This window comes from Roseobacter sp. SK209-2-6 (genome assembly GCF_000169455.1).
Taxonomy (GTDB): Bacteria; Pseudomonadota; Alphaproteobacteria; order Rhodobacterales; family Rhodobacteraceae; genus Pseudophaeobacter.
Window position 1 is genome coordinate 280,625 of sequence record NZ_AAYC01000004.1, and the last position, 41,062, is coordinate 321,686.

The 41,062-nt window shown below is 59.4% G+C and carries 40 protein-coding genes (1 of these 40 only partly in view); 20 read left to right on the forward strand and 20 right to left on the reverse strand.

All coding sequences use genetic code 11. The features are described from left to right. The 3 genes from RSK20926_RS08765 to RSK20926_RS22050 form a co-directional block, all read left to right on the forward strand. On the forward strand, positions 1-406 hold the final stretch of the coding sequence (locus RSK20926_RS08765; protein ID WP_008205948.1) for a site-specific DNA-methyltransferase. It extends 701 nt beyond the left edge of the window; the window shows 406 of its 1,107 coding nt (coding positions 702-1,107); its start codon lies off the left edge, out of view; its stop codon occupies positions 404-406. 185 nt (positions 407-591) lie between these two features. Next, positions 592-2,004 carry an adenylate/guanylate cyclase domain-containing protein gene (locus tag RSK20926_RS08770; RefSeq protein WP_008205950.1) on the forward strand — a complete coding sequence of 471 codons (1,413 nt, stop codon included), beginning with the start codon at positions 592-594 and terminating at the stop codon, positions 2,002-2,004. Positions 2,005-2,067: 63 nt separating this feature from the next. Next, complete coding sequence (locus tag RSK20926_RS22050; protein ID WP_008205951.1) at positions 2,068-3,522, forward strand: C13 family peptidase; 1,455 nt, start codon at positions 2,068-2,070, stop codon at positions 3,520-3,522. Positions 3,523-3,547: 25 nt separating this feature from the next. Here RSK20926_RS22050 and RSK20926_RS08780 read toward each other — a convergent pair whose 3' ends face one another. Together RSK20926_RS08780 and mutY are read right to left on the reverse strand one after the other, a co-directional pair. Then, positions 3,548-4,699 (reverse strand): alkane 1-monooxygenase, encoded by a 1,152-nt coding sequence (locus RSK20926_RS08780; RefSeq protein WP_008205953.1) that lies wholly within the window; start codon positions 4,697-4,699, stop codon positions 3,548-3,550. A gap of 107 nt (positions 4,700-4,806) precedes the next feature. Next, positions 4,807-5,871: an A/G-specific adenine glycosylase gene (gene mutY, locus RSK20926_RS08785; RefSeq protein ID WP_008205955.1), complete on the reverse strand. Its 1,065-nt coding sequence runs from the start codon at positions 5,869-5,871 to the stop codon at positions 4,807-4,809. Positions 5,872-5,955: 84 nt separating this feature from the next. On the opposite strand from mutY, the gene RSK20926_RS08790 reads away from it, so the two are divergent. Both RSK20926_RS08790 and RSK20926_RS08795 read left to right on the forward strand, forming a co-directional pair. Next, complete coding sequence (locus RSK20926_RS08790) at positions 5,956-6,483, forward strand: DUF721 domain-containing protein (RefSeq protein ID WP_008205957.1); 528 nt, start codon at positions 5,956-5,958, stop codon at positions 6,481-6,483. Then, on the forward strand, positions 6,480-7,151 hold the full coding sequence (locus RSK20926_RS08795; protein ID WP_008205959.1) for a DsbA family protein: 672 nt from the start codon (positions 6,480-6,482) through the stop codon (positions 7,149-7,151). Before RSK20926_RS08790 ends, RSK20926_RS08795 begins: the two co-directional genes overlap by 4 nt. A gap of 173 nt (positions 7,152-7,324) precedes the next feature. Here RSK20926_RS08795 and lpxK read toward each other — a convergent pair whose 3' ends face one another. The 5 genes from lpxK to RSK20926_RS08820 form a co-directional block, all read right to left on the reverse strand. Continuing rightward, a complete protein-coding gene (gene lpxK / locus RSK20926_RS08800; protein WP_008205960.1) occupies positions 7,325-8,329 on the reverse strand; it encodes a tetraacyldisaccharide 4'-kinase in 1,005 nt (334 codons plus the stop codon). Beyond that, positions 8,316-9,488: a 3-deoxy-D-manno-octulosonic acid transferase gene (locus tag RSK20926_RS08805; protein WP_008205962.1), complete on the reverse strand. Its 1,173-nt coding sequence runs from the start codon at positions 9,486-9,488 to the stop codon at positions 8,316-8,318. The genes lpxK and RSK20926_RS08805 overlap by 14 nt, the downstream gene beginning before the upstream one ends. 23 nt (positions 9,489-9,511) lie before the next feature. Next, positions 9,512-10,318 (reverse strand): inositol monophosphatase family protein, encoded by an 807-nt coding sequence (locus RSK20926_RS08810; RefSeq protein ID WP_008205963.1) that lies wholly within the window; start codon positions 10,316-10,318, stop codon positions 9,512-9,514. Then, complete coding sequence (locus tag RSK20926_RS08815) at positions 10,305-11,651, reverse strand: TldD/PmbA family protein (protein ID WP_008205966.1); 1,347 nt, start codon at positions 11,649-11,651, stop codon at positions 10,305-10,307. The genes RSK20926_RS08810 and RSK20926_RS08815 overlap by 14 nt, the downstream gene beginning before the upstream one ends. A 136-nt stretch (positions 11,652-11,787) precedes the next feature. Beyond that, complete coding sequence (locus RSK20926_RS08820) at positions 11,788-13,332, reverse strand: DUF2125 domain-containing protein (RefSeq protein ID WP_008205968.1); 1,545 nt, start codon at positions 13,330-13,332, stop codon at positions 11,788-11,790. Between the two features lie 123 nt (positions 13,333-13,455). On the opposite strand from RSK20926_RS08820, the gene RSK20926_RS08825 reads away from it, so the two are divergent. From RSK20926_RS08825 to RSK20926_RS08835, 3 genes are read left to right on the forward strand one after another with little or no spacing between them, the layout of a single operon-like run. After that, positions 13,456-14,205 (forward strand): SDR family oxidoreductase, encoded by a 750-nt coding sequence (locus tag RSK20926_RS08825; protein ID WP_037254475.1) that lies wholly within the window; start codon positions 13,456-13,458, stop codon positions 14,203-14,205. Next, on the forward strand, positions 14,202-14,825 hold the full coding sequence (locus RSK20926_RS08830; RefSeq protein ID WP_008205971.1) for an enoyl-CoA hydratase/isomerase family protein: 624 nt from the start codon (positions 14,202-14,204) through the stop codon (positions 14,823-14,825). Before RSK20926_RS08825 ends, RSK20926_RS08830 begins: the two co-directional genes overlap by 4 nt. Next, on the forward strand, positions 14,825-15,514 hold the full coding sequence (locus RSK20926_RS08835; RefSeq protein WP_008205973.1) for a VOC family protein: 690 nt from the start codon (positions 14,825-14,827) through the stop codon (positions 15,512-15,514). Before RSK20926_RS08830 ends, RSK20926_RS08835 begins: the two co-directional genes overlap by 1 nt. A 9-nt stretch (positions 15,515-15,523) precedes the next feature. Here RSK20926_RS08835 and RSK20926_RS08840 read toward each other — a convergent pair whose 3' ends face one another. Further along, complete coding sequence (locus RSK20926_RS08840) at positions 15,524-15,832, reverse strand: hypothetical protein (RefSeq protein ID WP_008205975.1); 309 nt, start codon at positions 15,830-15,832, stop codon at positions 15,524-15,526. A gap of 69 nt (positions 15,833-15,901) precedes the next feature. Here RSK20926_RS08840 and RSK20926_RS08845 point away from each other — a divergent pair, with 69 nt between their 5' ends. Beyond that, positions 15,902-17,098: a TIGR03862 family flavoprotein gene (locus RSK20926_RS08845; RefSeq protein ID WP_008205976.1), complete on the forward strand. Its 1,197-nt coding sequence runs from the start codon at positions 15,902-15,904 to the stop codon at positions 17,096-17,098. A 16-nt stretch (positions 17,099-17,114) separates the two neighbouring features. On the opposite strand, the gene RSK20926_RS08850 is transcribed toward RSK20926_RS08845, so the two are convergent. The 5 genes from RSK20926_RS08850 to RSK20926_RS08870 all read right to left on the reverse strand — a co-directional run bounded on the left by RSK20926_RS08850 (position 17,115) and on the right by RSK20926_RS08870 (position 22,509). Next, the gene (locus RSK20926_RS08850) at positions 17,115-17,705 is read right to left on the reverse strand and encodes a glutathione S-transferase family protein (protein WP_008205977.1); all 591 of its coding nucleotides are present in this window, start codon (positions 17,703-17,705) and stop codon (positions 17,115-17,117) included. An 88-nt stretch (positions 17,706-17,793) separates the two neighbouring features. Further along, positions 17,794-18,822 carry a DNA polymerase III subunit delta gene (holA, locus tag RSK20926_RS08855; RefSeq protein WP_008205978.1) on the reverse strand — a complete coding sequence of 343 codons (1,029 nt, stop codon included), beginning with the start codon at positions 18,820-18,822 and terminating at the stop codon, positions 17,794-17,796. Beyond that, entirely contained in the window at positions 18,819-19,355 is a 537-nt protein-coding gene (lptE, locus tag RSK20926_RS08860; RefSeq protein WP_008205979.1) for an LPS assembly lipoprotein LptE, read from the reverse strand. Before lptE ends, holA begins: the two co-directional genes overlap by 4 nt. After that, positions 19,342-21,909, reverse strand: a complete 2,568-nt coding sequence (gene leuS / locus RSK20926_RS08865; RefSeq protein ID WP_008205980.1) for a leucine--tRNA ligase — start codon at positions 21,907-21,909, stop codon at positions 19,342-19,344. The genes lptE and leuS overlap by 14 nt, the downstream gene beginning before the upstream one ends. 108 nt (positions 21,910-22,017) lie before the next feature. Then, positions 22,018-22,509 carry a DUF3576 domain-containing protein gene (locus RSK20926_RS08870; protein ID WP_008205981.1) on the reverse strand — a complete coding sequence of 164 codons (492 nt, stop codon included), beginning with the start codon at positions 22,507-22,509 and terminating at the stop codon, positions 22,018-22,020. 401 nt (positions 22,510-22,910) lie between these two features. Between RSK20926_RS08870 and RSK20926_RS08875 the strand changes: the two genes are divergently transcribed. Continuing rightward, a complete protein-coding gene (locus RSK20926_RS08875; RefSeq protein WP_037254478.1) occupies positions 22,911-23,903 on the forward strand; it encodes a porin in 993 nt (330 codons plus the stop codon). Between the two features lie 123 nt (positions 23,904-24,026). Beyond that, positions 24,027-24,686: a YggS family pyridoxal phosphate-dependent enzyme gene (locus tag RSK20926_RS08880; protein ID WP_008205983.1), complete on the forward strand. Its 660-nt coding sequence runs from the start codon at positions 24,027-24,029 to the stop codon at positions 24,684-24,686. A 29-nt stretch (positions 24,687-24,715) separates the two neighbouring features. Here RSK20926_RS08880 and RSK20926_RS08885 read toward each other — a convergent pair whose 3' ends face one another. Together RSK20926_RS08885 and ribA are read right to left on the reverse strand one after the other, a co-directional pair. Then, positions 24,716-25,231 (reverse strand): L,D-transpeptidase family protein, encoded by a 516-nt coding sequence (locus RSK20926_RS08885; protein ID WP_008205984.1) that lies wholly within the window; start codon positions 25,229-25,231, stop codon positions 24,716-24,718. After that, the gene (gene ribA, locus RSK20926_RS08890) at positions 25,228-26,316 is read right to left on the reverse strand and encodes a GTP cyclohydrolase II (RefSeq protein WP_037254481.1); all 1,089 of its coding nucleotides are present in this window, start codon (positions 26,314-26,316) and stop codon (positions 25,228-25,230) included. Before ribA ends, RSK20926_RS08885 begins: the two co-directional genes overlap by 4 nt. 173 nt (positions 26,317-26,489) lie before the next feature. Between ribA and RSK20926_RS08895 the strand changes: the two genes are divergently transcribed. Continuing rightward, positions 26,490-27,176, forward strand: a complete 687-nt coding sequence (locus RSK20926_RS08895; protein WP_008205987.1) for a response regulator transcription factor — start codon at positions 26,490-26,492, stop codon at positions 27,174-27,176. Positions 27,177-27,407: 231 nt separating this feature from the next. Here the strand turns inward: RSK20926_RS08895 and RSK20926_RS08900 are convergent, their stop codons facing one another. After that, positions 27,408-27,812, reverse strand: a complete 405-nt coding sequence (locus tag RSK20926_RS08900; protein ID WP_008205989.1) for a hypothetical protein — start codon at positions 27,810-27,812, stop codon at positions 27,408-27,410. A gap of 276 nt (positions 27,813-28,088) precedes the next feature. Here RSK20926_RS08900 and RSK20926_RS08905 point away from each other — a divergent pair, with 276 nt between their 5' ends. Next, entirely contained in the window at positions 28,089-28,877 is a 789-nt protein-coding gene (locus tag RSK20926_RS08905) for an exodeoxyribonuclease III (protein ID WP_037254483.1), read from the forward strand. 114 nt (positions 28,878-28,991) lie between these two features. Here RSK20926_RS08905 and RSK20926_RS08910 read toward each other — a convergent pair whose 3' ends face one another. Beyond that, positions 28,992-29,522 carry a DUF6653 family protein gene (locus tag RSK20926_RS08910; RefSeq protein WP_008205993.1) on the reverse strand — a complete coding sequence of 177 codons (531 nt, stop codon included), beginning with the start codon at positions 29,520-29,522 and terminating at the stop codon, positions 28,992-28,994. A 74-nt stretch (positions 29,523-29,596) separates the two neighbouring features. Here RSK20926_RS08910 and RSK20926_RS08915 point away from each other — a divergent pair, with 74 nt between their 5' ends. Genes RSK20926_RS08915 through RSK20926_RS08925 form a run of 3 tightly spaced genes read left to right on the forward strand, consistent with a single transcriptional unit; the run spans position 29,597 to position 31,390 of the window. Further along, a complete protein-coding gene (locus RSK20926_RS08915; protein WP_008205994.1) occupies positions 29,597-30,532 on the forward strand; it encodes a thioredoxin family protein in 936 nt (311 codons plus the stop codon). A 28-nt stretch (positions 30,533-30,560) separates the two neighbouring features. Then, entirely contained in the window at positions 30,561-31,205 is a 645-nt protein-coding gene (locus RSK20926_RS08920; protein ID WP_008205995.1) for an LON peptidase substrate-binding domain-containing protein, read from the forward strand. Next, the gene (locus tag RSK20926_RS08925) at positions 31,202-31,390 is read left to right on the forward strand and encodes a Trm112 family protein (protein ID WP_008205996.1); all 189 of its coding nucleotides are present in this window, start codon (positions 31,202-31,204) and stop codon (positions 31,388-31,390) included. The genes RSK20926_RS08920 and RSK20926_RS08925 overlap by 4 nt, the downstream gene beginning before the upstream one ends. Before the next feature lie 254 nt (positions 31,391-31,644). Here RSK20926_RS08925 and RSK20926_RS08930 read toward each other — a convergent pair whose 3' ends face one another. Continuing rightward, on the reverse strand, positions 31,645-32,871 hold the full coding sequence (locus RSK20926_RS08930; protein WP_037254488.1) for an FAD-dependent oxidoreductase: 1,227 nt from the start codon (positions 32,869-32,871) through the stop codon (positions 31,645-31,647). A gap of 167 nt (positions 32,872-33,038) precedes the next feature. Between RSK20926_RS08930 and RSK20926_RS08935 the strand changes: the two genes are divergently transcribed. From RSK20926_RS08935 to RSK20926_RS08950, 4 genes are all read left to right on the forward strand, one after another. Further along, the gene (locus RSK20926_RS08935) at positions 33,039-34,370 is read left to right on the forward strand and encodes an amidase (RefSeq protein WP_037254401.1); all 1,332 of its coding nucleotides are present in this window, start codon (positions 33,039-33,041) and stop codon (positions 34,368-34,370) included. Between the two features lie 139 nt (positions 34,371-34,509). After that, positions 34,510-35,691: an aminotransferase class I/II-fold pyridoxal phosphate-dependent enzyme gene (locus tag RSK20926_RS08940; protein WP_008205999.1), complete on the forward strand. Its 1,182-nt coding sequence runs from the start codon at positions 34,510-34,512 to the stop codon at positions 35,689-35,691. Positions 35,692-35,802: 111 nt separating this feature from the next. Continuing rightward, positions 35,803-38,811, forward strand: coding sequence for a DNA translocase FtsK (locus RSK20926_RS08945; protein WP_037254491.1), 3,009 nt, complete (start codon positions 35,803-35,805; stop codon positions 38,809-38,811). Positions 38,812-38,927: 116 nt separating this feature from the next. Then, positions 38,928-39,521, forward strand: coding sequence for a LolA family protein (locus tag RSK20926_RS08950; protein WP_008206002.1), 594 nt, complete (start codon positions 38,928-38,930; stop codon positions 39,519-39,521). Positions 39,522-39,665: 144 nt separating this feature from the next. On the opposite strand, the gene RSK20926_RS08955 is transcribed toward RSK20926_RS08950, so the two are convergent. After that, positions 39,666-40,481, reverse strand: coding sequence for a hypothetical protein (locus RSK20926_RS08955; RefSeq protein ID WP_008206004.1), 816 nt, complete (start codon positions 40,479-40,481; stop codon positions 39,666-39,668). Positions 40,482-40,780: 299 nt separating this feature from the next. After that, positions 40,781-41,062: transglycosylase SLT domain-containing protein (locus tag RSK20926_RS08960; RefSeq protein WP_008206007.1), on the reverse strand; the 282-nt coding region annotated here is incomplete at its 5' end.

Here is a 41,062-nt window from a genome sequence, read left to right on the forward strand (position 1 = left end):
CGCCAAGATGTTGGGGCGTGAGTTCATCGGTATCGAGCAGGAAGAGAGCTACCGCAAGGTTGCGGCCGCACGCATCAAAGCGGTGCGCAAATTCGACCGCGAGGCGCTTCAGGTCTCCACCAGCAAACGTGCTGCCCCTCGCGTGCCCTTTGGCCAGCTGGTCGAGCGCGGCATGCTGCGTCCCGGCGAAGAGCTTTATTCGATGAACCGCCGCCACAAGGCCAAGGTTCGCGCCGATGGCACCCTGATCGGGGATAACTGCAAGGGCTCGATCCATCAGGTCGGCGCCCACCTAGAGAATGCACCCTCCTGCAATGGCTGGACCTACTGGTGCTTCAAAAAGGACGGCAAAACCGTTCCGATCGATGTTCTGCGTCAGCAGATCCGGGCAGAGATGCAAAACTGATCCTGCCCCCCAAGGCCTCACTCACGAGACATAACAGTCAAACCGCCGGTGCCCCTGCTTTTTAGCGGGGCGCCAACCTTGCCCCGCCGTCTTCGGCGGGGTTTTTTGGGTCAAATTGATGCAGGGCGGATGTATATTGCAGCAGTCTGCCCTATCTTAGGGCCAACCAAGAGGGATGGCTTCAAATGGCAGAGACGGCAATCGATCCGCCAAAGAGTTCCGCAAGCAAAGCACGCGCTTTGGGAGCAGGGCTGAAACACAGCCTGACAGATCCAGAGGCCCCACCGGAATCCCGCTATGTTTTGGAAGCTCTGGAGGAGCATAAGCAGCAAGGCCTAGAGCTGGCGGTCAAAGCCCGTTGGATCGCCATGAGCATTTTCGCGGTCTTTATCGTGGTGGTTCATCCCAGGGTCGAGGTTGTCTATTACCTCATGATCATGGCGCTTATCTGCCTCAACGGTTGGTTCATCCGCCGCGCGGGCCGGGTCGGACGCTCACGGTTGGAGCTGTTTCTGATCTTTGCGGATCTCCTGTTGATGACAGTTGGAATGGTGGGGCCAAACCCCTTTGATGCGGATGGCATGCCGCTGGCAATGCAATACCGGCTCGACAATTTCATCTACTTCTTTGTGATCCTCTCGGCGGGTACGCTGGCCTATTCCTGGCGGACGGTGATCGCCATTGGGGTCTGGACCTTCTTCATGTGGCTTGCCGCACTTGGGCTGGCGATGTGGTTTTCCACCCCCTTTGAGGGTCTCAGCGAAGCCGCCGCGGCTGCCTTCGCCAGCTATCCCGATGTGGCGCAGTTCATGGATCCAAATGACTTTGGTATTCAGATGCGTGCGCAGGAGGTCATCGTCTTTCTGATTGTTGCCATCACTTTGGGGATTTCTGCGCGCCGTGCGAACCTTTTGGTGCTCGACAATGCCGGTCTGGAACGGGAGCGGGCCAATCTCTCACGCTATTTCTCTCCGAATGTGGTGGAGCAGCTGTCGCAGAACGATGAACCGCTGAAGCAGGTCCGGATCGAGAATGTGGCGGTGCTGTTTATCGATATTGTCGGCTTTACCCGCATGGCTGCCGGACGCGACCCGCATGAGGTGATCACCCTGCTGCGCGAGTTCCATGGCCGGATGGAGCGCGAGGTATTTCGCCATCGCGGCACGCTGGATAAATACCTGGGCGACGGATTGATGGCGACCTTTGGCACGCCCATGCCGGGAGAGCGTGACGCCAGCGATGCCCTGGCCTGCGCCCGCGCAATGCAGGCCTCACTTGCCGCTTGGAATACCGAGCGCCGCCGCCAGGGCCAGCCAGAGATCAAGGCGGGTATCGGCGTGCACTATGGTGAGACCCTCTTGGGGGACATCGGTGCCAACCGGCTGGAGTATGCGGTGATTGGCACTGCCGTGAATGTAGCGGCCCGGCTGGAGGAAATGACCCGTGGGCTGCAGGCTGGCATCGTGATCAGCGAGGATCTTCGAAACCAAGCGGCAGAGGAAAAATGCCCAGCAGAGCTGCTGGACGACTTGAAGTCTGTCCCAAATCAGGAAATTCGAGGTCTCGATCAAAGCATGACCGTCTGGTTGCTAACTTGACGTCAAGACTTTAGCTCTGGAGATGTCAAAAATTGGACATTATTCAACCTTAAGGCGTTGGACATGTCTGATGTTTCTTGCTCACCCCCGCCGTCACCTTCGCACTGGAAACCCAGCCCATTTGCCAATGCGGTCTCGGCGCTGAAACTTTGTTTCTTTTGCCGCCCGGATCGTGAGATCTCAGGGGGGCTGGCAGATGTAGCTGCAGCTTTCCTGATTTATCTATGTGCGCATATGGCAGCTTTGCTTGTTCCGGCACACAGCTACTTTGAATGGAATATTACCATATACCCGGCCGGGGTTATCTTCCTTTTGGGAGAGGTCCTAGCCGAGGCTCTGCTTTTTGCCGGTCTGCTTGTCCTCATGCGCTATAAGCTTCAGATTGGCAGCTTCTTTGTTGTCCTATTTGCGGCCTCTGCGGTTTCCAGTCTTCTGACGACATTTGTGTATTATATTCTTCCCACAATAATACCAATGGAAGCACTTGGATATTGGGGGCTTATGGCTTTGGGGCTGATTGTTGGCAGCCTGCCATTTCTTATCGCGATGTCCGGGCTTGCGGCAGCGAATGGTGCGTCTTTCCGGGGGATCCCGACCGGAGGCTTGATCACCTGCATCCTGATGACCTTCTTTTATTCATCATACTTTTTTATCGAGCGAACGGACGTCTTTGTCCCCAACTATTCCTATGATGAGGAAGCCCAGGCTTTGGCATGGGAATACCCTGACCCCGAAGAAATCTACCCGCTGCAGCCAGAAATATTGGCGGGGATGGCAAACAACCTGGCTGATCAGGTTCCAGGACAGATCGATCTCTATAGTTTGGTCGGCGCTGGCTATCCCGAACAGCAGGTGTTTCAACGTGAAGTGACGGCCTTGTCCGCCCTATTGGAGCGCCGCTTTGAGGGCAAAAACCGGATCTTGCGTCTGGGCGCCAGTTTTCAGGATGCCAGCGCCTGGCCTCTGCTCAACAGGACAAACCTGAACTCTGCTTTGCAGATGCTTGCGCAGAAAATGGACACCAGCGAGGACGTGCTGCTGCTCTATCTTACCTCCCACGGTAGGCCTGGGTCGATTTCGACTAGGTTCTCCGGGCTGAGCCATTCGGATCTGACTGCGAGTGAGGTCGCGGCGGCCTTGGATGCTTCGGGCATCCAGAAGGCAGTTGTTGTGATTTCCGCCTGCTATTCGGGCTCCTTTGTCGAAGATCTGGCAGGACCGAAGCGGCTGATCCTGACTGCTTCAGCGTCTGATCGCAATTCCTTTGGCTGCAGTGATGAGAATGAGTTTACAGATTGGGGTCGTGCCTTTGTTGCTGAAGCTCTCGCGCAAACGCATAACTTCCTGGCCGCAGCGGAAATCGCCCGCGATCTGGTGGCATCACGAGAAGCGGAGGCAGAGCAAACGCCTTCCTTGCCACAGATTTCTGCGGGAGAAGGCGTCTCGCAGTTTCTGCAGGGTTTGAGCCAGCGATTTGAGCTTGCTGGGACTTCTACACGAGCCGCTGTCTCTCAATGAGGCAGCGTCGAGACTGCTGAGGCAATCAATCCGTCCCGGCCTGCGCGCCGGGCATTGGATTTTGGGCCTTGTTATAGGCTTTCCAGTCGGTCACTTCTGGGTAATGCATCTGCCGCCAGCGGCGTACGCGCGGGTTCATTACCCGACGCCACAGGGGCGGGATCATCGCCGCAATGGTCATCACCGGATAGCCATAGGGCAGCTGCGGTGCATTCGCGGTGGTATAGTTCTGCAACAGCGGAAACCGTCGGTCCGGGCGGTAGTGGTGGTCTGAGTGGCGCTGCAGGTTGATCAGCAGCCAGTTTGAGGCCTTATGCGCCGCGTTCCAGCTGTGATGCGGGCGCACGTGCTCATATTTACCCTCGCCCAAATGTTTGCGCGTCAGACCGTAGTGTTCGACATAATTCACCAGCTCCAGCTGCCATATGGCGACACCGGCCTGCACCATGAACAGCAGTACTCCGGTGAGGCCACCCAAAAGCGCCGCCAACAGCAGCATCCCCCCCTGCAGGGCCCAATAGCGGAAAAACGGGTTGGAGCCATGGCTCCAGGGCAGGTCTTTCTTTGCCAGCTTTTCCCGTTCAGCGCGGAAGGCGGAGTGCAGGCTCTGGCGCAGAACCCGGGGGTAAAAGCGGTGAAAACCTTCGTTGTAGCGCGCAGTCACCGGGTCACGCGGTGTGCCAACATAGCGGTGATGCACCAGAAGGTGTTCTGAGCGGAAATGCGAGTAAAGCACCATGGCCAGCAGAATATCCCCCAGCCAGCGCTCCAGTCGGTTGCGCTGATGCATCAGCTCATGGCTGTAGTTGATCCCGACAGTGCCGCTGATCACGCCCATTCCGAAGAAGACGCCGAATTTTTCCAGCCCGCCCAGGTGCTCTGCCTGGACGGTATAGGCGATGAGGCCAAAGAGTGTCACGAATTGCAGCGGCACCCAGGTGCTGGTCAGCAGCCGATACCAAAAGAGATCCTCGTCCGGGGTTTCAGGATCCGCGTTTTCCAAATTGAGACCAAATATGCCGTCCAGGGCGGCAAAGAGATACCAGGTCACCAAGGGCACCAGCAAGAGCATCCAGCCCCCCTGCGTTGCGCCGAACCACAGGAGAGGCAGCAACAGGAAAGACAGCCAGAAGGGCAGCGCGGATTGCCAGCGGCGCAGATGGTCAGAGGCGGTCATTCAGGATCTCCGGTTTCAAATCGGGGGTCTGCATCGAGAACTGCGAAGTACTTGTTGTGCAAGCTAAGCATTATTGCAGTGAAACCCAAGGTCAGCTGGAGGCTGATTTATTGACCGCGCCAGAGATCAAAGGCCTTGCGCATCACCGTGGGCAGATCACCGGGCCGAAAGGCGTGGCGCGGTAGCAGTTCCTGGTTGTCTTCCGGCGCGTGATCTTCTGGCAGTTCCGCATGCAGAACCCGCAGGATCAGATGGAAATGGGTAAAGGTATGGCGGACCTCGCCGCCAATATCCTGCCATTCAGCCTCGAATGGCGGCGCAGGGGTAGGGGTCTCTCCCCAATCGGATCCTGGCCAGCCCAGCATTCCTCCCAGCAACCCTTTGTCCGGGCGCCGCTCCAACAGCCAAGCGCCAGAGGGGGAGCGGGCAAGATAGACCATGCCCTGCCGGGTGGGTTTTGGCTTTTTGGGGGTCTTCTTGGGTAGTTCCGCTGCAGTTCCCGCGATCCGTGCAGCACAGGGCTCTCGCCAGGGACAGATACCACAAGCGGGAGACTTAGGCGTGCAGATGGTGGCACCCAGATCCATCACCGCCTGGGCATAATCACCGGGGCGTGTGCTGGGGGTCAGGGTAGCTGCATGTCCTCGCAGCAGCTCTTTGGAGCCAGGCAGGGGGTCATGAATGTCATGCAGCCGGGCCATGACCCGCTCCACATTGCCATCCAGAACGGTCTCTGCCCGGTCAAAGGCGATCGAAGCGATGGCCGCCGCCGTATAGGGGCCGATGCCGGGGAGCTTGAGTAACTCTGCATAGCTATCGGGAAATGCGCCGCCCAGATCCTGCGCGACCACGCGGGCGCATTTCAGCAGGTTGCGGGCGCGGGCGTAATAGCCAAGGCCTGCCCATTCCGCCATGACATCGGCGTCCTCGGCATTTGCCAGATCCACAACACTGGGCCAGCGAGCAGTGAAGCGCTGAAAATACTCGATTACTGCCGCCACAGTGGTCTGTTGCAACATCACCTCACTCAGCCAGACCCGATAGGGATCTGGCTCATGGCCCGCCAAACGGTCCAGTGGCGGCACCCGCCAAGGCATCTTGCGCGCATGCTTGTCATACCAGCTGAGCAGGTCGTTGCTCATACCCTCTGTTCTATCGCTTAGATCACGCATTCGTTACGCTCCGCTTCATCGGGTAATCTGGCCTCTTCAACTGGACCCTTTACATTAGGGGGATGAGTCACGCAAAACCAAGTTATGGCATTTCGGCGCAGCACCACACGCGGGTTCGCAAGAACCTCCCGGCTCCTCAATGAGCAAATCCGCAAAGCAGGCGAAAGCCGCGGCTTTGCGGTCTCGCGGCTATTGACCCATTGGGAGGAGATCGCGGGGGCGGATCTGGCCGCCATGGCCCGACCGGTAAAGGTCGGCTACGGGCGCAGCGGCTTTGGCGCGACGCTGACGGTTCTGACCACCGGCGCCTACGCGCCGATGCTGGATATGCAAAAGGAAAAGCTGCGGGCCAAGGTGAATGCGGTTTATGGCTATAACGCCATATCAAAGGTCTGGATCACCCAGACAGCCCCGACAGGTTTTGCTGAGGGCCAGGCAGATTTCAAATATGCCCCAAAGGTGCAAAAGCCGGTGGAGGCAGACCCAAAGGCCCGCGCAGAGGCCGCGCGGACTGCCGAAGGGGTTGAAAACGAAGACTTGCGCGCCGCCCTGGAACGGCTGGGGCGCAATGTGCTGACAAAACAGAAAACTCTACGAAAGAGGTATGAATGACCCGTCTCATGTCCGGCCTGTGCGCCGCGGTGGCTCTGGCTGCCGGAACCTATGCGCTGAGCAGCTTTAACAGCCAAAGCCGCCTGCCCGAGAACCCGCTGATCGGGGCGGCCCATGCCCAGGAAGCAGAGGTCGACACTTCGAGCATCACCGAGATGGTGCTGGGGGCCGAAGACGCACCGGTTACCCTGATCGAATATGCCTCTTACACCTGCCCGCATTGCGCCAGCTTTCACAACACGGTCTTCAAGCAGCTAAAGGAAGACTACATCGACAGCGGCAAGGTGCGCTTTATCTACCGTGAGGTCTATTTCGACCGCTACGGCCTCTGGGCTTCGATGATCGCGCGTTGCGGTGGCCCCGAGAAGTTCTTTGGGGTCTCCGATCTGATCTACAAGGGTCAGTCCGAATGGGCCCGAGCCGGTGGCGCCACAGAAATCGTCGATGAGCTGCGCAAGATCGGCCGTCTGTCCGGTCTGGAGAATGAAACGCTGGAAGCCTGTCTTCAGGACGGCGCCAAAGCGCAGACCCTGGTGACCTGGTATCAGGAACATGCAACCAAGGACGGCATCCAGTCGACCCCTTCCTTTATCCTGAATGGAGAGTTGATCGGCAACCAGTCCTATGAAAGCTTCAAAGAGCTGCTGGACGCGGAGCTGAACGGCTAAAAAGCGGATACCTTCGCAAGGTGAAACCTTTGCGAAGTGGGTACTTTACCAACTAAATTCAGAGGAGCCCGGTTGAATGGCCGGGCTTTTTCTATTTTGCCTGTCTAGCAAGCATGTGTGGGCGCGGGAAATCGGAACAAGCCGTTTAGCAGAGAAACCTGTTAGTCGGATAACTAGTCGGGTGGCGGAGCCACGGACTTGATGAGGTCCAATAGCTGCTCTTCTTCTGCGACTTGCAGCCGGACCGGCAGGGTTATCACCTTGCTGCGGAAGCTATCGGGCAGGCGCACGGCATCTTTTTCCGTGGTGACCAGCTGCGCCTGGCGCAGCTTGGCCTCGCTCTCCAACCGGTTCATCAGGGCCGTGGTCAGCGGCTGGTGATCCTCCAGAGCTTCGGCGCGAATGACCTCAGCCCCCAAGCCACGCAGGGTGGCAAAGAACTTCTCGGGGTAACCGATCCCGGCAAAGGCCAGTACCCGCGTGCCTTGCCAGGGCATCCCGGTCTGCAAGGGCTCCAGTGTGGCGGTGATATGTGGCTTGCCTTGCAGCTTCGCGCCCCAAGTCTGGTGAAATGTGCTCTGGGCCTTGTCACTGCCAAGAGAGAGCACCAGACCTCCGCGAGCCATCCCCACTGGCACCGGTTCGCGCAGGGGGCCTGCGGGCAGGCAGCGCCCATTGCCAAATCCGCGCTGGGCATCCACCACGATAATGGAGAGATCCTTTTGCACCGCGGGGTTTTGGAAGCCATCATCCAGCAGGATCACGGTAGCCCCCGCCGCGTCGGCCTCTCGCACACCTGCGGCCCGGTCCTTGGCAACCCAGACCTCCCCAAAAGCAGCCAGCAGCAAAGGCTCATCACCGCAATCCGCAGCTTTGTGGGTGCCAGGCTCGACTTGAACCGGCCCTAGCAGGCTGCCGCCGTAGCCTCGGGTTACCACATGGGGGTCATGGCCTATGTTGCGCAGAGCTTCCATCAGCCAGATCACGGTTGGGGTCTTGCCGGTGCCGCCGGCATTGATATTGCCGATGCAGATGACAGGGACATCTGCCTTTAGCCCAGCGGTGCTGCGCAGGCGCTTGGCTGTTGCCGCAGCATAGAGCCACCCCAAAGGCGCCAATAGGCTGGCCCGTAGGTCAAAGGCGTTTGGCGGTTTGTTCCAGAATTCAGGGGGCCGCATGGCTCTCCTCGCGCATGTCTAGGATATCTTGGACCAGTTCAATCAGCTGGTCGGTCATTTCGGCCCCGGCAGTCACGGCTTTCCATCCTGCCAGTGCCATTTCAGCGGCTTTGTCCGGGGAGGAGAGCTGAATGATCTGTCGCGACAGCTCTTTGGAATTTCGCACCGGGGCGGTTGCGCCGGCCTGATCCAGGTGGTGGTAACTGCTCTTGTACAGGCCGGTGCCGGGGCCATGCAGAGCGACAGAGCCCAATGCCAGCGCATCCAGTGGCGATTGACCTGGTAGATGCGCAAAGAGGCTGCCGCCCATTAGGGTAACCGGCGCCAGACGATACCACAGGCCTAGCTCTTCGGGGCCGGCGACTAGAACCTGGGTATAGTCATCGGGAAGTTCGCCACTGTCCCAATCGGCGCATTGCAGGCCGCTGGCCTGGATCAGGCTTTTGGCACGTTGTTGGCTGTCCTCGCTGTCTAGCGTCAGGATCAGCAGGAGCCGGTGCAAAAGGCGCAGCGCACCGCGATGGCCTTCCAGCATAAAGGGCACTTCCTCCAGCTGCGCCTGAGCGGCCAGCCAGACCGGACGCCCGCCCAGGTCTTTCTGCATCTGACCAAGCTCATCCGCATTGCAGCCGGGTGGCATTGTCGCGGGCCCAAGGGAGGAGACGCGCTTAACCCGATTGGAGTGGATGCCACTTTTGATCAACTGGGCCCGCACTGTCGGTGAGGGCGTGAGGATCTGTTCAAAACCAGAGAACATGCGATAGCGCTGGTCTGGCAGCCAACGCATTTTCCGCTCTGGCATCTCATCATCAAGGATATCCACCAAGAGGGCAGAGATCTGCATTTCGCGCATCTGCCGCAACATGTTGCGCCGCAGGCCCCCTCCCGCCCAAAGACAGAGATCCGGGCGCCAGTGGTTCAAAAACCGCTTTGCCGCAGCGCTTTGATCCGGTGGCAGAACACCATGAGCCAGATCGCAGCCCTCCACCGGGGGCACCGTGCCCATGTCATCTTCCCAGGTGGCGATCACCATCAGGTCGGGTCTCATGGACTTTAGCCGATGCCCCGCATCGCAGAGCGCCAGATAGCGTTCCTGGGTGGTGGCATGAAGCCAGAGCACTTCGCCGTCGGGGCGCAGACTTGTCTGATAGCTTGCCACCGGTCAGGACCTCTGCGCGGGCGTCATTGGCTGCGGATGCCGGGACCCTCAGGGTCCAGAGCATCGCTGAGGGATTGATGCACCAGGGGGGCTGCGGCAATGACCCCTTCCAGCAAAGGCGTCGCATTGTTGAATTGCAGCGTTTTGCCAAAACGATCACTGATGCGCCCACCGGATTCGCGCAGGATCAGATCACCCGCAGCGATGTCCCATTCCCAGCTGGGACGCAGAGTGAGCATGGCCCCGGAGCGGCCATCCGCCACCCGTGCCAGCCGATAGGCCAGCGAGGGACGATAGCTGCGTTGAAAGGCCGGGGGCTCACCTCCGCGCCAGTGTTTTGCCTCCAGGTTGGGCTTTGCAGTCAGCACCTCGGATGTTTCCAAGGACGCTTTTGGGGAAACCTCCAGCCTGTGTCCGTTGCAATAGGCCCCTTGGCCTTTCGCAGCAGAGTAAAGCCGCCCGCGCTGTGGCAGGTAGATCACCGCCGCCACGACCTCCCCCTGCTCAGCAATGGCCAGCGCATGGGCCCAGGTTCTGGAGCCATTGGCAAAACTGCGGGTGCCATCAATCGGGTCGATGATAAAGACGCGCTCCTTGCCCAGGCGATCCGCACTGTCGTCGCTTTCCTCGGATAGCCAGCCATAGTCTGGACGCGCCTTTTGCAGAAACCCCTCGAGATAGGCGTTCACTGCCAGATCCGCTTCGGTCACTGGCCCTTGTCCATCGGGCTTGTCCCAACTCTTGGCGGTGGGGCCCGAATAGCGTGTAGCGATATCTCCAGAGGCCTCTGCGGCCTCAATCAGAAGGGAGAGGTCATCAGCTGCCGGCAAGTGTCATCCCTTCGATCAGGATCGATGGCACCACCCGCGACAGATAGGTTCGGGCATCATTGGCCGGGATAATGCGCAACAGCATATCACGCAGATTGTCGGCGATTGTGCATTCATTGACCGGATAGAGGATCTCGCCGTTTTCCACCCAAAAGCCGGAGGCCCCACGGGAATAATCCCCGGTATTGGGGTTGATGGTGGACCCGATCAGCGAGGTGACCAGAAGGCCAGTGCCCATGTTTGCGATCAGCTCCTCCCGGCTTTGATCACCTGGGGTCAGGGCAATGTTCCAATTCGCTGGGGAAGGCACGGATCCGATGCCACGGGCGGCATTTCCGGTGCTCTCAAGTCCCAGTTTGCGGGCAGAGGCAAGATCCATGGTCCAGTCGGTCAAAACGCCGTCCTTGACGATCTCGCGCTTTTGCGTTGGCAGGCCTTCGCCGTCAAAGGGGCGCGAGCCGGAAATGCGCGCACGATGCGGATCCTCTGTTACCGAGAGTGCCGCTGGCAGGACTTGCTTGCCCAGGTCATCCTTCAGCCAGGAAGATCCCCGCGCAATGGCAGCGCCATTGGAGGCTGAAAGGAGATGCCCGATCAGAGAAGAGGAGATGCGCTCATCAAAGAGAACCGGGTAGGTGCCGGTCTTGGGGCGGCGCGCATTGAGCCGTGCCACCGCGCGTTCTCCGGCAATGCGGCCGATTTCATCCGGACTGCGCAGATCACTCAGGAAGGTGCGGGAATCGCCATCGTGGTCGCGCTCCATGCCGGTTCCCGTGCCTGCGATGCCAACGCAGGACACGGAGTGTCCGGAACGGATATACCCGCCGGAAAACCCGTTGCTGGTCGCAAGGTGGATCTCATGGCGACCAAAGCCCGCACTGGCGGATTGGACCTGGCTGACGCCTTGGACCGCCTGGCAAGCGGCCTCTGCAGCCAGCGCGCTTTGTTGCAGGGCCTCAGGGGCGGGTTCCGGGCTATCGTCGTTCAGCTCCAGCGCGGCAAGATCCCAGTTTTGCGCCAGTTGACCCGCCTCTGCCAGGAAGGCATAGGGATCTTCTGGTGCTTCGCGGGCCATGGCGACGGCACGTTCCGCCATTGCGGTGATGGTTTCGGGGCGATGATCCGAAGAAGAGACCTGCGCCTGACGCTGGCCGACAAAAACCCGCAACCCCAGATCGGTTCCTTCCGAACGCTCTGCATGTTCCAGCTTACCCTCATGCACTTCGATGCTGAGGGAGCTGCCCGCGGCGGCCATCGCATCTACAGCGTCCGCGCCTGCAGTTTTGGCGGCTTTGATCAGGGCATCACATAACGCTTGCGGGGACTGGGACATGGGACCTACTCTTTTTGCTCTCCTCTAAGAGCTATCCAGAGCGGCGCGCTGCCGCAAGGGTGTGGAACAAAAAAGGGCCGCGTGATGCGGCCCTTTGATCTGTTCCCGAATTGGGTTTTGCTTTTGTTTTGCGCCCTTACTTGATGCGCTGACCATTGGCGTGGATCTGACCATCGCCGGATACCTTGATCTCTGAGGTCAGGGTATCTTCGCCTTCACCAGGCACACCAAACATGCCCATCATCATGCGGGCACCCATGGCATCGCTATCGCTGACCAGACCCATCTGGATCAGCTTGTCGATCAGGCCATTGGCGCCGGTCAGTTCGATATTGGCAACCCCATCGGGTGCAGGCATGCCGTCAAAGGTCTGAAGGTCAGTATTGTCAAAGGTGAAATCACCGGTGCCGGTCAGTTTGGCACCTGCTGCAGAAACCAGGAAGTTGTTGATGCTGACCGCGTTCAGCTCACCCGGCTGCGCTTGACCGCGTTCGACGGCTTCGATGGACTTGGGGTCCAGCAGATCAAACAGCAGCTTGGCCTTGCCAGTCAGATCCAGGACAACTGTGGCCGGGTCATGTGGCAGGCTGCCTGCCGGGTCAACCATACCCCAGAGCATCTCTGGCACAGCGAAATCCCGCAGAGTGACGCCAAGGGCAAAACCCTGTTCTTCATTGGATTGCATAATCGGCATTGCCAGTTTGAAACCCAGCTCTGCCATGTTTAGCGCCAATGGGAAGGGGATTTCAGAGCCCGCAACATTCAGTGCCACACCCTGGTGGTTGATGTCGTAGGAAATGCCCTCTTGGCCGATACCAAACCCAAAGGTGCCCCCGGTTGAGCTGCTTTGGAGATCAAAGCTGTCATTGCCATCCTTTACAGCGATCTGACCATTGCCGCCGCCATAGGTAAAGTTGCCCTTGCTTGCGAGCCCTGCTTTAACCAATCCGCTAAAATCGGCCGGGTTCGACGCGTCACCAGGGACTGTGCTGGTGCTGGTCATGGCGAGGTTCTGCATCTGACCTTTGAACAGGGCGCTGTCGTTGCCCCCTGGCTCTTTGAAGTTGAGGTCATAGCTCAGCCCGGCGGCCTGGATGTTCTGATCATAGCTGCGCTGACCGGCGATGGTCATATCGGTCTTGGAGGTAAGACCGGTGAATTCGATGGATGCTTTCAAGGCATCCGCTGGGATGTCCTCACCTGTTGCTTCTATCTGGCTCAGCGAAAGCGTGGCTTTGGCGGTGGTATAGGCATAGTGCATTTTTGCAGCATCGCCAGAAACCACCATGGGTGCGCCGTCGTGGGTATAGAGGATCTCGACAGAAAATTTGTCGCTGCCCTCTTGCCCGGAAATGGTCATCGGGAATTCCGCTGGCAGTTCGATATTGACCGTGCCATCGCCATTTTCGACAAAGCGAAGCTCTGGCATTGCGAAACTCGCGGAGCCTTCGGCCTCCGGCATCGGGAAGGACATTGCGATGTCGCTGACAGTCAGGGTGCCGCCAGATTGGCTCTCGGTTCCGGCGAATGTATAACCCATCCCGGACATATAAGCCTTCCAATCGGACCAGACGTCCTGGGCGCTGACATCAGCCAGGGCACCTTGGGCAGTCAATGCCAGGACAGCGGCTGCGCTGCCACCACGTGCGAGGAATACGGACATCGGATAACCTTTCTGCATATCTGCAAATCAATGAGCAACATGGTCGACTGCCTGCGCCACAGCGTCAAGGGGGCGAGGGGCTGGACCGTTCCCCCTAAGCAGTCTACCACATTCAATAGCGGGGACTTGGAGATAAAAATGATGGATATCAAGGGTAAAACAGTTGTCATCACTGGCGCGAGCCGGGGCATCGGGGCTGAAGCTGCTCGTATTTTTGCTGCCGCGGGCGCCAATCTGGCCTTGCTGGCAAGGGATGCGGAGCGCCTGAGCGATCTGGTGGAAGAGACCGGCGGAAATGCGCTTGCCTTTGCTTGCGATGTCTCTCAGCCTGGCGTCATGGCCGCTGCTTTGCAAAAAACACAGGAGCATTTTGGCAGCCTGGATGTTCTGATCAACAATGCCGGGGTCATCGCGCCAATTGCCCGTATCGAAGAGGCGGACCCGGAGGATTGGGGCAGGCTCATCGATATCAATATCAAAGGTGTTTTCAATGGGATCCATGCAGCCTTGCCGCTGATGAAATCTGGTGGCGGTGGCACCATCATCAATATCGGCTCTGGTGCGGCGCAGAACCCGCTGGAGGCCTGGAGCGCCTATTGTACCTCAAAGGCGGGCCTCTTGATGCTGACCCGTGCCCTGCATCTGGAAGAGGGCGGCAATGGGATCCGGGTGCTCAGCCTCTCGCCCGGCACCGTGGCCACTGATATGCAGCGCGCCATCAAGCAGAGCGGCATCAACCCAGTGGCGGCCCTCGATTGGGAGGATCACATCCCAGCGGATTGGCCAGCGCGCACGCTCCTGTGGATGTGCAGCCAAGATGCGGATGAGTTCCTGGGCACCGAGATTTCACTGCGTCTGGAACACATTCGTCAGCGGGCCGGTCTGATATGATCGAGCTGGAGATCTCTGAAGACGGGTTGTGGACTGTCGTTCTGAACCGCCCGGAAAAGGCCAATTCCCTGACCACCGGCATGCTGGAAGAGCTGGTGGATATTGCCACCAAGGCGCGCGATGCACGCGGGCTGATCCTGACCGGACGGGGCAAGGTCTTCAGCGCCGGGGCTGATCTGGAAGAAGCGCGCGCTGGCCTTGCCACATCGCCGCTTTGGGAGCAGCTGTCATCGGCCATGGCAGAACTGTCCTGCCTGAAGGTCGCTGCCCTGAACGGGACCTTGGCCGGTGGCGCCAATGGCATGGTGTTGGCCTGCGATATCCGCCTGGCTGTGCCGACAGCAAAGTTTTTCTATCCGGTGATGAAGCTTGGCTACCTGCCGCAGCCCTCGGATGCGGGGCGTATGCGGGATCTGATCGGCCCTGCGCGCACCAAGATGATCCTTGCTGGCGGCCAGAAGATCGAAGCGCCGGAGGCCTGCGCCTGGGGGCTGGTGGATCGCCTTGTGGAGCCTGAGGATCTGATGCAGGCGGCCTGTGACCTCTTGGCCGATGCGCTTGCCGCCAAGCCAGAGATTGCCAGCGGGATCCTCGACATGTGCCGGGGCGGTACCCGGTAATGTCCCGTCTCGCCGCAGTCCGGTTGCAGGTTCCGGACCCAGAGGCACTGGTGCCTTTCTACCGTGACGCTCTAGGCATGCGCGCTGCTGAAGATGACGGCGGCTCCTGGCGGCTGGGCTATCCTGGCGAAGATGCGGATCTGCTGCTGCTGCCCGGCGGGTCGCATCAGATCTCCAACCGGTCTGACCGCTACTGGAAGATCGGGATCTGCCTGCCGGATCTTGATCTCGCTTGCCAGCAGCTGCGGCAGAGAGGCATCCAGGTCTCAGCGCCGCATCAGTTTCTCGACATCGGCTATATGGCGCATTTGCAGGACCCCGCGGGATTTGCCATCGAGCTGCTGCAGCATGATTTTGAGGGGCAGGAGCCTAAAGGCGATCCGGACCAGCCGCTTGGGGGCGGTGCCCATATTGGCCAGATCACCCTGCGCACTGGAGATATCGGGGCTGAACTTGTCGAACATGCCGGGATGAAGCTGCTCTCTGTGCAGCCCGTCCCTGACTATGGGTTTGATCTGTATTTCCTGGCTTTCACCACAGAAGAGCCGCCCAATGCGGATTTGCAAGCGGTGGAAAACCGTCCCTGGCTTTGGCGCCGTCCCTATACCACGTTGGAATTTCAGCATCTTCCCGGTGCGAGCATCAGTGAAACCCCGGCCTATCAGGGGCTTAAAATCACCGATTTATAAGGCCTGGCCTTAGCGCTTACGCCGTTTGCCCGGCACCCGGGAATGGAAATCAGGCGGGCGTTTGCGCACCCAGGCAATGAATTTAGCCAAGCGCGGATGGGCCCGCAGGGCGGCAATACTGTGAAACTCCCGCGCCAGCTCCGCTTCTGTGAGGGTGGCGTGGATCTCACGGTGGCAAATATCATGCAGCAGGACCCTGTGCTCTGGCTTGCCGCCTTTCAGCTTGGGCACCAGATGGTGCTGGCTCTGCGGCACACCGGGTGGAATCGAACGCTGGCAAAGCGGGCAGATGGGCGGGTCCTCTTCGGTGTCGGGCATTGCTGGCCTCGTCTTTTTCCCTGCAGTGCATTACAGGGCTGAAGGACATGATCATGCAAGGGGCTTGCGATGGCGGAGCATTGGGATGCGGTGGTGATTGGCGGCGGGCCTGCGGGACTGATGGCTGCTGGTGAAATCGCTGCTGCCGGTCATCGCTGCCTGGTGCTGGAAGCCAAGCCCTCGATGGCGCGCAAATTGCTGATGGCGGGGAAATCCGGCCTCAACCTCACCAAGGATGAGCCGCTGGAGGGTTTTCTCGACCACTACGGGGCGGCTCGGGTCAATCTGGAGCAGATGATCCGTGCTTTTGACCCTGCTGAGGTGCAGCGCTGGGCGCAGGCACTGGGGCGGGAGCTGTTCACCGGCTCAACCGGGCGGGTCTTTCCAAGGGAAATGAAGGCATCACCACTGTTGCGGGCCTGGCTGCGAGAGTTGCAGGCCTCTGGTGTTGAGCAGCGGTTGCGCTGGCGCTGGCAGGGCTGGCGGGAGAGCAATCTGTTATTCGAAACCCCGGACGGGCGGCAGGAAATCGCGGCCAAAGCTGTGATCCTTGCCCTGGGCGGTGCCAGTTGGGCCCGGCTTGGCTCTGATGGGCTTTGGGCGGAACACCTGCAGGGCAGGGGGATTGCCCATGCTCCGTTTAAGTCTGCAAATGCCGGTCTGCTGGTGGAATGGTCGGCACATATGGCGCCGCATTTCGGCGAACCTATCAAGGGTGTGGAGTGGCAGGCCGGGGATTTACGCTCGCGCGGGGAGGCGGTGATTTCAGCCCGCGGGCTGGAAGGCGGCGGCATCTATTCCATCTGTGCCACGGTGCGGGAGGGGGAGGCGCTGTCCGTGGATCTGCTGCCGGATCTGCCACTGGAAGAGGTGCAAAAGCGCCTGTCCCGCCCGCGCGGCAAGGCGAGCCTAGCAAACCACCTGCGCAAAAGTCTGAAACTGGGTGCGGGGCGCATGGCATTGCTGCAGGAGTTCGGCCGTCCCTTGCCGAAGGATCCCGCTGCGCTTGCTGCCGTGATCAAGGCACTGCCGGTCAAACACGCAGGCCTGCGCCCCCTGGATGAGGCGATCTCTACCGCTGGCGGTGTGCCCTGGGCAGAGCTGGACGGCGCTTTGATGCTGAAAAGGCTCCCCGGCATATTCTGCGCCGGGGAGATGATCGATTGGGAGGCCCCTACGGGAGGCTATCTCTTGACCGCTTGCCTGGCGACGGGGCGCTGGGCAGGGCAGGGGGCTACGCGCTTTCTGGCCGAACCAGTGTCCTGAAGCCCGAACAGACAGCCTATTTCGACAGCTCGGCGACCCGGCGATAGGCATCGCGGCTGCGCATGGCCTTGCCATAGGCCAGCAGCGCTTCGCTTTCGATCGGGAATTTGGCGGCAAAGGCCCAGCTGAGACAGTGATAGAAAACGATGTCCGCGATGGTGAAGTCCTCACCCATCACGAAAGGACCCTTGATGCGCTTTTCGATCAGGCCCAGGTTACGGGCGAATTCCCATTTCAGGCTGTCTTTCACCTCTGGCACACGCTTGTCCTCTGGCAGGGCAAAGCTGTGGCGGGCCGCGGCCCAAAGCACGGCATCCAGCTCATCCAGGCAGAGATTGGTCATAGCGTCCTGCTGCGCCCGCGCCAAAGTGCCCGCAGGTGCAGTCAAGGCACCGTGCTTATCCGCCAGATAGGTGATGATTGCGGTGGAATCCGTCACTATGGTGCCATCTTCCACCAGGATCGGCACCTTCCCCGAGGCGTTGAGTTCAATAACCTCGGGCGTCTGGGGGTAGGCCGGGTTCAGCTCATAGGATTGCCCCAGCTCTTCCAGTGCCCAGAGAACCCGGAAGGCGCGGGTCTGAACTTTGCCAATGACGGTATACATGCGTGTCTCCCTGAATTGTTCCTGTCAGGATGGAAGATGCAGCAGCCAGGTCAAGTCAAAGAGGCGTCAGAAGCGAGTCGGCGTTACGTCAGCGGGCGCGTCCCAGCATGGAAAGCCGGATCAAGGCGCGCTCCATCAGCGCCAGGGCTGGTGCCGTTTGCCCGGCAGAGCGCAGCTGCAGGTCGGTATCGGTCAAGAGCGTCAGTGCCTTTTGCAGCCGTTCCGCGCCCCAGTTCTGTGCCTGACGCAGTACCCTGTCGCGGCGTTTGCCATAGAGCGGCGGGCGCAGTGACCCGATCCCCTGGGCGGGGCCTCCTGGGGCGGCGGCCACGGAATAAAGCGTGCGGAAATGCCGGGTGGCGCCAATGCAAAGCGTCACCGCATTGGTGCCCTGGGCCTGCAGCCGTCCCATCAGCGGGCCGATCTCCGGTGTGCGCCCCTCGGCCACCACATTCAAGACATCATCCAGTGCGGCCTCGGTGGATTGCGGTGCCACCGCCTGGATGTCCTCCAGGCTAAGGGGGGCGCTGTCACCGTGTTTGTAGAGCGAGAGCTTTTCCACCATGCGGGAGAAATCACCAGGCCCAATGTCATTGGCGATATCCGTCAGCGCCGACATGCTGTCGCTAGGCACCTCGCGGATACCTGCCTCACCTAGGATGCGCTCGATCTCGGCGCGCGAGGGCGGGTCGTCATAGATGCCCATGGCATAGGCATTGCTGTGACCTTCGAAACCTTTGCGCAGTTTCGATGTCGCCTTGAGCTGGCCTGCGGTGACCACGATCTGCGCATCACCTGGCTGCCAGTCTTCCAGAGCTGCCAGAATCGCGGGTGCTGCGGTGTCATTGGCCTCTTCCACAAAGACCGCGCGGGCGCCGGGGAAAAAGCCAACGGCTTTGACCGCATCCAGCAAGAGCGCCGGATCCTTGCGCAACTCGCCGCCCGCCATGCGGGACAGCCGCATTTCCTCTTCGGCGCCGGGACCCAGAAGGGCCGCGAGCATCTGCTGACGCTTCAGCGCCACCCGCATCGCATCAGCACCATAGATCAACAGGCCAGTCTTGGCCGGATCAGGCTTGGCGCAATAGGCCTCTGCGTCGCGGGGGGAGAGCTTCATTCCGCAGGCGCGGCAGTGCTTGGAGTGGAAAGATCTGCCGTTGCATAGAGTTTTGCGGTGATCTGATCCGCTAGAATACGCATCAGGCGTTCAAAGGCATCGCTTTCGCCGGCCAGGGTCTCCACCGTGGTGCCGGTAGCGGAATATCCAGTAAAGGCGGTTTCCGTACCACTGGCCACAACGGCGCCATCACTGCGGCGCAGCAGGCTGTAGCCTGCATCGCCGATGATGGAGTAGCGGGTGATCTCATTGCCGGCGGTGATGGCTTGACCTTCGATACGGGTCGAAAGGGTCAGATCCAACTGATAGGCGCCATTGCCGCCCCGTCCCAGCCGATCTTCGAGATCGCGCACCAGCACATAGGCATTGCTATCCCCGCGAGAGCTGGTCTGCTCCGGGGTGGCTATATAGACCTGCCCATATAGGGCATGGCCATTGCCGCCCGGCGCGTGAACCGGGGTGAACCCGCAAGCCGTGGCCACCAGAGAGGCAGCCAGGGCAAGAGAGAGGAGAGGCTTTTTAAGCAACAACATTGACGATACGGCCTGGCACAACGATGACTTTCTTGGGGGCGCTACCATTCAGCGCCTTCTGTACAGCTTCGTGTGCCAGCGCCAGTTTTTCAACCTCATCCTTAGCCAGATCCTTGGCCACGGTGATTTCACCACGGCGCTTACCGTTGATCTGGATCGGCAGGGTGACGCTGTCTTCAACCAGCATGGCCTCATCTGCGACAGGCCAGGGCGCTGTGGCGCAAAGGCCTTCGCCGCCCTGATGGGCCCAGATGTCCTCGGCTAGGTGGGGCGTCATCGGCGACATCAGCTGCGCCAGGGTCATGATCGCCTGCTTCTGCGCCGCCGCTCCGGCCTTGGATTTCGCCAGGGTATTGGTAAAGCCATAAAGCTTGGCGATGGCGGCGTTGAAACCAAAGCTTTCAACCCCGAGGGTCACGTCGCGGATCGCTTTATGCATCTCGCGCAGTAGATCCTCGTCGCCCTGACCCTTGGCATCCGGGTCCATCGCGCCGATCTTGTCGCAGAGGTTCCAAACCCGGTTGAGGTGCTTATAGGCCGCTTCAGCGCCGGAAGCAGTCCATTCCACGTCCCGCTCGGGAGGTGAATCGGACAGCACGAACCAGCGGGCGGTATCAGCGCCATAGCTGGAGATGATCGAGAGCGGGTCCACCACGTTGTTCTTGGATTTGGACATCTTGGCAGAAGGAATGATCTTCACCTCCGCACCGCCTTCTTTCAAGAAGGCCTTGCCGTCGCGCAGGTCCACCTCTTCCGGGTAGTGATAGACCGGACGCCCGTTGCCGCCTTCGCTTTTGTAGATCGCGTGGGTGACCATGCCCTGGGTAAAGAGCGCATCAAAGGGCTCCTTGGCGCTCTCGGGCAGGTGACCGCAGATCTGCATCGCGCGCGAGAAGAAGCGGGAATAGAGCAGGTGCAGAATAGCGTGCTCGATGCCGCCGATATACTGGTCGACGTTCATCCAATATGCGGCGTCTTCCATATTGGTCGGCGTTTCGGCGCGGGGTGCGGTGAAGCGGGCGAAATACCAGGACGAATCCACAAAGGTATCCATGGTGTCGGTTTCGCGCAGGGCCGGCTTGCCGCAGGCGGGGCAGGCGCAGTTGCGCCAGCTGGGGTGGCGGTCCAGCGGGTTGCCGGGCACCGAGAAGTCGATCGGTTTGCCGTCTTCGTCATAAGGAAGCGCGATGGGCAGGTTTTCTTTCTTCTCCGGCACCACGCCGCAATCGTCACAATGGACAACAGGGATAGGGCAGCCCCAATAGCGCTGGCGGGAGAGGCCCCAGTCGCGCAGGCGGAATTTGGTGACACCCTGGCCCCAGCCCGCCTTCTCGGCAAAGTCGACGGTGGCGTTGATGGCTTCTTCGCCTGTTGCCTCACTCAGCCCAGCAAAGTGATCCACCCAGCGCACTTTTTCGCTCTTGGCGGGCACCAGGGCCTCATCGCCAACAGGAGCGCCGTCATCCAGCATGTAAAAGGCGTTCAGAACCGGCAAGTCGTACTTGCGGCAGAAGTCGAGGTCGCGCTGGTCGTGCGCCGGGCAGGCAAAGATGGCGCCGGTGCCGTAGTCCATCAGGATGAAGTTGGCGATCCAGACCGGCAGCTCCCAGTCGGGGTTCAGCGGGTGTTTCACCCGGATGCCGGTGTCGTAGCCCAGCTTCTCGGCGGTTTCGATGGCCTCTTCGGTGGTGCCGCCCTTGCGGCATTCGGCAACGAATGCCGCGACCTCTTCCGATTCGGCTTCCAGTTGTTTGGCAATCGGGTGATCCGGCGAGATGCCCACAAAAGATGCGCCATTCAGCGTGTCGGGCCGGGTGGTATAGACCTCAATCGGTTCCGCGCCATCGGTGCGCTCAAAGGAGAACTGCAGCCCGCGCGACTTGCCGATCCAGTTTTCCTGCATCAGGCGCACTTTGGCGGGCCAGTTCTCCAACTCATCGAGGGCAGAGAGCAGCTCATCCGAGTAGTCGGAGATCTTGAAGAACCATTGGGTAAGCTCGCGCCGTTCGACCAGCGCCCCGGAGCGCCAGCCGCGGCCACCTTCGACCTGCTCATTGGCAAGAACGGTCATGTCGACCGGGTCCCAATTGACCACGGCGTTCTTACGGTAGACCAGATCTTTCTCAAGGAAATCAAGGAACAGGGCCTGCTGCTGGCCATAGTATTCCTCGTCGCAGGTGGCGAACATCCGCGACCAGTCCAGCGAGAGGCCCAGGGGCTTCATCTGTTCGACCATGGTGTCGATATTGGCGTAGGTCCAATCCTTGGGGTGCCCGCCAGAGGCCATGGCGGCGTTTTCCGCAGGCATGCCGAAGGCGTCAAATCCCATGGGGTGCAGCACGTTGTGCCCGGTTGAGGCTTTGTAGCGCGCGATCACGTCACCCATGGTGTAGTTGCGCACATGACCCATGTGCAGCTTACCCGAGGGGTAGGGGAACATCTCCAGCACGTAATACTTGGGCTTGCCGCCGGTCCGTTTGGCCTGGAAGATCCCGGCCTTGTCCCAGGCTTCTTGCCATTTTGCTTCGATCTGGTTGGCTTCGTAGCGCGACATGCGGATATGTCCTTTAGGAATGAAAACGCCGGGTCGTGACCCGGCGCTTGTGATACTGCCATTTGCGCCCTGTTGCCAGAGGCTCCTGATTGAATAAGCGGTGCAGTGCTAGAGATTCTTGTCCGCGATGCGCAGCTGACGCGCCCGCGAAAGAATCGCATCTTCGACAGCACGAGAGGTCGCAGCGCTGACCTGACGCCCGCCACGATCTTGCAGCGAAACATTCAAAGAGCGCGCATCCAGCGCCGGGTCTTTGATGTGAACGGTGGCGCGATAGGCACGACCGCTGCCCGGAGGGGTGCCATAGCCAGTGACAATAACACCTGTGAAAGGATCAACGGATTGCACCGGCAGGAACTCCAGCACATCCAGGCTGGCATTCCAGAGGTAACGGTTCACCTGCACCTTTTGGTCTGGCTTGCCGCCAAAGAGATCCCATATAGAGGACTTATCGCTCTGAGCTGCGATGATATCGTCGTTAAACTCTCTGGACCCGCCAGCATGCTCAGCCTTTTTAGCACCGCCGAGTCCACCACAGGCTGCTAGTCCTACGCACAAGAAACCAGCCAGCCCGGCCTTAAAGAAACGATGAGGTGTCATTGCTGCTCCTAGAACCAGTGTCTTGCGGCAGTCCTAACTTATGCGCGGGCAAAGGAGCAAGGGCTTTAGCAACTTGCGCCGTTCTCTCGCGAATCGAAAGTTAAGATGGATATGCGTGGCGGATATGAAGGGAGTCGGTAGAATCCCCTGAAATTGCGCTCTCTTTATAGGAGGTAAGAATCTGTTTTTCCCTCGCTTCGTTAATAATCTGAGCGATTTTCTGCTTCTTGCTTGGGGGTAGGAGGGCAGACTGTGGCAAAGCTGCACCAGAGTGTGGGGCATTGGCACACGGCCAGATCGGGGGCCTTGCCAAAATGGGGGTGAAAAAGCGAAACCCCTTGGCATACCCACGCCGGAACTCCCCGGTTTGGGCATCAGAATTGAAAACCGAGGGAAAAACGATGAAAAAGGTTCTCTTCGCGACTACCGCGCTGATCGCCACCGCAGGCATGGCTGCTGCTGAAGTCAGCATGTCCGGTTACGGCCGTTTTGGTCTGGACTACAACTCCGCAAACGAGCGCGTTGCTGGTGTTTCCGAAACCAACATCACCAGCCGTCTGCGTCTGCAGTTCGACATGTCCACCGAGGCTGACTCGGGTGTTGGCTTCAACGCACGCTTCCGCCTGCAGTCCGAAAGCCGCGACGGTGCCGTTAATGGCGGCGCAGCAAACGGTACCACCACTGCAAACGGCGCACGTTTTGGCGTGACCTACGGCGGCCTGTCCGTCAACGTTGGCAACATCATCGGCGCTGTTGAAAACACTCCTGGCCTGTACACCACCGGCACTCGCTCCGCTGGCACCGGCATTGACGGCATGGGCTTCCACTCCATCGCCATCAAATCCCGCACCGGCACCGCATGGAACTGGGATGCATATTCCTCCGGCGGCACTGGCGTAAACGGCCTGGAAGCAATCTACTCCGCAAACGGCTTCACCGGTCACGTTTCCTACAGCCAGCGTAACGGCGGCACCGTTCTCGGCACCGCAGGTGGCGAAGATCGTTCCGCGATCATGCTGACCTACTCCTTCTCGGACTTCTATGTTGCTGCTTCGGCTCAGTCCTCCTCTGTTGCTGCAAACGACATCACCTTCGTTTCGGCTGGCGGTGACTTCGGCAACTTCGGCGCCCGTATCGCTTACGGTTCCACCGACGCGGCTGACTCCGTAACTCTGGAAGGCAACATGGACATCGGCGCAGCATCCAACATCCTGGTTTGGGTCAACAGCACCGACGTTGCAGGCACCGTTACCGCAGCTGACACTGCAGACGGCACCTCCTTCGGCATCAACTACCAGTACGACCTGGGTGGCGGCGCTACCTTCGTTGCTGGCTATGTTGACGAAGCCGACGACGACAACCAGTTCCAGGCTGGTGTGTACTTCAGCTTCTAAGCTGAACCACGCTTAGCGTGAATTGGGGGCGGGCTCTGTAAAGAGCCTGCCCTTTTCTTTTGCCTCTTAACATCTGCCGCCAAACAGTGTTTCTCTGTGCCCGCAACGTGAAGAGGGAAGCCCATGTCGCTGGAAGATATCAAAGCCCGTATCGAAGCTGCTGAGGGTAAGGCAGGTCGTGCGCTGGGGTCGGTTCAGCTGATTGCGGTTTCCAAGGTTCAGCCCAATGAACGCGTCGAGGCCGTCCTGCAGGAGGGGCACCGCTGCTTTGGTGAGAACCGTGTGCAGGAGGCGGCAGGCAAATGGCCGGATTTCGCCAAGCAATTCTCGGGCCTGGATCTGCATCTGATCGGTCCTTTGCAGACCAATAAGGCGCGTCAGGCGATGGAGCTTTTTGACGTGATCCATTCCGTTGATCGCCCCAAGCTGGCTAAGACCCTTGCGCGTCTGGCACAGGAGATCGGCAATTGCCCGGATCTGTTCATCCAGGTCAATACAGGTGCCGAAGAGCAGAAGGCCGGTATCCTGCCCCAAGATACGGATGCCTTTATTGCAGAATGTCGGGCTCTTGATCTGCCGGTGCAGGGTCTGATGTGTATCCCACCAGTCGAAGAACCCGCGGTTGAGCATTTCGCCCTGCTGGCAGAAATGGCAGACCGCAACGGGCTGGATGGGCTCTCCATGGGGATGAGCAGCGATTTTGAAGAAGCGATCGCCATGGGGGCAACCCATGTTCGTGTTGGCTCTGCCATCTTTGGCGCAAGGGCCTATGCCCAGGGCTGAGGTAAGCGTTCAAGCGAACCCAAACGACCCTAGATCGGGGGCACGATGACTCGCGTGCCCAGCTCAATACGGGCGGCTAGCCAATGCAGAACCGGACGTGAAAAAGCGATGCAACCCTCGGTCGAATAGCCGGGGCGGCGCCACTGGTGGATAAAGATCGCGGATCCTTTTCCGGGAGTGGCGGGGGGCATGTTCCAGTCCAACACCAGCACAAGATCATAGAGCGGATCGGCACGCCGCAGGTTTTCGTGACTGTGCCCATAGGGGGCAGATACCAGGCTGTTATAGGCGCCGTCCGCCGCGTCGTCAGACCATAGATCGCCTGGGCCGATGGCGCGTGCCCAGGGTGCAGGCGCGGCCAGGCGATCCGGACGATAGAGCATTCCTGCAATGCGATGCGTGCCGACAGGAGTTGCTCCATCTCCCTCACGCTTCTGAGTGGTGATCCCACCCTTGCCAATGGAGCAGGGCAGCATTCTGCCCTGAAACCGCAGACCCTGACGCGTCAGGATCAGATCATGCGGGCCTTGGGCCGGAACAGTCACAGCATATGCCCGGATTTGGCGGCCTTGGTTGCCAGATAATGCTGGTTAAAGCTGTTCTCACCCACTTTCAGCGGAACGCGCTCGGCAACTTTGACCCCAGTTTTTTCCATCATCGCGATCTTGTTGGGGTTGTTGGTCAACAGGCGGACCTCACTAAAACCCAACCGTTTGAGGATGGCAGCCCCCAGACGAAAGTCGCGCTCATCATCTTCAAAGCCAAGCCGGTGATTGGCTTCTACCGTGTCAAAGCCCTGATCTTGCAGGGAATAGGCCCGCATCTTATTGGCCAAGCCAATGCCGCGCCCCTCTTGATTGAGGTAGAGGAGGATGCCACTGCCCTCTTCGCCCATCTGTGCCAATGCCCCCCGCAGCTGTGGACCGCAATCGCATTTGAGGGAGCCCAGCACATCGCCGGTGAAGCAGGCAGAATGCAGCCGTGCCAAGACAGGTTTGGAGCGATCTGCGCGGCCGATCTCAATCGCATAGTGCTCTTCTGCGCCATCCTCTGGTCGGTAGATATGCAAGCGACCGGCTTCAGCGGCCTGCATCGGCAGGCGTGCGGCCGCCACCGGGTGCAGCGGGGAGCTTTCGTTCATCAAAGGCTCAATGGCGATCTGCGGCAGCAGGGTCAGTCCGTGACTGCTGGCAAACTCCGAGGCTTTGGTAATGGGCACCAGGAGGGCGGCGGGCAGAAGGCGGGCGGATTTTGTCAGGGCAATGGCCAGCCGGTGCAAATCTGCGGACCCTTCACGTTGGCTCTCCAATGGGCCCTTCATCGGGGTGCTCAGATCATCCGCGGGATCAGCCAGGGCCTGTATCCAAGAGAGCGTGGCGTTCTGGGGCACTGCGATGCGCGCGGTACCCCCGTCATAGGCATGGGCCTTTAGGGTTTTGGCACGCCGGGCGGTCAGCGCCAGGGTGACCGGGCCAATGTCGCGCAAATCCTGAAGCCGTGCCTTCGCCAGGCTCTCAGCTGCGATAGCGATGGAGGCCTCTGCGCCATTGGTCAGCACAACGGGCAATCCCATGCGTAGATCCACCCGTGCGCGGGCCAGAAGTTCAAGCGGTGTGGGCATCAGGCTCATCAGGCACATCCCGGAGTTCGTGACATTATAACAGGTCTTTCCTAGGCCCAATTCCTGCAGAAGTGAAACATTTCCTGCACCTGAGACACGTCGGCGTGAGAGTTTTGCAGCATCCCTTGTCGAATGGCTTTTGCAATAGCATCTGTCAGTCAAGCTAACAGGAGGGTATTTCCATGGCGCAATTGAAGAAGATTCTGCTGGTCGATGATGACGAGGACCTGCGCGAGGCCTTGAGCGAACAATTGTTGATGACCGAAGACTTTGATGTCTTTGAAGCGGACAGCGGTCAGACTGCCATGGAACGCGCCAAAGAAGCACTTTATGATCTGGTGATCCTGGATGTGGGCCTGCCCGACACCGATGGCCGTGAGCTGTGCCGCCTGATGCGCAAACAGGGCGTGAAGGCTCCGATCCTGATGCTGACCGGCCATGACAGTGATGCAGATACCATTCTGGGGTTGGACGCCGGCGCCAATGACTATGTCTCCAAGCCCTTCAAATTTCCGGTTCTTCTGGCCCGTATCCGCGCCCAGCTGCGTCAGCACGAGCAATCGGAAGATGCGGTTTTTGTGCTCGGGCCCTATACCTTCAAGCCAGCCATGAAGATGCTGCTGACCGAGGATGACAAGAAGATCCGCCTGACCGAGAAAGAAACCAATATTCTGAAGTTTCTCTATCGCTCAAATGACGGTGTGGTGCCGCGTGATGTGCTCTTGCATGAGGTCTGGGGCTATAACGCCGGTGTGACCACCCATACGCTGGAAACCCATATTTATCGTCTGCGCCAGAAGATTGAGCCAGACCCCTCAAATGCGCGAATTCTGGTGACCGAATCGGGTGGCTACCGTCTGGTTAACTAATTCACTGGACTTGACGCAGATCAAAGAAATGTTTTCTACTCATCTTTAAGAAGTAAAGATCCCGCGCATATCCGGGTCACGATATGCACCTCCCTGTTGGACTCGGCCGGGCCAGTTGCCCGGCCTTTTTTTTGTGAACTGACCCCAAGCTTGCTTTGAGGAAACAACTTTTGGTTGTGATTGGGGTTGAGTTTGTCGAAGCTTGATGTGTCAGCCACCTTGGGCGATACGCTACTCCGCCTTCGGTGGGTTCGCCCCATCAATCCGCGACAGGAGCTGCTTCCAGTGTTTTGAGCGGCCAAAGCTGCGCAGGGTGGTCTCGGTTTCATCCCTCAATTGCCCCAAATCCAGGTTTTCTTTCTTATAGTCATCGATTTCGATCTCTAAAAAGCGGATGGCTTCCTCAAAGTCACCCAGGGCAATCGCCGTGGTTAGTGCCCAGCAGGCCGTTATCTCTGTATCTTGCCGCTGAACCAAGTCCCTGAAAACTATCTTGGAAAAGAAGGCTACATTTGCAGCCGCATTCAAAAAATCGGTCTCCGGGTTGTCAGGGTCAGTCTCGTAGGCGGTGAGGAGGGAGGCTTCCAAATCTCTCACTGCTTTGAGGAGGAGCCGACTGGATATGATGTCTTTCATGTCATGAGAACTCAGTGATCGCTGTGGTTGTGGCAACATCGGGCACAGGTGCGAAGGCTGCAACGCGAAATCACCGATTGCCTGTCATTTTGTCCAAGCGCGGTGCCTTGGCTGGTCATCGCAGAGGTCTCAACAGGAAGGGAGTGCAAAAAACCGGTCGTTCGTGCGGATCGGCAAAAGCAGAAACATCAGATCTATGTGCGCATTTGAGGGCTGGAAGTTCTCCTTCTGTTCATGCATGATCCCGGCGAATTCTATTCTGGAGTACTGCACGCCATGGCCTTTACCCTTGCCACCTGGAACATCAATTCGGTCCGCCTGCGCGAGGATCTAGTCTTGAAGCTGTTGCAAGAGGAAGCCCCGGATGTTCTGTGCCTGCAGGAGTGCAAAAGCCCGGTGGAGAAGATCCCGACCGAGGGCTTTGCATCGCTAGGGTATCATCACATGGTTGCCCGCGGACAGAAGGGCTACAACGGGGTGGCAATCCTGTCGAAGCTGCCGCTGAAAGATGTAGGGGATAAGGATTTTGCGAATCTGGGCCATGCGCGCCATGTGGCGGCAGAGCTGGAAAACGGTGTCACCATTCAGAACTTCTATGTGCCTGCGGGCGGCGATAAGCCGGACCGTGAAGTGAATGAGAAATTTGGCCAGAAGCTCGATTATCTCACCGAGATGCGGGACTGGTTCCGCTCTGAGGCGCCAAAGAAGAGCATTCTGGTGGGGGATCTGAACATTGCCCCGCGCGAAGAAGATGTCTGGGACCACAAGAAGATGCTCAAAGTGGTGAGCCACACACCCATCGAGGTGGAGCATCTGGCAGAGGTGCAGGAGGCCGGTGGCTGGCAGGATGTGACCCGCGCCGACATTCCGGACGGGCTCTTGTACAGCTGGTGGAGCTATCGCGCCAAGGATTGGGATGCGGCAGACAAGGGTCGGCGCCTGGATCATGTCTGGGCTACTGGGGATATTTCTCAGTCGGCCAGTTCCAGCCGGATCCTGCGTGCTGCACGCGGTTGGGAAAAGCCGAGCGATCACGCCCCGGTTTTTGCCAGCTTTGATCTTTGAGCACAGGTTGGTTGTATTGACGGGCAGGGGAATGCTCCCGCCCGTCGGGCAGATTTTTAAAAAATCCCCCTCCCGTTGGGCCGGGCGCCGTGCTGGCGCACGGCGCGGTTGTCGTCACTTGGGGTCATCCTGCCAGGCGGCATAGACCGCTGTGGCGGGTTTCATATCGCGATAGAGCCAGACCATGCGGTCCACGAACCAGAGCTTTCCCCCGACCAGCAGGCAGAGGCCCAAGAGGATGTAGCCACTGTTATAGGTCAAAACACCATAGATCCAGGGCGGCAGTCCAAGGGCGGAAGCAAGAGCAAGCCCCCTGGCCCAGGCCCGATGATGGGCTGGAATGGCGATCTGTTTGCGGTTCAGAAGGACACGCTCACCAAAGGTGCCTTCACTGGCCCAGGTGGTGCGATCTGTTGGTGCGCGAAAGGCGCGTGGGTTCCACCAGGTCCAGAGCACCACCATTGCCACCGGCACCAGGGCACCCCAGCCCAACCAATGGCGTGACAGCAGAGCCAGAGTGAGAAGTGGCAGGATGGTCATTCGGCTATAGACGCTCCAGGGGCTGGCATGGCGCTGCCCGCTCACCTCATCCATCTGCATGAGGCGCTGCATCGCCGCAAAGAGATCCCGCTGAAATAGCTGCATCCCACAAGTCCTCCCTTGGTTTCTGGGTCACTCCGTTCCATATAGGGGCCAAGCTTCAAACGGAGAAGATTGAGATGATGGATATTCTTGGCGGAGCGGGCGCCGACGCCCCCGCAGGAGACCTGATCAAGGACGTCAGCGAGGCGACCTTTATGCAGGATGTGGTCGAGGCTTCGATGCAGTGCCCGGTCATTGTGGATTTCTGGGCCCCCTGGTGTGGCCCCTGCAAGACTCTGGGCCCGATGCTAGAGGCGGCAGTCAACAAGGCCAAGGGCGCGGTGACCATGGCCAAGATCAATGTGGACGAAAATCAACGCCTGGCCCAGGCGCTGGCGCAGCAGGGCCTACCGCTGCAGTCGATCCCGACCGTTGTGGCTTTTGTCGAAGGGCGACCGGTCGATATGTTCCAAGGCGCGCTGCCGCAGAGCGAGATCGAGGCCTTTGTGAAGAAAGCCGTAGAAGCTGGCGGTGGCTCTGCCGATGGTGGCCTGAGCGAAGCGCTGGAGATGGCGGAGCAGATGCTTGATGACGGAGCGGTCGCGGATGCAGCCCAGACCTTTGCTGCTATCCTGGGTGAGGATGGCAATAATGCCGCCGCCTTTGCCGGTCTGGCCCGCACCCATATTGCGCTAGAAGAGCTGGATCAGGCCGAAGCGGTCCTGAACGGTGCCCCTGCTGAGATTTCTGATGCGCCAGAGATTGAAGCGGTGCGGGCACAGATCGAGCTGGCCCGCCAGGCAGAGAATGCAGGTCCGGTGGCTGAGCTGACCGCTCAGGTAGAAGCCGAGCCTGACAATCATGAGGTGCGTTTTGAGCTGGCACAGGCGCTGCACGCGGCAGGAGATGCGGAAGCAGCGGTGACCCAACTGCTGGAGCTATTCCGGCGCGACCGGGAGTGGAACGAAGGTGCTGCCAAAACCCAGCTCTTCACCATCTTTGATGCTTTGCAGGCCAATGACCCGATTGTGCTGAATGGTCGTAGAAAGCTTAGCTCGCTTATATTTGCCTAATTGGCAAGCTGCGCTACAGTAGTATCCCATGTTCCAGCCTGCTGATCTGCCGGATACGCTTTCTGTTTTCCCTCTGCCCGGGGCGCTGCTGTTGCCCCGGACCCGATTGCCGTTGCATATCTTTGAACCGCGCTATCTGCAGATGCTGGAAGATGCGCTGAAGACTTCGACGCGGTTGATCGGCATGGTGCAACCCTGCCCGGGGCAGGCAGGCGGCGAAGAAGAACTGCATGCCATTGGCTGCGCCGGACGGGTCACCCAGTTTTCCGAAACCGAAGATGGGCGCTATCTTGTCACCCTCTCCGGGGTGTCGCGATACCGCATTCTTGGGGAGGTCTCAGGCTTTAGCCCTTACCGACGCTGCGAAGTGGACTGGCGGGGGTTTGAGCGCGATTTGGGGCGGAGTGAAAAGGATGAGGGGTTCGACCGCAGCAGTTTTCTGGAGCTTCTGGGGCGGTTTTTCTCGTCGCGAGGCCTATCGACTGATTGGGATGCCTTGCAGGATGCCGAAGATGAACTGCTGATCAATTCGCTCTCGATGCTTCTGGAGTTTGAGCCAGAGGATAAACAGGCCTTGCTAGAGGCGCCGAGCCTTGTCACAAGGCGGGAGACCCTTGTGACATTGATTGAATTCGCGCTTCTGGGCGGATCACCTGAGGAAACACTGCAATGAGTGAAGCCAAACAGGCGCAATTTGACCGCCGGATGCTGGAGACATTGATCTGTCCGCAGACCCAAACGGTGCTGGAATATGATGCGGCATCACAGGAGTTGATTTCCAAAGCAGCCAATCTGGCTTTTCCCATCCGCAATGGTATCCCTGTGATGCTGGTGGATGAGGCCCGCACGCTGGACTAAAACGCCGTATTTCTTTGTCTAGCCTTTGGTTTCGAGAGACTGCCAACGAAGGGGAGGGCTCCCGCGTCCGCAGATGCCCTGGCGGGCCTCTTGGCGGCCTTGGGCCGCGCGCCGCGCTTGCGCGGCGCTGGGCCCAACGGGAGGCGACTTTGGAAAAAGTCAGCCGACGGGCGGGAGAGCTTGCCCCATGCCTCATATAATCCGCACCTGGTGAAATCGCAGGAGCTAGGCACGGAAAACCCGGGCAAGTGCTGTCAGATCGATTTACCCTGCAGCAAACGCGGCAGATCACCGGTGAGACCTGCCGCCTCCCGCATGAAACCGCGGCGCAGGCCGGGCAGGCTGCTTACCAGCCCCATGCCCAGGTCGCGCCCTAAACGAAGCAGCGGATTGTTGTTGGAAAAGAGCCGATTGACCATATCGGTGGTCGCAGCCAGTGCCGCGGTATCAAAGCGTCGCCATTGCTGATAACGCTCCAGCACCAGTAAAGAGCCGATATCTTCCCCGCGCCGTGTGGCCTCGGTGATCACCTCGGCCAGCGCACCCACGTCTCGCAGTCCTGCGTTTAACCCCTGCCCGGCGATGGGGTGCATCCCATGGGCGGCATCCCCGACCAGAGCCAGACGATCGGCGACAAAACTATTGGCGATGGTCAGGTTCAGCGGATAGGTGAACCGCTTGCCGACAAGTGAGATCTCACCCAGGAAATCGCCAAACCGGGGCCGCAGCACAGCCATGTAGTCAGCATCTTCCAGCGCATGAATGGCCTGGGCGGTTTCTGTCTTTTCGCTCCAGACAATGGAGGAGTGGTTCCCGGGCAGCGGCAGGATCGCCAGGGGGCCGGGGGCCATAAAGAACTGATGCGCAATGCCGTGATGGGGCTTTTCGTGGTCGATGGCACAGACCAGAGCAGTCTGGCCATAGTCCCAGCCACTGCGCGCAATGCCAGCCCGTTTGGCAGTACCGCTCTGGCGGCCATCACTGCCAACCAGCAGCTTGCCGCGCAGCTCGCTCCCGTCATCCAGAGTGATGCTCGCCCCGGTCTGATCTATCTCCTGGTCAATGACGCGGCGCTCGTTGATCATTGTGATCTTGGGTTCCGCTACGACAGCCTGCAGCAGTGCGCGCCGCAGGTAGCGATCCTCTGCCATATAGCCCATCGGGCCTTCTTCGATCTCCCGGTGATCAAAATGCAGAAAGAAAGGCGAGGGGCCCTCTCCGGCGGTTCCATCGCTGGCTTTGATCTCCAGCATCGGTTGGGCATGCTCTGCCACCTGATCCCAGATGCCGATCTGGGCCAGCAGACGCTGAGAGGCAAGTGCAAGCGCATAGCCGCGGCCGTCAAAATCCGCATCTTCAAAACTGGCCAGTGGCTGGGCATCCACCAGCGTGACCGAATGGCCGGTTTGCGCCAGAGCCAGTGCCAGGGCAGGGCCATTCAGCCCGCCGCCTACGATCAGTATATCGGATGTGTTTTTCATGACTGCAATATGCGCGCTTTGCCAGAATTGTCCATGGGGCCAAACGCGCCCAATTGAGTGGGCCTGTTCGGCTTTGCGCCTGCCATCCGGCGCAAGTTCTGGTCTGGGATTGTCTGTTGCGACATAGGGCGCTACCGTCCGGACAAACAAGAGGGGAGGCTTGGCGAATGCAGGGCTGGTTGACAATGACTGCTGCGGATCTTGGGCGCGGGATTGCGGCGGGTGAAATCGATCCGGTGGCGCTGACCCAGTGCTACCTGGACGCCATAGAGGCCCATCCCCATCGGGACCGGATCTATTCTGCCGTCACTGCAGAGCGCGCTCTGGCAGCGGCCGGTGCCGCGGCTGAGCGCGCGCGCCTGGGATTGCGACGCTCGGCGCTGGATGGGGTGCCGATCAGCTGGAAAGACCTGTTTGATTCTGCGGGAACTGCCACTGAATCCGGTTCTGACCTGCTGAAAGGCCGTATTCCTGATCGCGATGCGCAGGTTTTGGAAACTGCGACCGCTCTGGGAGCTGTTTGTCTGGGCAAAACGCATATGAGTGAGCTGGCCTTCTCCGGTCTTGGCCTCAACCCGGTGAAAGCCACCCCGCCTTGCGTCAATGACGAAGGTGCTGCCCCTGGGGGGTCTTCCTCTGGGGCTGGGGCCTCTGTTGCCTTTGGGCTGGCCGCCTGCGGTATCGGCTCTGATACCGGTGGCTCGGTGCGTATTCCCTCTGCCTGGAACGATCTGGTGGGGCTCAAGACCACATCGGGGCGGATCAGCCTGGAAGGTGTTGTACCGCTCTGTTTGAAGTTCGATACGGTGGGACCGCTCTGCCGCTCGGTAGAGGATGCGGGGCTGGCCCTGGGGCTGCTGGAAGGCAATGCCGGGCCGGATCTACGCAATCCTGCGCCGCTCAAAGGGCGTCGGTTTGCGGATCTGCAGACCATCGCGCAGGAGGATCTGGATCCTGAGGTGACCGAAGCCTACGGCGAGGCGCTGGAGAAGCTGCGCGCTGCCGGGGCAGAGGTGGTGCCGCTGGAGGTTCCGGAACTGGTTGAAGCCATGAACCTGAGCCCGGTGCTCTTCACCACCGAGGCCTACGGGCTCTGGCGGGACGTGATCGAGGCCAGCCCCGAGGTGATGTATCCGGAAATCCTGGCGCGCTTCCGCTCAGGGGCAGAGCACAGCGGCGCGGATTATGTCGCGGGCTGGGCCAAGCTGGAGCAATGTCGTCTGGCCTGGGATCAGGCTGCGGCAGGCTTTGACGGGGTGCTGAGCCCGACCTGCCCGATCCTGCCACCCGAGGTCGAACGGCTGGAGAAGGAAGAGGGCTACTATGTCAGGGCCAATCTCCTGGCCTTGCGCAATACGCGGATTGGCAATCTGATGGGTCTCTGCGCGCTGAGCCTGCCAACCGGAAGACCAAGCTGCGGTTTGCAGATCCTGGGGCAACCGGATTGCGAAGAGCTGCTGTTACGGGTCGGGATCTCGGTAGAGGCAGCGCTTGTCTGACGTCCTTCTGGCGTTAACCCTTTCTTGCCAGAATGCCACAAATTTGCCACAGCCGGTTCAGCCGGCTGGACGCAACTGCCATGTCTCTGTAACCTGTAGGCAAACGGGGCGCGAATGATCCCGTCATTGAGGCTGAAAAATGGATTTTCCAGAGCGGTTTGCCAATCTACCGGCATATGCATTCCCGCGTCTGCGGGCGTTGCTAGATCATCACGCCCCCGGGGGCGATCCTGTGCATATGACCATCGGGGAGCCGAAACATGCCTTCCCGCAATGGGTGACGGATGTCATTGTTGAAAACGCCAGCGGTTTCAACAATTACCCTCCAAATGATGGCTCCAGCGCATTGCTGGAGGCGCTGTCGGATTGGATCAAGCGTCGCTATGGCGTGACCAAGGATCCGGCCAGTGAAATCATGGCGCTGAATGGCACCCGTGAGGGGCTCTACAATGCGGCTATGGCGCTCTGCCCAGAGCAGAAGAAGGGTCGCAAACCCACCATCCTGATCCCCAATCCGTTCTATCAGGTCTACATGGTGGCCAGTCTTTCAGTCGGTGCCGAACCTGTCTTTGTGCCTGCGACTGCTCAGAATGGCTACCTGCCTGACTATGCCAGCCTGCCGGAAGAGCAGCTCAATCGCTGCGCGGTGGCCTATGTCTGCTCCCCGGCCAACCCCCAGGGGGCTGTGGCCAGCCGCGAATACTGGGCGGATCTGATCCGGCTGGCGGAAAAATATGACTTCCGCATTTTTGCGGATGAGTGCTATTCCGAAATCTACCGCGACACCCCACCTGTGGGCGCCTTGACGGTTGCGCAGGAATTGGGCGCCGACCCGGAGCGGGTGCTGCTGTTCAATTCACTCTCCAAACGTTCGAACCTGCCCGGCCTGCGGTCGGGACTGGTGGCGACAGGGCCTGAGAATATGCGCCGCATACGCCAATTGCGCGCCTATTCAGGCGCTCCTCTGCCCGCCCCCCTACAGGCGGCGGCGGCTAAGGTCTGGGCGGATGAGGCGCATGTGATCGAGAACCGTGCGCTCTATCAGGAAAAATACCAGATTGCCGATGAGGTCTTTGCCGGTCTGGATGGCTACTATTCCCCGGCGGCGGGTTTCTTTCTCTGGCTACCGGTCAAAGACGGGGAGGCCGCAGCCCTGAAACTGTGGCAGGAAACCGGTGTTCGGGTGTTGCCGGGGGCCTATCTGGCCCAGGGCGCCAAAGGGCAGAACCCCGGCGAAGCCTATATCCGCGTGGCGCTGGTGGCACCTGCCGCCGAGACCAGAGAAGCGCTGACCACCCTGCGGCGCACGCTATACACATGAATGCGATGCGGCCCCCCTGGGAGGAGGCCGCTTTGCCAATAAGAGACTATGCGTTTTTACAAGCTCCGCAAAAAAGACGGAGTGCTGGCGCAAATGAGAACCGAGGTTGACATGGCATTTCAAACCCGCAACAGGGATCCCTTGCTAGACAGCACGATGCAGGCGGCGATCGAAAAGCGCGGCAAGGAGTTGATCGGGATCTTCCTGATTGGCCTGGCGCTGATCGCGGGCGCCATGGTGGGATCCTATACGCCGGATGATCCAAATTGGATGGTGTCCACCGATGCGCCGGTGCAGAACTGGCTGGGTCGCCCCGGTGCTTCTATTGCGGCACCACTGTTCCTTGTGGTGGGCTGGGCCTCCTGGAGTTTGGTTCTGACGATCTTTGCCTGGGGGCTGCGTTTCCTGAGCCATAGCGGCGAAGACCGGGTGCTGGGCCGCTTGGTCTTTTTGCCGGTTTTGCTGGTGCTATCCTCTGCCTATGCGGCCACGCTGCTGCCTGGAGCGGAATGGAAAGTAACCCATAACTTTGGGCTTGGGGGGCTCTTTGGGGACACCTTGATTGGTGCCTTGCTGACCCTTCTGCCCTTTGGTTCCAGCATGATGGTGAAACTGCTGTCAGTTGTTCTTGCGCTGAGCATGCTTTGGCTGGGTGCCTTTGTCGCCGGCTTCAATCGCCACGAAATTCTGCGTGGTGGGCGCTATCTTACCTATGGGTTTGTGCTGATCTATGGCGCCTTTGCCAGCCTCCTGGGACGCGGCGCCTCCAAGGGGCTTCATGCGGCGATGACCTATCGCAGTGCCCGTCAACAGGCTGCTGCCGAAGAGCAGGACGCCGAGAGCGTGCTGGAAGACTACGCCACCGCGCCTGAGGAAGAGATCTTTGCGCTGGCTGAGGAAGAACCGGTTGAAAAACCGGAGAAGGCGGGCCTCTTGGCGCGCGTTCCCGGCCTGATGCGCCGCAGCGCAGCCGAGCCTATGCCAGAGCCGGAACTGGTTGACACCGACAGCCATGGTGAGCCCGAGCTGACCGGCGATGAGCGCATTTCAGAAAAAATCGCCCGTGCGGTGCGGATCCGCCGAGCGGCGGATGAGGCGCCGGACCACGATCCGAACCTTCCGCTGACCAAGGGACGTGGTCAGCGTGCTGAACCGCTGGTCTTCAACCCCAATCCGGCCGCTGCCGAATTGCCACCAGAGCCGCCCCTGACCGCAGCGATCCCAGAGGCACCTGCCCCGATGGCGGGCCTGCCGATGCCACCTGCACCAGAAACACCCGCGCTGTATCAACAGGGCTATGGCGAAGAGCATTCCAGCGAAGAAGAGGGCGCTCTTGCGCGTGAAGAGCACCTCGCCGGTGGCTTGACCCCAGATCGCGTTGCTTCTGAAGGCCTGCCAGTGTCGCGGATCACCCCACGGGCAGACACAGTAGATGCTGTTTCCGTCGCACAGGCTGCGGTTTCACCGGCCCCTGCGCCAATGGAAATCCCGGTGGCAGAGCCGCGCAAAGCTGTCGTCGAAAAGCCGCAGCGCAAGCCGATGCAGCCGTCGACCCGCGCCAAGGCGGAGGCCCAGCCCAAGCTGGCCTTTGAAGAAGCAAATCACGATTTCGAACTGCCGCCGCTGTCCCTGCTGACCAACCCCGGCACGGTTGAACGTCATCACCTTAGTGATGAAGCGCTGGAAGAAAACGCCCGCATGCTGGAAACGGTTCTGGATGACTATGGCGTCAAAGGTGAGATCGTCTCGGTGCGTCCCGGCCCTGTTGTCACCATGTATGAGCTGGAGCCGGCACCAGGCCTCAAGGCTTCGCGTGTCATCGGCCTGGCGGATGATATCGCTCGTTCGATGTCGGCGCTCTCGGCGCGGGTTTCCACTGTGCCCGGCCGGACTGTGATCGGCATCGAACTGCCAAATGAAAAGCGTGAAAAAGTGGTCCTGCGCGAGATCCTCTCCTCTCGCGATTTTGGCGATGGCAACCATGCGCTGCCCCTGGCCCTGGGTAAGGACATTGGCGGTGATGCCATGGTCGCGAACCTCGCCAAGATGCCCCACCTCTTGATTGCGGGGACCACGGGTTCCGGTAAGTCGGTGGCGATCAACACCATGATCCTGTCACTGCTTTACAAGCTGACTCCGGCGGAATGCCGGATGATCATGATCGACCCCAAGATGCTGGAACTCTCCGTTTATGACGGCATCCCGCATCTCCTCTCTCCTGTTGTTACCGATCCCAAAAAGGCCGTTGTGGCCCTGAAATGGGTGGTTGGTGAGATGGAAGACCGCTACCGCAAGATGTCCAAAATGGGCGTGCGCAATATCGCGGGCTACAATGGCCGCGTAAAGGAAGCCTTGGACAAGGGCGAGATGTTCAGCCGCACGGTGCAGACCGGCTTTGACGACGATACCGGTGAGCCAGTGTTCGAGACCGAAGAATTCGCCCCCGAGGTGCTGCCCTATATCGTGGTGGTTGTCGATGAGATGGCGGATCTGATGATGGTGGCCGGCAAAGAAATCGAGGCCTGCATCCAGCGTCTGGCGCAGATGGCGCGGGCCTCTGGCATCCACCTGATCATGGCCACCCAGCGCCCTTCGGTGGATGTGATCACCGGCACCATCAAGGCCAACTTCCCCACCCGGATTTCGTTCCAGGTGACCTCCAAGATCGACAGCCGCACCATTCTGGGCGAAATGGGCGCCGAGCAGCTCCTGGGCATGGGCGATATGCTCTATATGGCGGGCGGCGCCAAGATCACCCGCTGCCATGGTCCCTTCTGCTCGGACGAAGAGGTTGAGGAGGTTGTGAACCACCTCAAGCAGTTTGGTCCACCTGACTATATTGGCGGCGTGATTGACGGGCCCGAGGATGAGAAGGCTGGCGATATCGACGCGGTTCTGGGCCTCAACACCGGCGGCAACACCAATGGCGAAGATGCGCTCTATGATTCTGCTGTTCAGGTGGTGCTCAAGGATCGCAAATGCTCTACCTCCTACATCCAGCGCAAGCTGGCCATCGGCTACAACAAGGCCGCGCGCCTGGTGGAACAGATGGAGGATGAGGGGCTGGTCACCCCGGCCAACCATGTGGGCAAGCGTGAAATCCTGGTGCCAGAGCAATAGCGGATTGGCACAGATGGCGTCACAGTTGAGCGATGTGTGAGCAAAATTTTGCAAGGGGCCGAACCGGATCTGGTGCGGCCTCTTTTCTTTTGAACAGGTGGGGTTATCTAGGGGTCATGAAACAGTATTTGCTTGCACTGGCGCTCAGCGTCGCCGCACCTGCCGCCTGGGCCGCTGACCAGCTGAGCCTGAATGAGATTTCCGGCTATCTGAACGGCCTAAAGACTGCGACCGCCAGTTTTTCCCAGATCAGCGATGACGGATCCCTGACCACTGGCAAGCTCTACCTGCACCGTCCGGGACGGATGCGGTTTGAGTATGATGGCGATGGCGGTGGCACGGTTGTTGCAGGCGCTGGCGCAGTGGTGGTGCACGATCCAAAGTCGAACCAACCGCCAGAGACCTTTCCACTCAGACGTACGCCGCTGTCGATCATTCTGGCAAAGAAGGTAGATCTGGGTCGCGCCAATATGGTGGTGGGCCATGGGTTTGATGGCACCACGACAATTGTACGCGCACAGGATCCCGAGAATCCGGACTATGGTAGCCTTGAACTGATGTTCACCGGTGATCCGGTGGAGCTGCGCAAATGGGTGGTCCATGACAGCGCCGGCGGACAGACGACGGTGATCTTGGGCGCGCTGGAGCGCGGCATGTCCCTCAGCAACCGTCTTTTCAGTACCGGCGCCGGGAGTGGGGCTAGCCGCTAGGTCTACGCGTTATCTGATTCTCTGTAAGAGGAAAGCCGCGCGGGTGGTTTGCGCAGAAAAGCGGTGCATCGCGTTGCGCCCGCCTTTGGCGATTTGTCATGGGCTTGGCCCTACGCTCGGCCGAGTAGGGAAATACGTAAGGTATTAGGCGGCGATTTCGAAACGATCTGGCCCGATGATATCCTTGGCCAGTTTTCGGCGCTCAACAAATGTCTCGAAACAGGTGTCCAGATCGCTGATATTCGGCACTAGATCGAGAAAACACCCATTCGCACTTTCCGTGACCGAGAGCCCCGCGTCTTTCAGCCTCTCTACCGTCCCTTCCCCCAGCCAGTCAGTGGAAAAGAAGTTCATTGCGCCCAAATCAAAGGTCTTTTCATCTTTCGTGCCACCAAAGAAACCGGTGAGAAAGGAGTAAATATTTCCGTTCAGTCTTTCAGGCTGATTGATCTTTGCCGAAAGTGCTCGATCCTCGTTTTTGACCGCCTTGTTGATGTAATGCAAATAGGCTTGCTGGGGTTCGTAGAGGGCGCAATAGTCTTTGAACATGGCTTCGTAGTCTATGCGTTCCACATAATCAGCCGTTATTTCCAATTGTGACGGCAAGGCCTGCTGCAAAACCTTATGAAACCAGGCAAACCAAAAGGAACCGCGGGCGCGTAGTGGACGCGCACGCTTCCACAACAGACCAGACATCAGCTGATCTGGCAGCCCATCCACGATGGAAATATCCTCCGCCTCAACATAGTCGCCAAACTTCGCCCAGAACGGGCGCGCGTCCTCCACAGTCTCGAATGATCGCTTTTTCCTGAGGTCCGTATCATCCAAGCCTAGGCGTTCCGGTTTCAGAGCGGGATCAGCCGCATACAAGATGCCCAGGGCCTTTTGCCCAAACTCCCAGTCATGGCTTGGTTTGTCGGAAGATAGTGCAAGGAGAATGGTCGGCTTCATCTTTGTCATTTCGGCCTCAAATCAAATGGTTCGCGTCAAGTTGCCCGACCGAGAGTTCTACAAACCTTCAACGGTTTCAACCTGGACGTGTGCTTGAGGCAGAATTGCGGAGGGCTCTGGCGGCGAAACTGGCGTCGCAGCCTCCCTTCACCGATGTTTGTCCATTTGTCGGAAATGGAGCGCTGCAGCAGTGCGCATCAGCGCACTGCCGGGCCCAAGGGGATCAGGCATTCTGTTGAATGCCGCAATCCGCGCGGGAGCCCTCCCTTCATCGGGGGGCTTCCCCATGTTTTAGATGCTTGCGGCTCTCAGCCCCGGCGTGCGCGGCGACAGGTGGCCAGTTGGGTCTGATACATCTGCGAACGGGCCTCAACCTTGCTGGCAACATTCAAAAGCCAGCTCTTGGAGCGATAGGTGCCACGGGAGAAACCGGAATGTCCCTCGTGGTAGGCGAGGTACTGGTTGCGCGCATCATAGAGCGCGATGCCGTTCCTGGTTTTGCTAGTGTTCATATACCAGCCCATGAAATCAGTCGCATCGGCGATTTTATTGCGCTTGGCGCGCCAACGTCCTGTGGCCTCTTTGTAGTC

Excerpts from the sequence above, each read along its gene's own strand:
- RSK20926_RS08770 (WP_008205950.1), top strand. The coding sequence starts at position 592 with ATGGCAGAGACGGCAATCGATCCGCCAAAGAGTTCCGCAAGCAAAGCA.
- RSK20926_RS22050 (WP_008205951.1), top strand. The coding sequence starts at position 2,068 with ATGTCTGATGTTTCTTGCTCACCCCCGCCGTCACCTTCGCACTGGAAA.
- RSK20926_RS08780 (WP_008205953.1), bottom strand. The coding sequence starts at position 4,699 with ATGACCGCCTCTGACCATCTGCGCCGCTGGCAATCCGCGCTGCCCTTC.
- mutY (WP_008205955.1), bottom strand. The coding sequence starts at position 5,871 with ATGCGTGATCTAAGCGATAGAACAGAGGGTATGAGCAACGACCTGCTC.
- RSK20926_RS08790 (WP_008205957.1), top strand. The coding sequence starts at position 5,956 with ATGGCATTTCGGCGCAGCACCACACGCGGGTTCGCAAGAACCTCCCGG.
- RSK20926_RS08795 (WP_008205959.1), top strand. The coding sequence starts at position 6,480 with ATGACCCGTCTCATGTCCGGCCTGTGCGCCGCGGTGGCTCTGGCTGCC.
- lpxK (WP_008205960.1), bottom strand. The coding sequence starts at position 8,329 with ATGCGGCCCCCTGAATTCTGGAACAAACCGCCAAACGCCTTTGACCTA.
- RSK20926_RS08815 (WP_008205966.1), bottom strand. The coding sequence starts at position 11,651 with ATGTCCCAGTCCCCGCAAGCGTTATGTGATGCCCTGATCAAAGCCGCC.
- RSK20926_RS08820 (WP_008205968.1), bottom strand. The coding sequence starts at position 13,332 with ATGCAGAAAGGTTATCCGATGTCCGTATTCCTCGCACGTGGTGGCAGC.
- RSK20926_RS08825 (WP_037254475.1), top strand. The coding sequence starts at position 13,456 with ATGGATATCAAGGGTAAAACAGTTGTCATCACTGGCGCGAGCCGGGGC.
- RSK20926_RS08830 (WP_008205971.1), top strand. The coding sequence starts at position 14,202 with ATGATCGAGCTGGAGATCTCTGAAGACGGGTTGTGGACTGTCGTTCTG.
- RSK20926_RS08835 (WP_008205973.1), top strand. The coding sequence starts at position 14,825 with ATGTCCCGTCTCGCCGCAGTCCGGTTGCAGGTTCCGGACCCAGAGGCA.
- RSK20926_RS08840 (WP_008205975.1), bottom strand. The coding sequence starts at position 15,832 with ATGCCCGACACCGAAGAGGACCCGCCCATCTGCCCGCTTTGCCAGCGT.
- RSK20926_RS08845 (WP_008205976.1), top strand. The coding sequence starts at position 15,902 with ATGGCGGAGCATTGGGATGCGGTGGTGATTGGCGGCGGGCCTGCGGGA.
- RSK20926_RS08850 (WP_008205977.1), bottom strand. The coding sequence starts at position 17,705 with ATGTATACCGTCATTGGCAAAGTTCAGACCCGCGCCTTCCGGGTTCTC.
- holA (WP_008205978.1), bottom strand. The coding sequence starts at position 18,822 with ATGAAGCTCTCCCCCCGCGACGCAGAGGCCTATTGCGCCAAGCCTGAT.
- lptE (WP_008205979.1), bottom strand. The coding sequence starts at position 19,355 with ATGTTGTTGCTTAAAAAGCCTCTCCTCTCTCTTGCCCTGGCTGCCTCT.
- leuS (WP_008205980.1), bottom strand. The coding sequence starts at position 21,909 with ATGTCGCGCTACGAAGCCAACCAGATCGAAGCAAAATGGCAAGAAGCC.
- RSK20926_RS08870 (WP_008205981.1), bottom strand. The coding sequence starts at position 22,509 with ATGACACCTCATCGTTTCTTTAAGGCCGGGCTGGCTGGTTTCTTGTGC.
- RSK20926_RS08875 (WP_037254478.1), top strand. The coding sequence starts at position 22,911 with ATGAAAAAGGTTCTCTTCGCGACTACCGCGCTGATCGCCACCGCAGGC.
- RSK20926_RS08880 (WP_008205983.1), top strand. The coding sequence starts at position 24,027 with ATGTCGCTGGAAGATATCAAAGCCCGTATCGAAGCTGCTGAGGGTAAG.
- ribA (WP_037254481.1), bottom strand. The coding sequence starts at position 26,316 with ATGAGCCTGATGCCCACACCGCTTGAACTTCTGGCCCGCGCACGGGTG.
- RSK20926_RS08895 (WP_008205987.1), top strand. The coding sequence starts at position 26,490 with ATGGCGCAATTGAAGAAGATTCTGCTGGTCGATGATGACGAGGACCTG.
- RSK20926_RS08900 (WP_008205989.1), bottom strand. The coding sequence starts at position 27,812 with ATGAAAGACATCATATCCAGTCGGCTCCTCCTCAAAGCAGTGAGAGAT.
- RSK20926_RS08905 (WP_037254483.1), top strand. The coding sequence starts at position 28,089 with ATGGCCTTTACCCTTGCCACCTGGAACATCAATTCGGTCCGCCTGCGC.
- RSK20926_RS08910 (WP_008205993.1), bottom strand. The coding sequence starts at position 29,522 with ATGCAGCTATTTCAGCGGGATCTCTTTGCGGCGATGCAGCGCCTCATG.
- RSK20926_RS08915 (WP_008205994.1), top strand. The coding sequence starts at position 29,597 with ATGATGGATATTCTTGGCGGAGCGGGCGCCGACGCCCCCGCAGGAGAC.
- RSK20926_RS08920 (WP_008205995.1), top strand. The coding sequence starts at position 30,561 with ATGTTCCAGCCTGCTGATCTGCCGGATACGCTTTCTGTTTTCCCTCTG.
- RSK20926_RS08925 (WP_008205996.1), top strand. The coding sequence starts at position 31,202 with ATGAGTGAAGCCAAACAGGCGCAATTTGACCGCCGGATGCTGGAGACA.
- RSK20926_RS08930 (WP_037254488.1), bottom strand. The coding sequence starts at position 32,871 with ATGAAAAACACATCCGATATACTGATCGTAGGCGGCGGGCTGAATGGC.
- RSK20926_RS08935 (WP_037254401.1), top strand. The coding sequence starts at position 33,039 with ATGCAGGGCTGGTTGACAATGACTGCTGCGGATCTTGGGCGCGGGATT.
- RSK20926_RS08940 (WP_008205999.1), top strand. The coding sequence starts at position 34,510 with ATGGATTTTCCAGAGCGGTTTGCCAATCTACCGGCATATGCATTCCCG.
- RSK20926_RS08945 (WP_037254491.1), top strand. The coding sequence starts at position 35,803 with ATGGCATTTCAAACCCGCAACAGGGATCCCTTGCTAGACAGCACGATG.
- RSK20926_RS08950 (WP_008206002.1), top strand. The coding sequence starts at position 38,928 with ATGAAACAGTATTTGCTTGCACTGGCGCTCAGCGTCGCCGCACCTGCC.
- RSK20926_RS08955 (WP_008206004.1), bottom strand. The coding sequence starts at position 40,481 with ATGACAAAGATGAAGCCGACCATTCTCCTTGCACTATCTTCCGACAAA.